At 68.8% G+C, this 57,407-nt stretch carries 57 protein-coding genes (1 of these 57 running past the window's edge); 34 read left to right on the top strand and 23 right to left on the bottom strand.

Annotation, left to right across the window (positions count from 1 at the left end):
* A partial coding sequence (locus tag A5787_RS07090) for a PE family protein (protein WP_066963711.1) occupies positions 1-629 on the bottom strand: 629 nt, incomplete at its 3' end.
* 99 nt (positions 630-728) lie between these two features.
* On the opposite strand from A5787_RS07090, the gene A5787_RS07095 reads away from it, so the two are divergent.
* Genes A5787_RS07095 through rfbA form a run of 3 tightly spaced genes read left to right on the top strand, consistent with a single transcriptional unit; the run spans position 729 to position 2,773 of the window.
* Positions 729-1,484: a maleylpyruvate isomerase family mycothiol-dependent enzyme gene (locus tag A5787_RS07095; RefSeq protein WP_066963714.1), complete on the top strand. Its 756-nt coding sequence runs from the start codon at positions 729-731 to the stop codon at positions 1,482-1,484.
* Positions 1,485-1,512: 28 nt separating this feature from the next.
* Complete coding sequence (locus A5787_RS07100; RefSeq protein WP_066963717.1) at positions 1,513-1,881, top strand: nuclear transport factor 2 family protein; 369 nt, start codon at positions 1,513-1,515, stop codon at positions 1,879-1,881.
* A 22-nt stretch (positions 1,882-1,903) separates the two neighbouring features.
* Positions 1,904-2,773: a glucose-1-phosphate thymidylyltransferase RfbA gene (rfbA, locus tag A5787_RS07105; RefSeq protein WP_066963719.1), complete on the top strand. Its 870-nt coding sequence runs from the start codon at positions 1,904-1,906 to the stop codon at positions 2,771-2,773.
* Here the strand turns inward: rfbA and A5787_RS07110 are convergent.
* From A5787_RS07110 to A5787_RS07140, 7 genes are all read right to left on the bottom strand, one after another.
* On the bottom strand, positions 2,721-4,001 hold the full coding sequence (locus tag A5787_RS07110) for a YibE/F family protein (RefSeq protein ID WP_066963722.1): 1,281 nt from the start codon (positions 3,999-4,001) through the stop codon (positions 2,721-2,723). The genes rfbA and A5787_RS07110 overlap by 53 nt on opposite strands.
* 31 nt (positions 4,002-4,032) lie before the next feature.
* The gene (locus A5787_RS07115) at positions 4,033-5,322 is read right to left on the bottom strand and encodes a pyridoxal phosphate-dependent aminotransferase (RefSeq protein ID WP_066963725.1); all 1,290 of its coding nucleotides are present in this window, start codon (positions 5,320-5,322) and stop codon (positions 4,033-4,035) included.
* Positions 5,323-5,351: 29 nt separating this feature from the next.
* Positions 5,352-8,267 carry a heterodisulfide reductase-related iron-sulfur binding cluster gene (locus A5787_RS07120; RefSeq protein ID WP_066963728.1) on the bottom strand — a complete coding sequence of 972 codons (2,916 nt, stop codon included), beginning with the start codon at positions 8,265-8,267 and terminating at the stop codon, positions 5,352-5,354.
* A gap of 122 nt (positions 8,268-8,389) precedes the next feature.
* Entirely contained in the window at positions 8,390-10,057 is a 1,668-nt protein-coding gene (locus tag A5787_RS07125) for an Hsp70 family protein (RefSeq protein WP_066963731.1), read from the bottom strand.
* 13 nt (positions 10,058-10,070) lie between these two features.
* The gene (locus A5787_RS07130; RefSeq protein WP_066963734.1) at positions 10,071-10,628 is read right to left on the bottom strand and encodes a hypothetical protein; all 558 of its coding nucleotides are present in this window, start codon (positions 10,626-10,628) and stop codon (positions 10,071-10,073) included.
* 55 nt (positions 10,629-10,683) lie between these two features.
* The gene (locus A5787_RS07135; protein ID WP_066963738.1) at positions 10,684-11,871 is read right to left on the bottom strand and encodes a sensor histidine kinase; all 1,188 of its coding nucleotides are present in this window, start codon (positions 11,869-11,871) and stop codon (positions 10,684-10,686) included.
* Between the two features lies 1 nt (position 11,872).
* Entirely contained in the window at positions 11,873-12,526 is a 654-nt protein-coding gene (locus A5787_RS07140) for a response regulator transcription factor (RefSeq protein WP_066964005.1), read from the bottom strand.
* Positions 12,527-12,668: 142 nt separating this feature from the next.
* On the opposite strand from A5787_RS07140, the gene A5787_RS07145 reads away from it, so the two are divergent.
* Positions 12,669-13,004 (top strand): WhiB family transcriptional regulator, encoded by a 336-nt coding sequence (locus A5787_RS07145; RefSeq protein ID WP_066963742.1) that lies wholly within the window; start codon positions 12,669-12,671, stop codon positions 13,002-13,004.
* Here the strand turns inward: A5787_RS07145 and A5787_RS07150 are convergent.
* Positions 13,001-14,572 (bottom strand): PPE family protein, encoded by a 1,572-nt coding sequence (locus tag A5787_RS07150; RefSeq protein WP_066964008.1) that lies wholly within the window; start codon positions 14,570-14,572, stop codon positions 13,001-13,003. The two genes, A5787_RS07145 and A5787_RS07150, sit on opposite strands and share 4 nt — an antisense overlap.
* Positions 14,573-14,835: 263 nt before the next feature.
* Between A5787_RS07150 and A5787_RS07155 the strand changes: the two genes are divergently transcribed.
* Positions 14,836-15,315 carry a CAP domain-containing protein gene (locus tag A5787_RS07155; protein WP_066963745.1) on the top strand — a complete coding sequence of 160 codons (480 nt, stop codon included), beginning with the start codon at positions 14,836-14,838 and terminating at the stop codon, positions 15,313-15,315.
* A gap of 7 nt (positions 15,316-15,322) precedes the next feature.
* On the opposite strand, the gene A5787_RS07160 is transcribed toward A5787_RS07155, so the two are convergent.
* The 4 genes from A5787_RS07160 to A5787_RS07175 form a co-directional block, all read right to left on the bottom strand.
* Positions 15,323-15,922, bottom strand: a complete 600-nt coding sequence (locus tag A5787_RS07160; protein ID WP_066963748.1) for a hypothetical protein — start codon at positions 15,920-15,922, stop codon at positions 15,323-15,325.
* A 102-nt stretch (positions 15,923-16,024) separates the two neighbouring features.
* Complete coding sequence (locus A5787_RS07165) at positions 16,025-16,510, bottom strand: (2Fe-2S)-binding protein (protein WP_066963751.1); 486 nt, start codon at positions 16,508-16,510, stop codon at positions 16,025-16,027.
* The gene (locus A5787_RS07170) at positions 16,503-17,390 is read right to left on the bottom strand and encodes a xanthine dehydrogenase family protein subunit M (RefSeq protein ID WP_066963754.1); all 888 of its coding nucleotides are present in this window, start codon (positions 17,388-17,390) and stop codon (positions 16,503-16,505) included. Before A5787_RS07170 ends, A5787_RS07165 begins: the two co-directional genes overlap by 8 nt.
* Positions 17,387-19,723, bottom strand: coding sequence for a xanthine dehydrogenase family protein molybdopterin-binding subunit (locus A5787_RS07175; protein ID WP_066963757.1), 2,337 nt, complete (start codon positions 19,721-19,723; stop codon positions 17,387-17,389). Before A5787_RS07175 ends, A5787_RS07170 begins: the two co-directional genes overlap by 4 nt.
* A gap of 52 nt (positions 19,724-19,775) precedes the next feature.
* Between A5787_RS07175 and A5787_RS07180 the strand changes: the two genes are divergently transcribed.
* Complete coding sequence (locus A5787_RS07180) at positions 19,776-20,327, top strand: NTP transferase domain-containing protein (RefSeq protein WP_066963761.1); 552 nt, start codon at positions 19,776-19,778, stop codon at positions 20,325-20,327.
* Here the strand turns inward: A5787_RS07180 and A5787_RS07185 are convergent.
* From A5787_RS07185 to A5787_RS07195, 3 genes are all read right to left on the bottom strand, one after another.
* The gene (locus A5787_RS07185) at positions 20,306-21,757 is read right to left on the bottom strand and encodes an amino acid permease (protein WP_066963764.1); all 1,452 of its coding nucleotides are present in this window, start codon (positions 21,755-21,757) and stop codon (positions 20,306-20,308) included. The genes A5787_RS07180 and A5787_RS07185 overlap by 22 nt on opposite strands.
* A gap of 81 nt (positions 21,758-21,838) precedes the next feature.
* Positions 21,839-22,789: an amidohydrolase family protein gene (locus A5787_RS07190; RefSeq protein WP_066963767.1), complete on the bottom strand. Its 951-nt coding sequence runs from the start codon at positions 22,787-22,789 to the stop codon at positions 21,839-21,841.
* A 7-nt stretch (positions 22,790-22,796) separates the two neighbouring features.
* Positions 22,797-24,287, bottom strand: a complete 1,491-nt coding sequence (locus A5787_RS07195) for an aldehyde dehydrogenase (protein WP_066963770.1) — start codon at positions 24,285-24,287, stop codon at positions 22,797-22,799.
* A 92-nt stretch (positions 24,288-24,379) separates the two neighbouring features.
* On the opposite strand from A5787_RS07195, the gene A5787_RS07200 reads away from it, so the two are divergent.
* The 6 genes from A5787_RS07200 to A5787_RS07225 all read left to right on the top strand — a co-directional run bounded on the left by A5787_RS07200 (position 24,380) and on the right by A5787_RS07225 (position 30,221).
* Positions 24,380-25,315 carry a LysR family transcriptional regulator gene (locus A5787_RS07200; RefSeq protein WP_231993878.1) on the top strand — a complete coding sequence of 312 codons (936 nt, stop codon included), beginning with the start codon at positions 24,380-24,382 and terminating at the stop codon, positions 25,313-25,315.
* Between the two features lie 254 nt (positions 25,316-25,569).
* Positions 25,570-27,444, top strand: coding sequence for a molecular chaperone DnaK (gene dnaK / locus A5787_RS07205; protein ID WP_066963773.1), 1,875 nt, complete (start codon positions 25,570-25,572; stop codon positions 27,442-27,444).
* The gene (gene grpE / locus A5787_RS07210; RefSeq protein ID WP_066963776.1) at positions 27,441-28,079 is read left to right on the top strand and encodes a nucleotide exchange factor GrpE; all 639 of its coding nucleotides are present in this window, start codon (positions 27,441-27,443) and stop codon (positions 28,077-28,079) included. The genes dnaK and grpE overlap by 4 nt, the downstream gene beginning before the upstream one ends.
* Positions 28,080-28,135: 56 nt before the next feature.
* Complete coding sequence (gene dnaJ, locus A5787_RS07215) at positions 28,136-29,314, top strand: molecular chaperone DnaJ (protein ID WP_066963779.1); 1,179 nt, start codon at positions 28,136-28,138, stop codon at positions 29,312-29,314.
* Complete coding sequence (locus A5787_RS07220) at positions 29,314-29,706, top strand: heat shock protein transcriptional repressor HspR (RefSeq protein ID WP_066963782.1); 393 nt, start codon at positions 29,314-29,316, stop codon at positions 29,704-29,706. Before dnaJ ends, A5787_RS07220 begins: the two co-directional genes overlap by 1 nt.
* Positions 29,706-30,221 carry a hypothetical protein gene (locus tag A5787_RS07225; protein ID WP_066964015.1) on the top strand — a complete coding sequence of 172 codons (516 nt, stop codon included), beginning with the start codon at positions 29,706-29,708 and terminating at the stop codon, positions 30,219-30,221. Before A5787_RS07220 ends, A5787_RS07225 begins: the two co-directional genes overlap by 1 nt.
* Before the next feature lie 12 nt (positions 30,222-30,233).
* Here the strand turns inward: A5787_RS07225 and A5787_RS07230 are convergent, their stop codons facing one another.
* Both A5787_RS07230 and A5787_RS07235 read right to left on the bottom strand, forming a co-directional pair.
* Entirely contained in the window at positions 30,234-31,124 is an 891-nt protein-coding gene (locus tag A5787_RS07230) for an aldose 1-epimerase (RefSeq protein WP_066963786.1), read from the bottom strand.
* 13 nt (positions 31,125-31,137) lie between these two features.
* Positions 31,138-32,298, bottom strand: coding sequence for an FAD-binding oxidoreductase (locus A5787_RS07235; RefSeq protein ID WP_066963789.1), 1,161 nt, complete (start codon positions 32,296-32,298; stop codon positions 31,138-31,140).
* Positions 32,299-32,460: 162 nt separating this feature from the next.
* On the opposite strand from A5787_RS07235, the gene clpB reads away from it, so the two are divergent.
* From clpB to A5787_RS07260, 6 genes are all read left to right on the top strand, one after another.
* Positions 32,461-35,007 carry an ATP-dependent chaperone ClpB gene (gene clpB, locus A5787_RS07240; protein ID WP_066963792.1) on the top strand — a complete coding sequence of 849 codons (2,547 nt, stop codon included), beginning with the start codon at positions 32,461-32,463 and terminating at the stop codon, positions 35,005-35,007.
* A gap of 136 nt (positions 35,008-35,143) precedes the next feature.
* The gene (ttfA, locus tag A5787_RS07245) at positions 35,144-36,001 is read left to right on the top strand and encodes a trehalose monomycolate transport factor TtfA (protein ID WP_066963795.1); all 858 of its coding nucleotides are present in this window, start codon (positions 35,144-35,146) and stop codon (positions 35,999-36,001) included.
* Between the two features lie 65 nt (positions 36,002-36,066).
* Positions 36,067-36,231: a hypothetical protein gene (locus A5787_RS27245; RefSeq protein ID WP_156763808.1), complete on the top strand. Its 165-nt coding sequence runs from the start codon at positions 36,067-36,069 to the stop codon at positions 36,229-36,231.
* Positions 36,218-36,760: an orotate phosphoribosyltransferase gene (pyrE, locus tag A5787_RS07250; RefSeq protein ID WP_066963797.1), complete on the top strand. Its 543-nt coding sequence runs from the start codon at positions 36,218-36,220 to the stop codon at positions 36,758-36,760. Before A5787_RS27245 ends, pyrE begins: the two co-directional genes overlap by 14 nt.
* A gap of 12 nt (positions 36,761-36,772) precedes the next feature.
* On the top strand, positions 36,773-37,678 hold the full coding sequence (locus tag A5787_RS07255; RefSeq protein ID WP_066963800.1) for a hypothetical protein: 906 nt from the start codon (positions 36,773-36,775) through the stop codon (positions 37,676-37,678).
* Positions 37,675-38,319: an RNA methyltransferase gene (locus tag A5787_RS07260; protein WP_066963803.1), complete on the top strand. Its 645-nt coding sequence runs from the start codon at positions 37,675-37,677 to the stop codon at positions 38,317-38,319. The genes A5787_RS07255 and A5787_RS07260 overlap by 4 nt, the downstream gene beginning before the upstream one ends.
* Before the next feature lie 101 nt (positions 38,320-38,420).
* Here the strand turns inward: A5787_RS07260 and A5787_RS07265 are convergent, their stop codons facing one another.
* A complete protein-coding gene (locus A5787_RS07265; RefSeq protein ID WP_066963806.1) occupies positions 38,421-39,386 on the bottom strand; it encodes a LysR family transcriptional regulator in 966 nt (321 codons plus the stop codon).
* 22 nt (positions 39,387-39,408) lie between these two features.
* On the opposite strand from A5787_RS07265, the gene A5787_RS07270 reads away from it, so the two are divergent.
* The 9 genes from A5787_RS07270 to A5787_RS07310 are packed head-to-tail and all read left to right on the top strand — an operon-like array spanning position 39,409 to position 48,563.
* Complete coding sequence (locus tag A5787_RS07270) at positions 39,409-40,587, top strand: XdhC family protein (protein ID WP_066963809.1); 1,179 nt, start codon at positions 39,409-39,411, stop codon at positions 40,585-40,587.
* Between the two features lie 31 nt (positions 40,588-40,618).
* The gene (locus A5787_RS07275; protein WP_066963811.1) at positions 40,619-41,497 is read left to right on the top strand and encodes a xanthine dehydrogenase family protein subunit M; all 879 of its coding nucleotides are present in this window, start codon (positions 40,619-40,621) and stop codon (positions 41,495-41,497) included.
* A gap of 1 nt (position 41,498) precedes the next feature.
* A complete protein-coding gene (locus A5787_RS07280; RefSeq protein ID WP_066963812.1) occupies positions 41,499-41,981 on the top strand; it encodes a (2Fe-2S)-binding protein in 483 nt (160 codons plus the stop codon).
* Positions 41,978-44,377 carry an aerobic carbon-monoxide dehydrogenase large subunit gene (locus tag A5787_RS07285; RefSeq protein ID WP_066963814.1) on the top strand — a complete coding sequence of 800 codons (2,400 nt, stop codon included), beginning with the start codon at positions 41,978-41,980 and terminating at the stop codon, positions 44,375-44,377. The genes A5787_RS07280 and A5787_RS07285 overlap by 4 nt, the downstream gene beginning before the upstream one ends.
* Positions 44,378-45,250: an XdhC family protein gene (locus A5787_RS07290; protein ID WP_066963817.1), complete on the top strand. Its 873-nt coding sequence runs from the start codon at positions 44,378-44,380 to the stop codon at positions 45,248-45,250. It begins immediately after the preceding gene.
* Entirely contained in the window at positions 45,247-45,822 is a 576-nt protein-coding gene (locus tag A5787_RS07295; RefSeq protein ID WP_066963820.1) for an NTP transferase domain-containing protein, read from the top strand. Before A5787_RS07290 ends, A5787_RS07295 begins: the two co-directional genes overlap by 4 nt.
* Entirely contained in the window at positions 45,822-46,688 is an 867-nt protein-coding gene (locus A5787_RS07300) for a MoxR family ATPase (RefSeq protein WP_066964019.1), read from the top strand. Before A5787_RS07295 ends, A5787_RS07300 begins: the two co-directional genes overlap by 1 nt.
* A gap of 13 nt (positions 46,689-46,701) precedes the next feature.
* Positions 46,702-47,343, top strand: coding sequence for an SRPBCC family protein (locus A5787_RS07305; RefSeq protein WP_066963823.1), 642 nt, complete (start codon positions 46,702-46,704; stop codon positions 47,341-47,343).
* A 5-nt stretch (positions 47,344-47,348) separates the two neighbouring features.
* Entirely contained in the window at positions 47,349-48,563 is a 1,215-nt protein-coding gene (locus A5787_RS07310; protein ID WP_066963826.1) for a VWA domain-containing protein, read from the top strand.
* Positions 48,564-48,615: 52 nt separating this feature from the next.
* Here A5787_RS07310 and A5787_RS07315 read toward each other — a convergent pair whose 3' ends face one another.
* Complete coding sequence (locus A5787_RS07315) at positions 48,616-49,290, bottom strand: helix-turn-helix domain-containing protein (protein WP_066963828.1); 675 nt, start codon at positions 49,288-49,290, stop codon at positions 48,616-48,618.
* A 260-nt stretch (positions 49,291-49,550) separates the two neighbouring features.
* Here A5787_RS07315 and A5787_RS07320 point away from each other — a divergent pair, with 260 nt between their 5' ends.
* From A5787_RS07320 to A5787_RS07345, 6 genes are all read left to right on the top strand, one after another.
* Complete coding sequence (locus tag A5787_RS07320; RefSeq protein ID WP_066964022.1) at positions 49,551-50,276, top strand: alpha/beta fold hydrolase; 726 nt, start codon at positions 49,551-49,553, stop codon at positions 50,274-50,276.
* Between the two features lie 89 nt (positions 50,277-50,365).
* The gene (locus tag A5787_RS07325) at positions 50,366-50,674 is read left to right on the top strand and encodes a hypothetical protein (protein WP_156763809.1); all 309 of its coding nucleotides are present in this window, start codon (positions 50,366-50,368) and stop codon (positions 50,672-50,674) included.
* A gap of 6 nt (positions 50,675-50,680) precedes the next feature.
* Positions 50,681-51,610 carry an AMP-binding protein gene (locus tag A5787_RS07330; protein ID WP_255361715.1) on the top strand — a complete coding sequence of 310 codons (930 nt, stop codon included), beginning with the start codon at positions 50,681-50,683 and terminating at the stop codon, positions 51,608-51,610.
* A 73-nt stretch (positions 51,611-51,683) separates the two neighbouring features.
* On the top strand, positions 51,684-52,037 hold the full coding sequence (locus A5787_RS07335; RefSeq protein WP_066963838.1) for a hypothetical protein: 354 nt from the start codon (positions 51,684-51,686) through the stop codon (positions 52,035-52,037).
* Positions 52,038-52,408: 371 nt separating this feature from the next.
* Positions 52,409-53,215 (top strand): alpha/beta hydrolase, encoded by an 807-nt coding sequence (locus A5787_RS07340; protein ID WP_066963842.1) that lies wholly within the window; start codon positions 52,409-52,411, stop codon positions 53,213-53,215.
* A gap of 144 nt (positions 53,216-53,359) precedes the next feature.
* Positions 53,360-53,899, top strand: coding sequence for a DUF302 domain-containing protein (locus A5787_RS07345; protein WP_066963846.1), 540 nt, complete (start codon positions 53,360-53,362; stop codon positions 53,897-53,899).
* Between the two features lie 50 nt (positions 53,900-53,949).
* On the opposite strand, the gene A5787_RS07350 is transcribed toward A5787_RS07345, so the two are convergent.
* A complete protein-coding gene (locus A5787_RS07350) occupies positions 53,950-54,921 on the bottom strand; it encodes a helix-turn-helix domain-containing protein (protein ID WP_156763810.1) in 972 nt (323 codons plus the stop codon).
* A gap of 99 nt (positions 54,922-55,020) precedes the next feature.
* Between A5787_RS07350 and A5787_RS07355 the strand changes: the two genes are divergently transcribed.
* The gene (locus A5787_RS07355; protein WP_066963852.1) at positions 55,021-55,599 is read left to right on the top strand and encodes a TetR/AcrR family transcriptional regulator; all 579 of its coding nucleotides are present in this window, start codon (positions 55,021-55,023) and stop codon (positions 55,597-55,599) included.
* Positions 55,600-55,659: 60 nt separating this feature from the next.
* On the opposite strand, the gene A5787_RS07360 is transcribed toward A5787_RS07355, so the two are convergent.
* On the bottom strand, positions 55,660-56,577 hold the full coding sequence (locus tag A5787_RS07360; RefSeq protein WP_066964025.1) for an NAD(P)H-binding protein: 918 nt from the start codon (positions 56,575-56,577) through the stop codon (positions 55,660-55,662).
* A gap of 161 nt (positions 56,578-56,738) precedes the next feature.
* Positions 56,739-57,407, bottom strand: partial view of an alpha/beta fold hydrolase gene (locus tag A5787_RS07365; RefSeq protein WP_231993880.1) — the 3' portion only. It continues 219 nt past the right edge of the window; the window shows 669 of its 888 coding nt (coding positions 220-888); its start codon lies off the right edge, out of view; the stop codon is at positions 56,739-56,741.

A 57,407-nucleotide genomic window follows, 5' to 3' on the forward strand; every position in this document is an offset into this window, starting at 1 on the left:
CCGCCGTTCCCGCCGTTGCCGGCGGTGGAGAAGCCGCCGGCGCCGCCCGCGCCGCCGGCGCCGAACAGCGCGCCGGCCCCGCCGTTACCGCCGTTTCCGCCGACGGGACCCGACCAGCCGGCGCCGCCCGCGCCGGCGGAGCCGAGCAGCCCCGCGGCCCCGCCGTTGCCGCCGTTGGGGTGGCCGGCGCCACCGGAGCCCCCGCTACCGCCGTTGCCGATCAGGATGCCGGCGTTCCCGCCGTTGGCCCCGGTGCCCGGGGCCCCGTTGGCGCCGTTGCCGATCAGCGGGCGCCCGAACAGCGCTTCCGTCGGCGCGTTCATGGCGTCCAGCAGGGTCTGCTGGACGTTGGCGGCCTCGGCGCTGACGTACGAGGCCCCGCCCGCGCTCAAGGTCTGCACGAACTGGTCATGGAACGCCGCCGCCTGGGCGCCCAGCGCGTGAAAGTCCAGCGCCTGGCTGGAAAACAGCGAGGCGACCGCTACGGACACCTCGTCGGCGCCCGCGGCCAGCACCCGCGTCGTCGAGGCCGCCGCGGCCGCGCGGGCCGCGCTCAGCGTGGTACCGATGCCGGACAAGTCCGAAGCCGCCGCCCCCAGCGCCTCCGGTGCAGTGATCACAAATGACATTCCCCCGCACCTTTCGTCAGCTCGTAGGACGGACGTTATCGCTACGGCGGGGTCGGCGCAGTGGATCAACCTGTCCGGGCCGCCGGGTAGCCTGGCCGCGTGGACTATGCCGCGGCGTTCCTCGACGAGAACCGGGCGTTTGCCGAGCTTTTCCGCGACGTCGACGACGCGACGCCGGTGCCGACGTGCCCGGGCTGGACCCTCACCCAGCTGTTGCGCCATGTCGGGCGCGGTGACCGCTGGGCGGCGCAGATCGTGCGCGACCGGCTCGATCAGTACCTCGACCCGCGGACAGTGGAAGGCGGCAAGCCGCCGCCGGATCCCGCCGACGCGATCTCGTGGCTGCAGCGCGGCGCGCAGCGGCTGGTCGACGCGGTCGAGTTGTCGGGCGTGGAAACACCGGTGTGGACATTCCTCGGGACGCGCCCGGCGAACTGGTGGGTTCGGCGGCGGCTGCACGAGACGGCGGTGCACCGCGCCGACGCCGCCCTCGCGATCGGCACCGAATTCACCCTCGACGCGGAGATCGCGGCCGACGCGATCACGGAATGGCTTGAACGGGTGGCGATTCAGGCCGGCAGCGAGGGGGCGCCGCTGCCGCTCGAGGCCGGCGACACCCTGCACCTGCACGCCACCGATCCGGGCCTGGGTGACGCCGGCGAATGGACGATGCGCGTGGACGGCGGCGCCATCACCTGGTCGCACGACCATGGCAAGGGCAGCGCGGCGCTGCGCGGCGGCGCCACCGAGTTGCTGCTGGCGATCGTTCGCCGGGTCCCGGTGGCCGACACCGGTATCCAACTGTTCGGCGATGACGCCGTGTGGCAAAAATGGCTGGACCGTACGCCGTTATAACTCGGGTCGACACGGTACCTTGCTGACCATGACCACATCGGAGATCGCCACCGTTCTGGCGTGGCACGACGCCCTCAATGCCTCCGACATGGCGACGTTGGAGGCGCTGTCCAGCGACGACATCGAGATCGGCGACGCCCACGGGGCCGCCCAGGGCCATGAGGCGCTGCGCAGGTGGGCCGATTCCCACCGAGGCACGGCGGAGCCCGGCCGGATGTATGTGCACGACGGCGTCGTGGTCGTCGAACAGAAGGTCAGCACCCCGGACGGGGGCGTCACCAACGCCGCGTCGGCGTTCCGGGTGGTCCACGATCATGTCACCGCGGTGTTCCGGCACGAGAATCTGGCCGCGGCGCTGGCGGCCACCGAAGTCACCGAGGCCGACCTCGTCAATTAGCCGCCGAAGAGGAGAGGCATTCATGCGCGGGATCATCCTGGCGGGCGGATCGGGCACCCGCCTGCATCCGATCACCATCGGCATCAGCAAACAGCTGCTGCCGGTCTACGACAAACCGATGATCTACTACCCGCTGTCCACGCTGATGATGGCCGGCATCCGAGACATCCTGGTGATCACCACTCCGCACGACGCGGCCGGCTTCGAGCGGCTGCTCGGCGACGGCTCGCAATTCGGCATCAACCTCAGCTACATCCAGCAGGCCCAACCCGAAGGCCTGGCACAGGCTTTCGTGCTCGGCGCCAAACACCTCGGCAACGAATCGGCGGCGTTGGTGTTGGGCGACAACATCTTCTACGGCCCGGGCCTGGGCACCAGCCTGAGTCGCTTCCAAAACATAAGCGGCGGAGCGATTTTCGCTTATTGGGTGGCGAACCCGTCGGCCTACGGCGTCGTCGAGTTCTCCGACGACGGCATGGCGCTGTCGCTGGAGGAGAAGCCGGCCACGCCGAAGTCGCAATACGCGGTGCCGGGCCTGTACTTCTACGACAACGACGTGATCGAGATCGCCAAGAACTTGAAGAAGTCGGCGCGCGGTGAATACGAGATCACCGAGGTCAACCAGATCTACCTCAACCGGGGCCGGCTGTCGGTCGAGGTGATGGCCCGCGGGACGGCGTGGCTGGACACGGGCACCTTCGACTCGCTGCTGGACGCCAGCGACTACGTCCGCACGCTGGAACGGCGGCAGGGGCTCAAGGTCAGCGTTCCCGAGGAAATCGCGTGGTTGCAGGGCTGGATCACCGACGAGCAGCTGACCGAACGGGCCCGGACCCTGGTCAAGTCGGGTTACGGCGACTACCTGTTGGGGCTGTTGGAACAGCGGCGCTGACCTGGGTCGGTTCCGAAGCGGGTTTGGCGAGCACCGCCGCGATCCCCGTGGTCAACGGCACCGACAGCGCCAGCGCGATGCCGCCCACCGCCGAGCGGGCGAGCTCGATGGCGACGCTCTCACTGGTCAGCACGTCAGTCAGCGAGCGGTTGGAGACGCTGAACAGCAGCAGCAACGGCAGCGACGTGCCGGCGTAGGCCAGCACCAGCGTGTAGACCGTGCTGGCGATGTGGTCGCGGCCCACCCGGATGGCGCCCAGGAAAACCGCCCGCCGCGAGCCGCCGAGGTGGGCGAGCTCGAATACCGTCGACGCCTGGGTCACGGTCACGTCGTTGAGCACACCCAGCGACCCGATGATGAACCCGACCAGCAGCAGCCCGCTGATCGACACGTTGCCCAGATATGCGGAGACCTGGCCGTTCTGGTCGTCCGACAGACCGGTGAGATGCGCCAGATCGACTGCGGCCCAGGATAATCCGGCTGCCAGCAGCAACGCCGACAGGGTGCCCAGCAGGGCGGCGCTGGTGCGCAGATTGACCCCGTGGGCGAGGTAGATCACCGCGTACAGGATTGCCGCGGACGCCACCAGCGCCACCGGGACGGCCGGCGCGCCGTCGCGCAGCGCGGGCAGCAGGAACACCACCAGCACCAGGAATGCGACCACGATGCCGACCAGCGCGAGCAGCCCGCGCCAGCGGGCCACCGCGACGATCACCACCGCGAACGCGACCGCGAGGGCGACCAGCTGCCAGCCGCGCTCGAAGTCATAGAAGGCGTAGCTGGTCGTGCCCTGCTCGTCGACCTGCCGGACGAGCCGGACGCGATCAGCCGGCGCGAAGTGCGGTTGTCCCGGTCCCGGCGAAGACTCCAACAGCGTCTTGGCGCCGGCGTTCGGCCCGGAATCGATGGCGATCAACGTCTGGGTGCACCGCCCGGCGCCGGGGACCGCCGGTTGGGGTGCCGTGGTGAGCACCTGGCCCGCGGACGCGCTGCCACAGTCGGCCAGGGCGCTGGACAGCACGTGCCCGCGCTGGGTGCTCACCGCGCCCCCGGCGGCGTTCTGGAAGGGCATCGGGATGTCGACGTGCTGGCGGCTCGGCCAGAGCAGCACCGCACCGGCGATCACGCCCACACCGATGGCGACCAGCAGCCCCACGACGATCTTGGCGGGCAGCGGGCCAAGCGGAGACGGGCCCCCGGACAGGCTGTGCGAGTGCGAGTGGGTCACCCGGTCGAGGGTAGAGGGCGCCGCTGCGGGCTTACTGCCGATAACCGGTCAGGAAGTTGCCCAGCCGCTCGATCGCGGCGGCGAGGTCGCGGGACCACGGCAGCGTCACGATGCGCAGGTGATCGGGCTCGGGCCAGTTGAATCCGGTGCCCTGGGTCACCAGGATCTTCTCGGACAACAGCAGCTCGAGGACCAGTTGCTCGTCGTCGGCGATGTCGTACACCTCGGGGTCCAACCGGGGAAACGCGTACAGCGCGCCCTCGGGCTTGACGCAGGACACGCCCGGGATCTCGTTGAGCTTGGTCCAGGCGACGTCGCGCTGCTCGAGCAGCCGGCCGCCGGGAAGGACCAGGTCCTCGATGCTCTGATGGCCGCCGAGGGCGACCTGGATCGCGTGCTGCGCGGGAACGTTGGGGCACAACCGCATGTTGGCCAGCAGGCTGATTCCCTCGATGAAGCTGCTGGCGTGGTCCTTGGGGCCGGTGATGGCCAGCCAGCCGGCCCGATAGCCGGCGACCCGGTACGCCTTCGACAGGCCGTTGAAGGTCAGGCACAGCATGTCGGGCGCGAGCGAGGCCACGTTGATGTGCTTGGCGTCGTCGTAGAGGATCTTGTCGTAGATCTCGTCGGCGAGCAGGAGCAGCTGATGCTTGCGCGCCAATTCGACCATCTGGGTGAGGATTTCGCGACTGTAGACCGCGCCGGTCGGGTTGTTGGGATTGATCACGACCAGCGCCTTGGTGCGCTCGGTGATCTTGGATTCCAGGTCGGCGATGTTGGGCTGCCAACCCTCGGTCTCGTCGCACAGATAATGCACGGGGGTGCCGCCCGCCAGCGACGTCGACGCCGTCCACAGCGGGTAGTCGGGCGCCGGGATCAACACCTGATCGCCGTTGTCCAGCAGGGCTTGCAGCGTCATCGTGATCAGCTCGGAGCACCCGTTGCCCAGGAAGACGTCGTCGACGTCGAACCGGGGGAAGCCCTCGACCAACTCATAGCGGGTGACCACCGCGCGCCGGGCGGGCAGGATGCCCTGCGAATCCGAGTAGCCCTGGGCGTAGGGCAGCGCCTGGATCATGTCGCGCATGATCACGTCGGGGGCCTCGAAGCCGAACGGCGCCGGGTTGCCGATGTTGAGCTTGAGGATGCGGTGTCCCTCGGCTTCCAGCCGCGCGGCGTGCTGGTGCACCGGGCCGCGGATCTCGTACAGGACGTCCTGGAGCTTGGACGACTGCGCGAACGTCCGCTGCCGGTGATGACCGACGGCGTGCACGGGCAGCTGGTGGGTAGTCACGTCACCTATCGTGCCATTGTTGTCCAGCGAAATTTGCTGACAGCATCAATTTGTGATCAACGTTTGCCCGGGGGGCGAGCGCCACGGGCGATGCCCAGCCCCTTCACGGGCGGCGCGGGCTTTGCTGCGTCGCCGTCGGACTGCGTGGCAGGCTCCGGTGTGGGCTCGGCTTTCGCCTCGGGCTGCCCGGCGGGCTGGGCCTCGGCCGGTTCCGCCTTTTCCGCAGCCGCGGGCGCTGCCGGTGCCGCCTTCTTGGCGCCGGGCCGCTTGGCGCCGGCGGCGATGCCCAGCCCCTTGACCGGCGCGGCCGGTGCTTTGGGTTCCTCAGCCGGCGCGGCCTCCGCGGCCGGGGCCTCGGCGGGTGCTTCGGTCGCCTTGGCGGCGGCCGCGGGTGCCGCCGGTGCGGCTTTCTTGGCACCGGGTCGCTTGGCGCCGCCCGCGATGCCCAGCCCCTTGACGGGCGCGGCTGGAGCCTTGGCTTCCTCGGCCGCGGGAGCTTTGGCCTCGGCGGCAGGTGCGGCCGCGGGCGCGGCTTTCTTGGCCCCGGGTCGCTTGGCGCCGCCGGCGATGCCCAACCCCTTGGCGGGGGCGGCCGTCGTGGCCTTCGCCGGTTCCGCGGCCTTGGCGGGCGCGGGCTCCTCGGCCTTGGCAGGCGCCTCCGCGGGCGCGGTCGCGGCCTCGGCCTTGGGCGCCGCCTTGGGCTTTTCGGCGGCCCGCTTCTCGGCTTCCCTTGCGGCCGTGCCCTTTTCGGGCAGGGTCGCCTTGTCGTACTCGAGCGACGCGAGGAGTATCTGCGCCACGTCGAGCACCTCGACGCCGCTGCGACCCGCTTCCTCCTGCCGGTCGTTGACGCCGTCGGTGACCATCACCCGGCAGAACGGGCAGCCGGTGGCGATCGTGGCGGCGTTGGTGGCCAGCGCCTCGTCGACGCGTTCGTGGTTGATCCGCTTGCCGATGTGCTCTTCCATCCACATGCGGGCACCGCCGGCGCCGCAGCAGAAGCTGCGCTCGGCGTGGCGCGGCATCTCGGTGAGGTTGGCCCCCGCGGCGCCGATCAGTTCCCGGGGCGCCTCGTACACCTTGTTGTGCCGGCCCAGGTAGCAGGGGTCGTGATAGGTGATGTCCTGCGACACCGGCGTGATCGGCACCAGCTTCTTGTCGCGCACCAGCCGGTTGAGCAGCTGGGTGTGGTGCAGCACGGTGTAGTTGGAGCCCAGCTGCCGGTATTCCTTGCCGAGGGTGTTGAAGCAGTGCGGGCAGGTCACCACGATCTTGCGGTCGACGGTCTCCACGCCCTCGAAGACGCCGTCCAGGGTCTCGACGGCCTGGGCGGCCAGCTGCTGGAACAGGAACTCGTTGCCCGACCGGCGCGCGGAGTCGCCGTTGCAGGACTCGCCGGTGCCCAGCACCAGGTACTGCACGCCGGCGATGGCCAGCAACTCGGCGACGGCCTTGGTGGTCTTCTTCGCCTTGTCGTCGTAGGCGCCCGCGCAGCCCACCCAGAACAGGTACTCGAAGCCGTCGAAGCTGTCGACGTCCTCGCCGTAGACCGGGACGTCGAAGTCCACCTCGGCGATCCAGTTGGTCCGGTCGGAGGCGTTCTGCCCCCACGGATTGCCTTTGGTCTCAAGGTTTTTGAACAGCACCGACAGCTCGGAGGGGAACTCCGACTCCATCATCACCTGGTAGCGGCGCATGTCGACGATGTGATCGATGTGCTCGATGTCCACCGGGCACTGCTCGACGCAGGCGCCGCAGGTCACACAGGACCACAGCACGTCGGGGTCGATGACGCCGCCCTGTTCTTCGGTACCGACCAGCGGGCGGGTGGCCTGCGCCGGTCCCGAGCCCATGACGCGGCCGAAGCCCGACTCCGGGACGTGGTGCTCCTCGGCGTGCTTCTCGCCGGCCAGTTCCTCGCCGATCCCGCCCTCGGGCGTGTTCTCGGCGGGGGTCTCCTTGTCGCCGAGGATGTACGGCGCCTTGGCCATCCAGTGGTCACGCAGATCCATGATGACGAGCTTGGGCGACAACGGCTTTCCGGTGTTCCAGGCCGGACACTGCGACTGGCAACGCCCGCATTCGGTGCAGGTGGCGAAGTCGAGCATCCCCTTCCAGCTGAAGTCCTCGATCTTGCCGCGCCCGAATTCCGCGTCGTCGGGCGGGTTTTCGAAGTCGATCGGCTTGCCGTCGGCCTCGATCGGCAGCAGCGGGCCGAGCCCGTCGGGCAGCCGCTTGAAGATGACGTTGATGGGCGCGGTGAAGATGTGCAGGTGCTTGGAGTGCAGCACGATGATCAGGAACGCCAGCATGACCGCGATGTGCAGCAGCAGGGCCGTCGTTTCGATGATCTCGTTGGCGGGTTGGCCGAGCGGGCGCAGGATCGCGCCGAACAGCTGCGATAGGAACGCGCCCTTGCCGTAGGGCAGCGTGCCGTTGTTCACCGCCGACCCGCGGACGAACACATAGGTCAAGATGACGTTGAAGATCATGAACAGCACCAGCCAGGCGCCGCCGGTGTGCGAGCCGTAGAACCGCGACGAGCGGCCGATCTCACGCGGGCTGCGCGTCAGCCGGATGATCGCGAACGTGGTGATGCCGAGGAAGACGGCGGTGGCGAAGAAGTCCTGCAGGAAGCCCAGCGCGTCCCAGCGCCCGATGATCGGGATGTGGAAGTTGTCCTGGAACAGCAGCCCGTAGGCCTCGATGTAGACCGTGAGCAGGATGAAGAATCCCCACATGGTGAAGAAGTGCGCCAAGCCGGGAATGGACCACTTCAGCAGCCGGCGCTGGCCGAAGACCTCGGCGATCTCCGTCCAGAGCCGCCTGCCGACGTCGTCGGTGTGCCCCGGGGCCGGTGTCCCGGAAGTGACCAGCTTGAACAGGAAAAGGACCCGCCGCGCGGCGAAGGCGAGCACGAACAGCGTCATGCCCATGCCCACGATCAGTCTGATGAGCATCTGCGTGGTCACAAAAACTCTCCCCGATGCATAGTTACTTAGCCTGCTCCGTTTGCCGATCAGCCCTGCTCATAGTTACATCTCCGCCGCTGACGGCGCGAGAAAGGCTGCCCTAACTTACTGCCCGGGCCGCGCTAGCGCGGTGGCACGGGGAACGGCATCGGCAGTGGCCTTTGTCGGGTGGTGGTCGGCGCCGCGGTGGTCGTCGGCGCCGCCGAGGTGGTGGTCGGCGCGGCGCTGGTGGTGGTCGGCGCCGCGCTCGTGGTGGTGGGCGCCGCCGTCGTGGTGGTGGGCGCCTGGCTGGTGGTCGTGTCGGGCGGCTGCGTCGACGGCTGCGGCGGCGGCGGGAGCACCGTCACGGTGGTGGTGCCGTTAGGCGCCGTGATCGTCTCTGTTTGCGACGTCTGCGGGGGCGCCGGTTCGTTCGGCGGGGTGTTGTTGACCGGGTTCGGCTTGGCGTGGCCGAGGGTCAGCGCCAATACGACCGCGACCAGGACGGCCGCGGCCGCGCCGACGACGCTCAACACCAGCGCCGTGCGCTTGTACCACGGCAGCGGACCGGGCGCGGCGGCGTAGCGGCGGCTGTCCGCATCGCCGGATGCCGTCGGCTCGCGGCCATATTGGCCGGTCATGTCGGGTCCCGCGTACGGCACCGGCTCGGCGGCGTCGTCCTCGTCCTGTGACCACGCCACGGGGCTGGCACCCTCGGCGACCCGGGCGGTCTCCACCAGTTCGGTCGGGTTCTCGACGACGGGGCCGGCCGCGGTGGCGACGCCCGCCCCGCCTTGCAGCGCGCCGAGCGACGCCGCGCCGATGGCGGCGGTGAACGCGGGCTGCGGCGCGGCGTGGACCGAAGCCTGCAGGCGCTCGGAGAGGCGAGCGCTGATCAGCGGAATGGCGGCGCCCCCGCCCACGGTCGCCACGACCGCCAGGCTGGATCGTCCAATCCCGTTGCGCTGCAGGGTGTCTTCCACGTTGCCGACGAATCGGTCCAGCGCCGGCGAGATGAGTTGCTCGAATTCGGCGCGGGAGAGCCGGACCTCGTCGCCGGAACCCGCCGCGACCGTGGCGGCGCTGGCAGTCGACAGCTGTTCCTTGGCGCGGCGGCACGCGGCGAGCAGCCGGGACTGCGATCCGATCCGCGCGGTGCTGGCCAGGTCGGCGCTGGTGGCGTCGGAGGCACCCGCGCGCACGTAATCGAGAATGAGTTGATCGACGGCGTCGCCGGAGAAATCGGCGTAGCGCACTGACGGACCGATCTGCTGGAGGTTGGCTCCCGCGTTGGCCAGGGTGACGCTGGTGCCGCTGGCGCCGAAGTCGCACAGGGCGACGACGCCCTGGGCCGGAAACCCCGGCCTGCCGCGCAGCGTGCCCAGCGCGGCCGTTGCGTCGGATATCAGGGTCGGCGCGACCCCGCCGCGCGTCAGGTCCGGCTGGGCGAAGAATTCCTCGCGCAGCGCGGTGGTCTGCGCTTCCGACCAGTAGGCCGGGACCGCGACGGTGACCGGCGTGCCGTAGCCGACCGTGCGCGCCATGGCTTCGATCGCTTCGACCGTCAGCACCTCGCCGAGGTACTTCGTCCCGTCGGCCGCCACGAGCGGGGCCCGGTCGCCGACCCGCTCGACGAATCCGCGCAGCACCAGCCCGGATTCGGTGAGGTTCGGGTTTTCCTCCGGCAGGCCGACTTCCGTCGGCCGGTGCTCGAACAGCGTCAACACGGCACTGCGGACCACCGGGGCACCGCCCTCGCGGGCCGCAACCAGGTTGGCCGCCCCGATCGACAACCCGAGCGACTCGTTCACCACGCCAACCCCATTACGAGAGGCCGGGCGGCAGCGTGACCACCGGACCGTCGGGAATGGTGATCACCGACGGCAGCTGCGGCATGTGGTGCCGATGCGTCGGCTGTTGCTGAGTCGGCTGATGCGTTGGCTGCTGGGTCGGCTGCTGCGCCGGCGGCTCGCTCGCACTGCTGGGGGGCGTCTCGGACGGCGGGGTTGTCGTTGGCGTGGTCGTCATCGTGGTGGTCGTCGCGCTCGTCGGGGTGGTGCTGCTCGTGGTGCTCGGGGTGTGGCTGGTGCCCTGGCCGCCCTGGATCAGCTCCATGAGCCCGTAAACGATCAGCGCGAGCAGGATCGCGACGGCGATCACCCACGCGATGACCCCCAGCGGCTTCCGATACCAGGGGGTGGGCTCGGGTTCCTGGTCGAACGGGTCGAGTGCATCGGGCGCATCGGCTGCCTCCGGCTGATCGGGCGGCATGTCCGCGGGCGGCGGGGATTCGCCCGGCCTCGGGGGGCCGCCCGGGCCGCCGTAGTTCGCAAACTGCGTCCGCTGGTTGTGGAAGTCGTCGGGTGGGCCGTTGGGTGCCACGGCACCGATGGTACTGACACCGACTTTCCGGCCAGCTCAGCACCGGCGGGCGTGTTCAGTCGGCGCCGGCGGGGGCGGTCACCGATGCGCGCGTCCCACCGCCGACCGCCGACGTGAGCTTCATCGATCCGCCCATCGCCTCGACGCGAACCGCCAGCGACGCGAGTCCGATGTGACCTTCGGAGACGCACCGATCCAGGATGGCCGGATCGAAACCCACTCCGTCGTCGACGACGGTGAGCGTGATGGCGTCGCCAGCGCGTGCGAGGCGCACCCGCACGGTGCCGGCCTGCGCGTGCTTGTAGGCGTTGGCGAGCAGTTCGCGCGCCGCCCGGTACAACAGGGACTGTGACCGGGGCCGGTCGACCTCTTCGAGATCGGCCTCGACGGCGAAGCTGCCGCGGAGCTCGTAGGCGCGCACCAGCTCGCGCAGCGCGGCGGTGAGACCGACCTCGGTGAGCACCTGGGGATGTAAAGAGGTGACCGTGCTGCGCAGCCGGGTCGCCGTCTCCTGGATCGCCTGGTATGCGGCGTCCAGTCCGGGATCGGTATGCCGTTCGCGGACCTCGTCGAGTTCCAGCCGCGCCGCCAGGAGATCCTGCAGCGGCCCGTCGTGGAGGTGCTCGGCCAGCGCCCGGGCGTTGCGCTCGTCGGCGCGCATCGCCTCCGCGACGAGCGTGCGGCGCATCTCGAGCAGTGCCGCCACCCGAGCCGCGGCGCGCGTCAGGAAATAACACAGGGCCGTCATCGCGGCCGCCAGCCACAGCAGCAAACCGAAATGGGTGTACACGACGCTCGGCAGCTCAACGGTGTCGTCGCGCTTGGAGTAGACGATCCACACCCCGAGATACCCGACGGCGGTGCAGATTCCCACGGCGGCGGCCAGCGCCGGGCGGTCCTGGAACGCCACCGAGATGGGCAGCAGGAAGAACACCGGCAGCAACGCCACGGTGGCGCCGCCCGACACCACGCACAGCGCCACCACGGTCAGCACGTCGATGCCCGTCGATACCCAGCCGGCCCACGTCGGCACCGGGCCGCGCAGCACGACCACCACCCATACCAGTGCGGCGACGCTATAGGCCCCGAGGATCACCGCATAGGCCAACGGCAACCAGTGCTCGACCTCCCACACCGAGACCAACAGGACGATCAAACCGATCAGCGGCAAGCGCAGAAACGCCGACAAGCGGACGGGCTCGGCCGCCACGAAGTCGACCATGCGGGCCAGCGGGCGGCCCATGCTATTCGAGCAGTCCGCGCCGCATCGCGGCCGCGACGGCGGCGGCGCGATCGTTGACACCGAGTTTCTCGTACAACCGTTGCGCGTGGGTCTTGACCGTGGACGGCGCCAGGTACAGTTCGGCGGCGATCGCGGGGATGGTGCAACCCTGGGCGATGAGATTCAGCACCTCGCGCTCGCGGGTGCTGAGCACGGGTGCCGGGGCTTCGCTGCGGCGGCGGATCTCCCCCGCCAGGCCGGCGGCAAGGGCCGGCGAGACGACGTCCCGGCCCTGAGCGCAGTCCAGCACGCCCTGCACGATCTCGCTTTTCGTCGATTCTTTGGGCAGAAATCCCGCGGCGCCCTCCGCCAGGGCGTGGAAGACGATCTCCGATTCGTCGTGCGCCGACAGCAGCAGCACCCGCGTCGGCAGGTCATCAGCGCGCACCGCGGCGGCGACCTTGGCGCCGTCCATTCCGGGCATCCGGTAATCCAGCAGGGCGACGTGCGGCAGATGGGTCTTGATCAGGGCCAGGGCGGCGATGCCGTCGTCGGCTTCGGCGACGACGTCGACTTCGCCGCTCGACGTCAGCGCGCGCACCACGCCATCGCGAAACAGCGGGTGATCGTCGCCCACGACCACACGCACTTTCTCGGTCGTTGCCCGGCCGACCATGCCGCTCAGTGTCACACAGAGGTGCCGCCGTTTCCCCCAATCGGGGGACGCGTGATTCATCCCGGCTGCGACCGGTCGGCGGACAGACAGCGGTGAGCCGTCCCGGGATAGTCATTGCCCGGGGGCGGAACCCGGCAGAAGGATCGACGTGTCCAACATCAGGGATGTACCCACCGTTTCCGTCGCTAGGGTGCCCGAGGCCCGCCTGGAGTGGGTGTCCAAGGCGCTCTGTCGCACCGCCGATCCCGAAGAGCTCTTCGTGCGCGGAGCCGCGCAGCGGAAGGCCGCCGCCATCTGCCGGCACTGCCCGGTCGTCGCCGAGTGCCTCGCCGACGCGCTCGACAACCAGATGGAGTTCGGCGTGTGGGGCGGCATGACCGAGCGCCAACGGCGGGCGCTGCTCAAGGACCACCCCGAGGTGGGCTCCTGGTCCGAGTTCTTCGCGGCCCGGGGCAAGCGCCGCCGCAGGACGGGCTAAGCGGTCAGCCCGAGCTCCTGGTCGATCTGCGGCCAGTACTGGGGACCGTCGAGCGTGAGGATGATCCAGTCGTGGATCTGGCCATTGGCCAACACGAAGTTGAACGGGGCCCCGGCGGTGGCGGCTTCTTGCTGCAGCACAAGCACGTCGGGCGAGAGTATGTCCAGGTTGCCCGAGTAGACATACGTCGGCGGGAGCCCGCTGAGCGATCCGTTCAGCGGACTCACCATTGGGTCGCTCACGGGGAGGCTGCCTGCCCACTCCTTCCCGATTACTTGCGCCGGCCCAAGGGGCAGCAGAGGATCCTGCACGAACGCGATATTCGGATTGGTCATCGCCAGGTTGAGCCATGGAGACAGCAGAACCATCGACCCCGGTACCGGGTCACCCTGGGTCACCATGTATTCGGTGGCCGCCAGGGCGAGGTTGCCGCCGGCGGAGTCACCGATCACGCTGACGTGCGGGGCCCCGTGCGCGCCGATCTGCGAGTTGATGAAGCCGGCCATGTTGGGCACCACCGTGCCGGCGGTGCCGCCCTGCTGCAGCAGCGGGTAGATCGGCACCTCGATGGTCGCGCCGGTCTGGTAGGCCATCACCGTGTAATCGAGCCAGTGGAAGATCGACGGCGCGAAGATGAACGCGCCGCCGTGGATGGCGACCACGTAGTCGCCGTTGGGATGGGCCGGCGTGATCTGCACGACGGGCATCCCGTTGTACGTGGTGTGCTGCACCGTTTCCCCGAGTAGCAACGGCAACAGCCGCGGCGGGTTGTTGCTGAGGCCGATCCCCAGCAGCGGGTTGTCGCCGGTAAACAGCTGCAGGAGCGGGGAACTCGGCGATTCGATGTAGTTCTGCAGCCCCGAGAAGGCCAGGAACGGTTTGACCGGGTACAGCGCGGCTTCCTCGAGCCTGGTTATCAGCGAGGGCCCGCCGGTGAAGGTCCCCGTCTGCGTTGCCGAGAAGGGCGGCGCGGCCGGCGCCCCGAAGATCGTGCCGATGACCGTGGTGGCCACGTTGTTGAATCCGCCCTCGACGGCTTGGACGAACTCGCCGGGCAGATTTTCCAGCGCCAGTTCCCACTGGCCCAACTGCGCGACCGTCGCCGACGCGCTGGCGTGATAACCGCCCATCGCGGCGACGTCCTGGGCCCACATCCGCTCGTATTCCGCCTCGGCGGCCGCGATGGCCGGGGCGTTTTGACCGAACAGGTTCGAGATCACCAGCGACACCAGCTGGCCGCGATTGGCCGTGATCGATCCGGGGTCCACGATCGTCGCCAGCGCGGCCTCGTAGGCGGTGGCCGCCGCGCGCGCTTGGGCCGCCGACGCTTCGGCTTGCGCCGCCGCGCCGCCCAGCCAGTCCACATAGCCGGCGGCCGCGTTGGTCATGGAGGCCGACGACGGGCCCTGCCACGCCTGGCCGGCCAGGTCCGAGGTCACGGAGCTGAACGCGTTGGCCGCCGCGCTCAGCTCGCTGCGGATCCCGTCCCAGGCCGCCGCCGCCTCGAGCATCGGCCCCGGGCCCGGCCCGTCGAGCAGGAGCACCGAATTGACCTCAGGCGGAAACACCGAAAAGTTCACCACTGCTCCCCTCGATCGTCGTTGATCAGCCCATCAGCAGCCCATGGAGCAACGTACATTCTCCGGTCTGCTCATTACCCCGGGAGGCCGAAATCAAATCCAATTCCGACCGAATCGGTTACTGCGTTGCCAGCCGCTCGGAAGGGCATGCTCGGTCCTCTCTGTGCGATTGATCCTGGATTTTTCATCGTCGAAAGTGGGTAACCTTTGTTTGCTGAGACATCGAAGCGAGTGCGTGGGGCAGAGGCAACATGGCGAACAAGGCCAAGATCGTCGCCGTCTTCTCGATGTGCCCCGTCGTCATCACGGCTCTCTGTGCAACGACTCACTGTGCTGCGCGCGCAGACGATTCGGGGACCGCGGTCTACAGCGGCGTCAGCCGGGTTCGTCAGACGTGCGGGCCGATCAACGACGACCCGCGGTTGACAGTCGCAGCGCAACGGCACGCCGACGACATGCTGAAGAGTGGTGTGAGCGGCCATGTTGGTTCGGACGGCTCTTCACCCCAGGCGCGTATCGCGGACGCGGGCTACACCAGGGCCGGCTACACGGGTGAGATCGTGTACTGGGGCACGGGATCGGCTGCGACGCCGAGCGTAGCGGTCGACCGGTGGATGGACAGTCCGCCACACCGAGCGATCATCTTGAACTGCGCATTCACCGCAGCCGGTTTCGCCACCGCCTCGGACGGCAACAAGATGACCGCAGTCGGTGACTTCGCGGGACCTTGAGGTCCATTCAGAACGTGTTGACCTTCTCGACGCTGACGAACATGCCGTGGCCGGTGTGGTCGTTGGTGAAGCGGGTGCCTTGTTCGGTCGCGCTGATCGTCCAGCCCTGCGCCGCGTAGGTCTTGTAGTCGATGGTGACCGTCGGGATGGCGCCCAGGTTGCCCAACACCCACTGCACGTTGCCGCCGGAGCTGATGCTCACGCCGTTGGCGTGCTCGCCCTCCTGCAGCGGGGAATTGGTGAACGGCGCCTCGCAGCCGACGGTCTCCTTGTTGATCTGGCAGCGCGTGATGCCGGTCTTGGTCTCGATGAAGACGTAGCCTTCGTGGTCCGGCGGGAGCGGGATGGCGCCAACGGGCGGCGTGGTCGGGGTCGCCGGCCCGGTCGTGCCCGGGGGTGGGGCCGCGGTTGCGCTCGGGGCCGGCGTCGTGACGCTCGGCCGCGGGGTGGGGAAGGTGGGTTCGACCGGCCCGGCCCCGGGCGCGGCGACCGGCCTGCCCTCGATGGTGGAGGTGCAGCCGTCAATCAACGCGGGACCGGCCAGCAGGGGGACGAGCAGCAGCGAGCCCCCGGCCAGACTCCGCCGCGCTTTCTGCGATAACTGCACCCGCCGCTCCCGACAATCTCAGATTCAGCGCTCAGAGTACGCAAGAAGGGGCGAAAGTTACTGTAAGGCGGGCCCTATCGATGCCGAGCCGATGGCGCAGGTTTATCGCGGCGTGACCGAGCCGAGCTCGGCGGCCCGATGCGCGGCCGCGACGATGCCCTGGTAACCCGTGCAGCGACAGAAGTTGCCGGACAGGCCCTCGCGTATCTCGTCGTCGGTGGGATTCGGGTTGTCACGCAGCAATGCCGTCAGCGACGTGACGAAACCCGGCGTGCAGAAGCCGCATTGCAGCCCGTGGCACTCCCGCAGCGCCGACTGCACGGGCGACAGGGTGCCGTCCGGCGACGCGATGCCCTCGACCGTCGTCACCGCCAGGCCGTCGGCCTGGACCGCGAACATCAGGCACGACCGGACTGCGTCGCCGTCCACCAGCACCGTGCACGCGCCGCACGCCCCGTGCTCGCAGCCGAGATGGGTGCCGGTGAGCCCGCACTTGTCGCGCAGGAAGTCCGCCAGCGTCATCCGCGGCTCGACGCTGTCGGTGATGTCAGTCCCGTTCACCGACAACCGGATCGGTTGCTCATGCATTGGCTGCTCCTGCGTGTGCTTCGTCGATGGCCTGGCTCCACGCGCGCGCGACCATGGTGGCGCCCACCTGGGTGCGGTATGACGCCGACCCCTGCAGGTCGGTCGGGACCTCGTCGAGGTCCGCCATCGCCGCCCGGCCGATGTCCTCGGCCACCAGCTCACCGACCGGCTTCCCGACGACCTCGGCCTCGGCCGCCGTCGCGCGCCTGACCGTGGAGCCCAGGCCCAGCAGCCCGATCCCGCAGCGCGACACCCGGTCGGCGTCGTCGAGCTGGACGGCGACCAGCGCGCCCGCGATCGCGAAATCGCCGTGGCGGCGCGCGAATTCGTGCACCGAGAAGCCGGACCGCCCGTTCCACACGGGGAATCGCACACCGGTCAGCACCTCGTCGGAATCCATCGTGGTCTCCCACAGGCCGGCGAAGAAGTCCGTGGCGGCGATCTCCCGCCGACCGCGCGGCGACAGCACCTCCATCACCGCGTCCAGCGCCAGCGCGGCTGCCGGGTATTCGCCCGCGGCGTCGGCGTGGGCGATCGACCCGCCCAGGGTGCCGCGGTTGCGGATCTGGAAGTGCCCGACGTACGGCGTGGCCCGCGTCAGCAAGGGAACCGCCTGGCGCACTTGATCGTCGGCGCCCACCGTGGCCTCCGTGGTACCCGCGCCGATCCACAGCTCGTGGCCCCTGCGCTCGATGCCCCGCAGCTCGGCCAGCCGGGAGATGTCGATGAGGTGGTCGAAGTAGGCCAGCCGCATCGCCAGCATGGGAACCAGGCTCTGGCCGCCGGCGATGATCTTCGCGTCGTCGCCGAGCTCGGACAGCAGCGCGACGGCGGCGTCGATGGTGTCGGGGCGGTGGTAATCGAACGCGGCGGGTTTCATCGGGCCGCCTCGCTCAGCAGCGCCGCGATCGAGGCCGGGCTGGCGGGCAGCCGGGTGATCGTCACGCCCAGCGGCGCCAGCGCATCGTTGATGGCGTTGATCACCGCGGGCACCGAGCCGATGGCCCCGCCCTCGCCGGCGCCCTTGTAGCCGCCGGGCCCGGGGCCGGGGATCTCGACGTGGCCGAATTCGATCGGCGGGACCTCGGTGGCCGTCGGCAGCAGGTAGTCGACGAAAGTCGTTGCCAGCGGGTTGCCGTCGTCGTCGTAGGCGAGGTCCTCCATCAGCGCGCCGCCGATGCCCTGCACGGTGCCGCCGGCGATCTGGCCCTCCACGACGGCCGGGTTGATCATCGGCCCGACGTCCTCGCTGACGATGTAGCGCAGCAGCGTGACCTTCCCGGTGGCCACGTCCACTTCGCAGGTGCAGGCGTGGGTCGCGTTGGACCACAGGATGGGCGCCTTGGCGACGTAGCGGGCGCTGGCCTCCAGCTCGGGTGACATCCCGGGCGGCAGCGCCTGCGGCGAGTAATAGGCGACGTAGGCCAGCTCACCGAAGCTCACCTGTTTGGACGGGTCGTCGCGCACCGCCGCGGTCGAATGCGCCAGCACCACTTCGGATTCGGCCACCTTGAGGTGGTGGGCCGCCAGCGCCACGATCTTCTCGCGCAGGATGGTGCCGGCCTCCTCGACGGCCCCGGCCGTCATCGGCCCGCTGCGGCTGCCCTGTGTCCCCGCCCCGTACGGCGTGATCGCGGTGTCGCCCTGGATGGTGGCGACATCGTCGATGTCGGCGCCCAGCGCGTCGGCGGTCAGCTGAATCACGGTGGTTTCCAGGCTGTTTCCGCTCGAGCCACCGTTCACGTAGACGTTGATCTTGCCGGTCGGCTCCATCCGCATGGTGCAACCCTCGGTGGCCAGGTGGCCGGTCGCCGCCCCGGTCGGCTCGATGTACGCCGAGAATCCCAGGCCCAGGTAGCGGCCCTGCGCCAGCGCCTCGCGCTGCTCCTTGCGAAACCCTTCGTGGTCAAGGAGTTTCACCGCCTGCTCGAACGTCTCGCTCGGGGCGACATGGTCGTAGGGCATGCCGTTGGGGTTGAAGTACGGCATCTCGTCGCGGCGCAACAGGTTGCGGCGGCGCAGCTCGACCGGGTCGAGGTTCATCTTCCGCGCGGCGACGTCGAGCAGGATTTCGCGCGCCAGCGTCTCGTACTGCCACGGCCCGCGGTAGGCGGCCAGGCCGCTGGTGTTCGAGAAGACCGTCTTGTAGTTGAAGCTGGCCTTGGGCACGCGGTAGGGACCCGGGAAGAACATGCCGATGGCGGCCGTGGTCAGCACCGGGTAGGGCGTCGGATAGGCGCCGATGTCCTGGACGAAGTCGATGTCGGCGGCCAGGATGTTGCCGTCGTCGTCGAACGCCATCCGGCCGGTGCCGTCGACGTGGCGGGCCTGGCCGGCCGACATCAAATTCTCGCGCCGGTCCTCGATCCACTTGAGCGCCGCGGGCACCTTGCGGGCCGCCAGCATGATGCACATGTCCTCGCGCATCGGGACGACCTTCTGGCCGAAGGCGCCACCGGTGTCGCGCATGATGACCCGAACCCGTTGGGCCGCAATGCCTAACAGCCGCGCGCAGAAGGCCCGCAGCTCGTGCGGGGTTTGCGTGGACGCCCACAGGGTGAGCTCTTCGGAGGCCGCGGACCACTCGACGACCAGCCCGCGGGTCTCGATCGGCACCGGCGCGTAAATCTGTTGGTAGATATTCTCTTTCACGACGCAGGCCGCCGACGCGAACGTGTCTTCGTCGGGTGGTGCGCCGCCCATTCCGCCCGCGACGTTGTTCGCGTAGGTCTCGTGTACCAGCACGTCGGAGGACTGCGCCCGGGTGAAGTCGGTGATCGCGGGCAGCGGCTCGTAGTCGACGTCGACCAGCTCCAGCGCGTCCTCGGCGACATACCGGCTCTCGGCGACGATCAGCGCGACCGGGTCGCCGACGAACTTCGCCTCGCCCTCGGCCAGCGGCGGGCGCGGGGTGTCCGCGACGTCCTTGCCCGCGACGGCGTGCCACGCCTCCTTGACGTCCGGGTTGAGGTCGGCGGCGGTGAACACCGCGCGCACGCCGGGCAGCGCCAGCGCCGCCGAGGCGTCGATGCCGTTGATCTTCGCGCGCGCGAACGGGCTGCGCACGAAGCAGGCGTGCAGCATGCCGGGCCGCGCGATGTCGTCGACGAAGCCGCCGCGGCCGGTCAGCAGCCGGCCGTCCTCCACCCGTTGGACGCGGGTGCCGGCGTAGCGGGGCGCCGGAGCGGAGGGGGCGTGGACGTCCTGAGTCATTGCGCTCCATCCGGTTGTCGCCTGATGAGAACCACGATGCCATCATAGGAGAGTGGCGTTATCGCAGTCGATAGCCGTCGGTGTCTTGCTCGCCGCGGGCGCGGGACGGCGCTACGGCAAGCCGAAAGTGCTGGTCAACGGCTGGCTGGACGCCGCGGTCGGCGCGCTGCAGCGAGGCGGGTGCGGGGCCGTCGTGCTGGTCCTGGGTGCCGCCCCCGAGGTCGCGGCCCCGCCCGGGGTCACCGCGGTCGTCGCGCCGGACTGGAGCGATGGGCTGAGCGCGTCGGTGCGCGCCGGCCTGGCCGAGGCCGACCGCATGCGCGCGGACTACGCGGTGCTGCACGTCATCGACACGCCCGACGTCGGGCCCGCCGTGGTGGCGCGGGTCCTGGCGCGCGCGGTGTCGTCCCGCAGCGGCCTGGCGCGCGCCTCCTTCGGCGACCGCCCCGGACATCCGGTGGTCATCGCGCGCCGGCACTGGCCCGCGGTGCTGGCGCAGCTGTCCGGGGATCGGGGCGCGGGCGACTACCTGCGCGGCCGGCCGGACGTGGAGAACGTCGAGTGCGGCGACCTCACCGGCGGTCAGGACATCGACGAACCCTGAGCCGGTGAGGCCGCCACGTCGTCTTGGGCGGCAACGCTCACCCGATGGCGGACCAGGAACCAACCGCCGATGAGCGCGGGGACGCCGACGACCGTCGCCCCGATCAGGTACGGCCCCTGCACCTTGTCGAAGAACATCAGGATCACGACGCCGACCAGGAAGGCCAGCGTGAGATAGCCGCTGTACGGGGACAGCGGCATCCGGAAACTCGGCCGCTGCACCCTGCCGGCCTTGGCCAGCCGGTAGAACTGCAGCTGGCTCGCCACGATCGTCCCCCAGGCGAACACGATGCCCACCGCGGCGATGTGGAGCACGATTTCGAAGGCCTGGCTCGGCTTGACGGCGTTGAGCACGATGCCCAACAAACCCACCGCGCTGGTGAGCAGGATCCCGCGGTAGGGCACGCCCCGCTTCGACATCGGCGCGGTGAACTTCGGTCCGCTGCCGTTGATCGCCATCGACCGCAGGATGCGGCCCGTGGAATACAGTCCCGCGTTCAGGCTCGACAGCGCGGCGGTGAGGACCACCACGTTCATCACGCTGCCCGCCCCGCTGACGCCGGCTTTGGAGAAGAACGTCACGAACGGGCTGACGTTGGCCTTGTACGCGGTGTAGGGCAGCAGCACGCCCAGCAGGACGGTGGACCCGATGTAGAAGACCGCGATGCGGAACACCACCGAGTTGATCGCGCGCGGCATCACCTTCTCCGGGTTGGCCGTTTCCCCGGCCGCGATGCCGACGAGTTCGACGGCGGCGTAGGCGAACACCACCCCCGACGTGACGAGCACCAGCGGCAGCACACCCGTCGGTACCAGCCCGCCGTGGGTGTTCCACAGGCCCGGGCCGGTGTCGTGGCCGTCGATCTTGAAGCGCCCGACCAGAAAGACCGCGCCGACGACCAGGAACGTCACCAGCGCCAGCACCTTGATCAGCGAGGCCCAGAACTCCAGCTCACCGAAGGCCTTGACCGAGATCAGGTTCATCGACAGCACCAGCAGCAGCGCGAACAAGGCGATGGTCCACTGCGGAATGTCGTGGAAGGCGCTCCAGTAGTGGCAGTAGTGCGCGATCGCGGTGGTGTCCACGATCCCCGTCATCGACCAGTTCAGGACGTACATCCAGCCGGCGACGAAAGCCAGCTTCTCCCCGAAGAATTCGCGGGAGTACGACACGAACGAGCCCGTCGACGGCCGGTGCAGCACCAGCTCTCCGAGCGCGCGCAGGATCAAGAAGACGAAGATGCCGCAGATCCCGTACACCAGAAACAGCCCGGGGCCCGCCGAGGCGAGCCGCCCGCCGGCACCCAGGAAAAGGCCGGTTCCGATGGCACCGCCGAGGGCGATCATCTGGATCTGGCGGTTTTTGAGGCTCTTGTGATAGCCCTCGTCTTCGCGCGCGAGCCGCGCGGCGGCGCTGTCTGGCTCTGGCATCGAGCTCCTGCCGTGGTGGCTGCGGGACAGCTCAGGCTATCCCATGGCTGCGGCACCCGCTCGGCGGCAGCAAACCGGCATCTACAGGCGCAGCAACCGTTCGGCGTTGCCGTGGCTGACGAGCGCCCGATCGTCGTCGCCGAGCGGCAGGCCGTCGAAAAACGCACGGGCGGCGAGCATCGACCCGAACGGGTAATCGGCCGAAAAGCACACTCGCCCAAGGCCGACCTGCGCGACCAGGTTGGCGTAAGTCGCCTCGTCGTTGAAGTTGGCGAAGGTGTAGCTCACGTTGCGCCGCAGGTAGGTGCTGACCGGGTGCCGCAGGCCGGTCAGCTCCGGTTTCAGCGTCGCGTCGAACCGCGGCAACATGAACGACGTCGCTTCCCCCATGTGCCCGATGACCAATTGCAGCTCGGGGTAACGGTCGAACACGCCGCCGAGGATCAGGCGCAGCAGGTGCGTGGCGGTGTTGATGTGCCACCCCCACCCCACCGTGGCCAGCGCGAACGTGACCTCCGGCGCAAACCCCGCGTAGCTGGCTTCGATGACCGCCGGCGGCGGGATGGTCGGGTGCAGGTAGATCGGGAGGCGCAGTTCGGCCGCCTGCGACAGGACGGGATCGAAGAACGGGTCGTCCAGGTAGCGCCCCCTGCTGTGCCCGTTGATCGCGGCACCGACGAAGCCGTGCTGGCGCACCACCCGCTCGAGTTCCTCGGCGGCCGCCTCGGGGGCGCTGATGGGCAACGCGGCAAAGCCGGCCAGCCGGTCGGGGTACCGCCCGCACGCCGCGGCGAGCTCGTCGTTGCATTCGCGGGCGAGCCGCAGGGCCTCCGGCCCGTCCAGCTGTTCGACGCCGGGTGCGGCCAGCGACAGCACCGCCACGTCGACGCCCGCCTCGTCCATCGCGGCGATGCGCCCGTCGCCGAGATCGCTGATCGGTTCGACGATGCCCGCGCGCGACGCCAGCCAGCGTCCCGGTCCGGACAGGAATTCGGTTGTGGCGTAATGCTCTTCGAGCGCGATCGTCCGCATTGGTGCCCTAGCCCGCCAGCACTCTGGTCGCGGCGCTCCAGTACGACAGCTCGTCGCGATTGGCGGCCAGCCGAATCGTTTTGGTGTAGCCGTACTCGGCCAGCGTCTCCTGCGCGTGTTCGCGCCCGAACCCGCTGTGGCCGACCCCGCCGAACCCGGTGCCGATCGAAAGGCGGTGATAGTTGTTGACGAAGACGGCGCCGGCCCGGATCCGCCGGCTCACCCGCAGCGCCCGATCGCCGTCCTGGGTGAACACCGCCGCGACCAGTCCGAACGGCGTGGCGTTGGCGATGCGCACCGCCTCGTCCTCGTCGGTGAACGGCATCAGGGTGACCACCGGGCCGAAGATCTCGTCGCGGGCCACCCGCATGGCGGGGGTCACGTCGGTCAGGACGGTCGGCGGCACGTAGAAGCCGTCGGCCAGGCGGGGATCGTCGGGCAGCGGCGCCTGGGCCGCGATGCGGGCGCCTTCGGCAACGCCGATCCGCAGGTAGTCCAGGACCTGCTTTTGCTGTTTGCGGCTGACCAGGGGCCCGACGTCGGTGGCGGGGTCGGCGCCGTCGCCCACCCGCAGCCGGCTCACCGCGGCGCACAACTTCGCCTCGAACTCCGCATACACGCTCTCCTGCACCAGGATTCGCGACGCCGCGGTGCAGGCCTCGCCCTGGTTGAAGAAGCCGCCGTCGACGGCGGCCAGCAGCGCCTGGTGCCGGTCGGCGTCGTCGAAGACCACCAGCGGGTTCTTGCCGCCGAGTTCCATCAGCGCCGGGGTGAGGTTGCCCGCCGCGGTCCGCAGCACCGCCGCGCCCGTCCGCGGCGACCCGGTGAAGGAAACCCTGCCCACCATCCGGTGCCCGGCCAGCGCGGCGCCCACCTCGCCCTTGCCGGGCACGGCCTGCACGACGCGGTCCGGCAGGACCGATTGGATCAGTTCGACCATGCGCAACACCACCGACGGCGTCTGCTCCGGCGGCTTGAGCACGACGGCGTTGCCGACGGCCAGCGCCGGCGCGACCTTCCCGGCGGTGTGGATGGGCGGCCAGTTGAACGGCACGATGCACGCGATCACCCCATACGGCTCCAGCGTCGTGACGTCCAGCACCGGGCCGTAGTCGCGGGCCTGGCTGGGCAGCGCCTCGACCAAGCCGCCGAAGTACTCGAAGATCGCGATCGCGGCTTCCACGTCGAAATTGCGCGCCTGGGTGATCGGCTTGCCCATCTCCAGTGTTTCCAGGGCGGCGATCTCGTCGGCGTGGGCGCGCAGGACCTCGGCGATCTGCCGCAGGTACCGGCCGCGCTCCCGGGCCGGGCGCCGCTTCCAGTTCAGGTGCGCGGCATGGGCGCGGCGGACGGCCTGGTCCACCTCCTCGGGCCCGGCTCCCTGGACGACGGCGACCGTCTGGCCCGTCGCCGGGTTCTCTACCACGAATTGGTCGTCGGTGGACGCCGACGACCAGCGGGTCCGGGTCCGTCTGAGACCGGGAGCTTGCACATTCATAAAGCGCACCGTCCGGTTGAGGGGATTGGATCGACGCGAGCCAATTGCGAACGTAAATTCACCCAACCGTCAGGCGCCAACGAAAATTTCTGATGGAAGCCATCACCGGCGGTGATAATTGCTCGGTGGAGCTTCGCCAGTTGGACTATTTCCTGGCTGTCGCGGACACCCTCAGCTTCACCCGCGCCGCCAAGCGGCTGCACGTCGTCCAGTCCGGGGTGTCGGCGACGATCAAGTCGCTCGAACGCGAGCTCGGCGCGGAACTCTTCGTCCGCGGCCCGGCGGGGGTGACGCTCACCGCGGCGGGACAGGAGCTGGCGCCCCATGCCCGCGCGACCCTCGAGGCCGCCCGCGCGGCCAAGGAGGCCGTCGCCGCCACGGCCGGGGCCGTCCGCGGCACCGTCCGGCTGGGGACGTTGATGTCGATCAACAACATCGACCTGCCGACGCTGCTGGCCGACCTGTACGCGCGGCATCCCGGCGTGCTGGTCCAGGTCCGCTTCGCCCGGGCCGGCTCCGCGGGCCTGGCGCAGCAACTCCGCGACGGCAACCTCGACGTCGCCCTGGTCGTCTTGCCCGACGGGCCGCCGGCCGACCTGCACACCCGACTCGTCGCCGCATTCGAGCTGCTGTTGGTCGTCCCGGTGAGCCACCCGCTGGCCGGGCGGGAGTCGGTGGCCCTGGCCGAGCTGGCCGGGATGTCGTTCGTGGACGGACCGCCGGGGTACGGCAACCGGGCGGTGGTGGACCGCGCCTTCGCCGCCGCGGGGGTGCAGCGCGCGGTCGCCCTCGAGGTCGCCGACATCGGCACGACCGCGACCCACATCCGCAACGGCATCGGGATCGGATTTCTCAGCCGGTTCATCCTCGACGAGATCGACGATTCCGGCCTGGCGACGGTCCGGATCTCCGATCAGGAGATCTGCTGGCGGCTGTACGTCGCGATGTCGGCGGCCCGCCCGGCCAGCGCGGCCACCCGCGCGGTGTTCTCGCTGATCGAGGAGATGATCGCGCCGGCTGTGCGCTGACGGCTTTGGGTGTGAGCGTCGGGTGCGATTCGGCGCGTTCTGCGACCCTCGGTGCACGCCCGAGGCCGCCGATGCACACCCCGCCGGGGGCCCCGGGAACAAGACGTACCCGCCCTCCGTTAGCATGAGCGACAAGTTGAGTGAATTAGGCTCAACCCTGGGTTGACACCGGGGAGCTCGGAAGGGCAGTCTTGAGCGGGGTTCACTCAGCATAGTGGCACCACAAATGCTCTACACAATCAGGAGGAATCACTATGGCTCGTGCGGTCGGCATCGACCTCGGGACCACCAACTCCGTCGTCTCAGTCCTCGAGGGCGGTGACCCCGTCGTCGTCGCCAACTCCGAGGGCTCGCGGACGACTCCGTCCATCGTCGCGTTCGCACGCAACGGTGAAGTGCTGGTAGGCCAGCCCGCCAAGAACCAGGCGGTGACCAACGTCGACCGCACGGTGCGGTCGGTCAAGCGGCACATGGGCACCGATTGGTCCATCGAGATCGACGGCAAGAAGTACACCGCGCAGGAGATCAGCGCCCGCGTGCTGATGAAGCTGAAGCGCGACGCCGAGGCGTACCTCGGTGAGGACATCACCGACGCGGTCATCACCGTGCCCGCCTACTTCAACGACGCCCAGCGTCAGGCCACCAAGGAAGCCGGCCAGATCGCCGGCCTCAACGTGCTGCGGATCGTCAACGAGCCGACCGCCGCGGCGCTGGCCTACGGCCTGGACAAGGGCGAGAAGGAACAGACCATCCTGGTCTTCGACCTGGGCGGCGGCACGTTCGACGTCTCGCTGCTCGAGATCGGCGAGGGCGTCGTCGAGGTCCGCGCCACCAGCGGTGACAACCACCTCGGTGGCGACGACTGGGACGACCGGGTCGTGGAGTGGCTGGTCGACAAGTTCAAGGGCACCAGCGGCATCGACCTGACCAAGGACAAGATGGCGATGCAGCGGCTGCGTGAGGCGGCCGAGAAGGCCAAGATCGAGCTCTCGAGTTCGCAGAGCACCTCGATCAACCTGCCCTACATCACCGTCGACGCGGACAAGAACCCGTTGTTCCTCGACGAGCAGCTGACCCGCGCCGAATTCCAGCGCATCACGCAGGACCTGCTGGACCGCACCCGTCAGCCCTTCCAGTCGGTGATCAAGGACGCCGGTATCTCCGTCTCCGAGATCGACCACGTGGTACTCGTGGGTGGTTCCACCCGGATGCCCGCGGTGTCCGAGCTGGTCAAGGAGATGACCGGCGGCAAGGAGCCCAACAAGGGCGTCAACCCCGACGAAGTCGTCGCGGTCGGAGCAGCTCTTCAGGCCGGTGTGCTGAAGGGTGAGGTGAAAGATGTTCTGCTGCTTGACGTTACGCCGCTGAGCCTCGGTATCGAGACCAAGGGTGGCGTGATGACCAAGCTCATCGAGCGCAACACCACGATCCCCACCAAGCGCTCGGAGACCTTCACCACGGCCGACGACAACCAGCCGTCGGTGCAGATCCAGGTCTACCAGGGTGAGCGCGAGATCGCCTCGCACAACAAGCTGCTCGGCTCCTTCGAGCTGACCGGCATCCCGCCTGCTCCGCGCGGCGTGCCCCAGATCGAGGTCACCTTCGACATCGACGCCAACGGCATCGTGCACGTCACGGCCAAGGACAAGGGCACCGGCAAGGAGAACACGATCAAGATCCAGGAGGGCTCCGGCCTGTCCAAGGAGGAGATCGACCGGATGATCAAGGACGCCGAGGCGCACGCCGAGGAGGACCGCCAGCGGCGCGAGGAGGCCGACATCCGCAACCAGGCCGAGACGCTGGTCTACCAGACGGAGAAATTCGTCGCTGAACAACGGGGTGCAGCGTCCGAGTCCGGCGGTTCGAAGGTCCCCGAGGACACGCTGAACAAGGTGGACGCCGCGGTGGCCGAAGCCAAGTCGGCGCTGGGCGGCACCGACATCTCCGCGATCAAGGCGGCGATGGAAAAGCTCGGCCAGGAGTCCCAGGCGCTCGGCCAGGCCATCTACGAGGCGACCCAGGCCGCAGGCGGCCAGCCCGGCGGTGCCGAGGCCGGCGGTCCCCAGGGCGGCTCGGCCGATGACGTGGTGGACGCGGAGGTGGTCGACGACGACCGGGAGGCCAAGTGAGCGAGGGCAACCCGGAACAGGTGACGATCACCGACAAGCGGCGGATCGACCCCGAGACCGGCGAAGTACGGCACGTCTCTCCCGGCGCAACGCCGGGAGAGGCGGCGCCGGCCGGTAAGGGTGAGGGTGCCGACAAGATCGCCGAGCTGACGGCCGACCTGCAACGGGTGCAGGCCGACTTCACCAACTACCGCAAACGGGCGCTGCGCGACCAGCAGGCCGCCGCGGACCGGGCCAAGGCCGCCGTCGTCGGCCAATTGCTGGGTGTGCTCGACGATCTCGAGCGGGCGCGCAAGCACGGCGACCTGGAATCCGGCCCGCTGAAGTCGGTGGCCGACAAGCTGGACAGCGCGCTGACGGGCTTGGGCCTGACGGCGTTCGGCGAGGAGGGCCAGGACTTCGACCCGGTGCTGCACGAGGCCGTCCAGCACGAGGGCGATGGCGCCGCCGGCTCCAAGCCGGTGATCGGCACCGTCATGCGCCAGGGCTACAAGCTGGGCGACCAGGTGCTGCGGCACGCCCTGGTCGGGGTCGTCGACACCGTCGCGGGCGACGGCGTCGAGGCGCCCACCGGCGATCCGGCCGAAACCCAACGGGCCGACACGGGCGATAACGCCGACACCGCGGGTGACTAGGCATAAAAATCACTTACGACAAATGCATAGAGAAAGGTGAAAGGGGGTGACGCGGTATGGCCCAGCGTGAATGGGTCGAAAAGGACTTCTACAAGGAGCTGGGCGTCTCCTCCGACGCCAGCCCGGAAGAGATCAAGCGCGCCTACCGCAAGCTGGCGCGCGACCTGCATCCGGACGCGAATCCCGACAACCCCGCCGCCGGTGAGCGATTCAAGGTGGTGTCGGAGGCGCACAACGTCCTCTCGGATCCGGCCAAGCGCAAGGAGTACGACGAAACCCGCCGCCTGTTCGCCGGCGGCGGCTTCGGCGGGCGCAAGTTCGACGGGGGCGGCGGCTTCAGCTTCAACGTCGGTGGTGACGGCGCCGAGTTCAACCTCAGCGACCTCTTCGACGCCGCCGGCCGCAGCGGCGGCGCCAACATCGGTGACCTGTTCGGCGGCCTGTTCGGCCGCGGCGCCGGTCCCCGCCCGAGCCGGCCGCGACGCGGCAACGACCTGGAAACCGAGACCGAGCTCGACTTCGTCGAGGCCGCCAAGGGCGTGGCGATGCCGCTGCGGCTGACCAGCCCGGCGCCGTGCACCAACTGCCACGGCAGCGGCGCGCGCCCGGGCACCAGCCCGAAGGTGTGCCCCAGCTGTAACGGCTCCGGGGTGATCAACCGCAACCAGGGCGCGTTCGGGTTCTCCGAACCCTGCACCGATTGCCGGGGCAGCGGCTCGATCATCGAGCACCCGTGCGATGAGTGCAAAGGCACCGGTGTGACCACCCGCACCCGCACCATCAACGTGCGGATCCCGCCCGGTGTCGAGGACGGGCAGCGGATCCGGCTGCCCGGGCAGGGCGAGGCCGGGCTACGCGGGGCGCCGTCGGGTGACCTGTATGTGACGGTGCACGTGCGACCGGACAAGGTGTTCGGCCGCGACGGCGACGACCTCACCGTGACCGTTCCGGTCAGCTTCACCGAATTGGCCTTGGGCTCAACGCTTTCGGTTCCCACACTGGACGGCAAGGTCGGCGTGCGGGTGCCCAAGGGCACCGCCGACGGCCGGATCCTGCGGGTGCGCGGGCGCGGCGTGCCCAAGCGGGGCGGCGGCAACGGCGACCTGCTCGTCACCGTCAAGGTGGCCGTGCCGCCGAACGTGGAGGGCGCCGCCCAGGAGGCACTGGAGGCCTACGCGGAGGCCGAGCGATCCAGTGGTTTCAATCCGCGCGCGGGATGGGCGGGTAACCGCTGATGGCCAGAGGCTCGAGGAACCCCAAGGAGGAGGCCCGGACCTTCCTGATCTCGGTGGCCGCCGAGCTGGCCGGCATGCACGCGCAGACGCTGCGCACCTACGACCGCCTCGGGCTGGTCAGCCCGAGGCGGACTTCCGGTGGGGGACGCCGTTATTCGGAGCACGATGTCGACCTCCTGCGTGAGGTGCAGCGGCTGTCGCAGGACGAGGGCGTCAACCTCGCCGGCATCAAGCGCATCATCGAGCTGACCAACCACGTGGAAGCGCTGCAGGCGCGGGTGCAGGAGCTGACCGAGGAGCTGGCGCAGGTGCGCGCCGGCCAGCGCCGAGATCTGGTCGTGGCGCCCAAGAGCACCGCCGTGGTGGTGTGGCAGCCGCGCCGAAACCGCTGATGATTGTCAATCGGCCGATCGTCGAGACTTTGCTTCATCGGTACGAACGCGAGCTGGGCGCCCAACTACGCACCTACCGCAACCACGTCTATCGCGGCATCCATTATCATCAACAGCTGCTCGGCGGTCCGATCCCCGAATTCGCCGTTCTGGCCTGGGCCGCACACGATCTCGGCATCTGGACCGCGGGCACGTTCGACTACCTGGAGCCCTCGGCCGACCTGGCGGCCGCGCACGCCGAAGAATTCGGCATCGGCAACGTCGACGCCGTGCGCACGCTGATCCTCGAACACCACCGGCTGCGGCCGTCGCACGATCATCTGGCCGAAACCTTTCGGATAGCCGACCGCATCGACGTGAGCCGTGGCGTATTGCGTGACGGGATCGGGCGCAGGGACATCCGATCCGTTGTCGCCGAGTTGCCGTATTGCGGATTCCACGCGTTCCTCGCCAAGGGCCTTACCCGCTACGCCGTCGGGCACCCGCTCCGGCCCTTTCCCATGCTGAGATGGTGAAAAGGTGTTTCCTCACACCAGAATTGAGAACTGCATAACCGCCGGCGCACCCGGGCGCGCACACCGGTAACCGCCGCGGCGCAGCGCGTCGGTCGGCGCGGTCATCGGCTCGAAGCACACCACGTCTTCGGCGAGCGGCGCGAAGATCTGCGCCGCCGGATAGCCCCGCTCGAAGTGCACCTCAAGGCGGCGGGCGCCGCCGGACACCGCGAACACCGCGCCGTCGCAGACCTGGTCGTAGGCATCGTCAAAAGCCTTGTCGCCCAGCCGTTGTTCGTTCGCCGTCTGTAACTCGGATTCTCCGGTGGGCAGGCCCCGCTCGTCGAGGCGCAGGTGCCGCAGCGGCGGGGTCTCGATCATCCACTCGCCGCGGGGAACGTCCGGCAGGCACAGGTAGGGATGGAAACCGAAGCACAGCGGAACCGTCGTGTCGCCGGTCGCGGTGACCGTGGTGCGAACGGTCAGCGCCCGTTCGGCCAGCCGCACCGTCACCGAGAGCACGTGCGGATAGGGGAAGCCGGCCAGCAACGTCGGGTCGGAGCCGAAATCGACCTCGGCGCTCAGCTCGTTCCCGGACTGCGCCGTGACCCGCCAGCCGGGGTAGGCGGCCAGGGTGCCGTGGATGGGCAGCCCGTTGGGGTCGGCGCGCACGCGGTGCTCGCCGGGCGTGAGCGTCACCGTCGCGCCCTCCGCCGTATACGTGTTGTCGCCCAACCGATTCGCCCACGGGTACAGGATCGGGATGCCCATCGTCTTGCCGGCGTCGACGTACGCGTCCAGCCCGCGCCGCTGGCCGAGCAGTTCGGTCCCCGCGTCGGTCAACGAGGTGCCGATCATGCCCGCCTCGGGCACGAACTGCGCCGCCACCGGCGAGGACGGGTCGGTCAGGGTGACGATCTGCATGGCTTACCTCGGCTCACCTGGACAATGGGTCGTGCTGGATACGTTCGGGCGGTGCCCCTTTGGCGATCAGGGCGGCCTTGGTGGCGCGGACCATCTCGGGTCCGCCGCAGATCAGGATCTGCCGGTCGCCCCAGCCGCCGTACTTGGTTACCACGTCGGGTAAGCGGCCGGTCTGGTGCACGTGCAGCCCGCGTGGCGGCGTGGGGTCGGGGTAGTCGGCGGCCCACGACGGGTCGCGGCCGTACTCCGAGACCGGAGTCACCGACAGCCACGGATTGGGCTGCGCGACCTGCCACAGCGTGGGCAGGTCGTAGAGCTCGCAGCGGTAGCGGGCGCCGAAGAACAGGTGCATCCGGGGATTCACCGCGAAGCGGGAAAGGTCCATGATCAGCGCGCGCAGCGGCGCCAGGCCGGTGCTGCCGGCGACCATCAGCACGTCCCCGCCGTCGCGGTCGACCCGCAGTCCGCCGTGCGGACTGGACAGCCGCCACCGATCGCCGGGCCGCGTTTCGTTGACGACCGCCGTACTGACCAGGCCGCCGGGCACCTGGCGGACGTGAAACTCGACTCCGCCGCCCGGATCGGCCGGGATCGCCGGGGACAGATAACGCCAGCGCCGCGGGCACTGCGGAACGTGGGCGTCGACGTATTGGCCCGGGTGATAGTCCATCGGGCGGTCGAGCTGCAGCCGGACCACGGCCAGGTCGCGCGAGACCCGCATGTGCTCGATCACCGTGCCGTCCCACCACGCGGGCCCCTCGTCGGCGTCGGCGGCACCGCTCATCACCCCGGTGATCAGGTTGAGCGACTGGTTGGCGGCCTCCTCGACGGCGTCCGTCCATGCCTGCCCGAGGTGGTCTCGAAGACTGGCATACAGCGCGCGCCGCAGCGAGTCGTAGTGGCTTGGCAGCACCCCGAATTTGCGGTGATCGCGGCCCAGCTGGGCCAGAAAGGCCACCGGCTCGGCGGCGCGCTGCTCGACCAGTTCCCCGTAGACCCAGTGCAACGCGTGCGCGAAGGCGGCTCGCTGCGCGTCCATCTCGGGCGGAAACAGGTCGCGCACCGAGGCGTCGAGGGCGAACCAGTGGGTATAGAACCGGCGGACGAGCTCGTTGTCGTCCGAGGCGAAGCCGTCGCGCAGCACCCGCAACGCATCCCGGTCCTCGAGGCTCACGGGCCCCGATTCTAGGCTCGGCGCCGACCGGCAGGCGGGTGGCGACTTAAGCCTCTACCCCGAGGTGCACAAAATCGACTAGAGTTGAGCGGAACAGACTCAACCTTGACGGCGTTGAACAACGCGACAAGCATTTTCCCCACGTGATCGAACGGAGGTGTCGTGGACTCTTTCAACCCGACTACCAAGACGCAGGCGGCCCTGACGTCGGCTTTGCAGGCGGCCTCGGCCGCGGGCAACCCCGAGATCAGGCCCGCCCACCTGCTGTTGGCGCTGCTGACGCAGAACGACGGGATCGCCGCGCCGCTGCTGGAGGCCGTCGGCGTCGAGCCCGCCACCGTCCGCGCCGAGGCGGAGCGCATCCTGGGCCAGCTGCCCCAGGCCAGCGGCGCCAGCGCGCAACCGCAGCTGTCGCGCGAATCGCTGGCCGCGATCACCACCGCCCAGCACCTGGCCACCGAGATGGACGACGAGTTCGTCTCGACCGAGCACCTGATGGTCGGGCTGGCGACGGGCGACTCCGACGTCGCCAAGCTGCTGACCGGCCACGGCGCATCGCCGCAGGCGTTGCGGGAGGCGTTCGTCAAGGTCCGCGGCAGCGCGCGGGTCACCAGCGCCGACCCGGAGGCCACCTATCAGGCGCTGGAGAAGTACTCCACCGACCTGACCGGGCGGGCCCGCGAGGGCAAACTCGACCCGGTCATCGGCCGCGATAACGAGATTCGCCGCGTCGTGCAGGTGCTGTCCCGTCGCACCAAGAACAACCCGGTGCTCATCGGTGAGCCCGGCGTCGGCAAGACCGCGATCGTGGAGGGCCTGGCGCAGCGCATCGTCGCCGGCGACGTGCCCGAGAGCCTGCGCGACAAGACCGTCATCAGCCTGGACATGGGCTCGATGGTGGCGGGCGCGAAGTACCGCGGCGAGTTCGAGGAACGGCTCAAGGCCGTCCTCGACGACATCAAGAACTCGGCCGGGCAGATCATCACCTTCATCGACGAGCTGCACACCATCGTCGGGGCCGGCGCGACCGGCGAGGGCGCGATGGACGCCGGCAACATGATCAAGCCGATGCTGGCCCGCGGCGAGCTCCGGCTGGTCGGCGCCACCACGCTCGACGAGTACCGCAAATACATCGAGAAGGACGCCGCGCTGGAGCGGCGCTTCCAGCAGGTGTTTGTCGGCGAGCCGTCGGTGGAGGACACCGTCGGCATTCTGCGTGGGCTGAAGGACCGCTACGAGGTGCACCACGGCGTGCGGATCACCGACTCGGCGCTGGTCGCCGCGGCCACGCTCTCCGATCGCTACATCACCGCGCGCTTCCTGCCGGACAAGGCCATCGACCTGGTCGACGAGGCCGCCAGCCGGCTGAAGATGGAGATCGACTCGCGGCCCGTCGAGATCGACGAGGTCGAGCGCCTGGTGCGCCGCCTCGAGATCGAGGAGATGGCGCTGGAGAAAGAAGAGGATGAGGCGTCCAAGGAGCGCCTCGACAAGCTGCGCGCGGAGTTGGCCGACCAGAAGGAAAAGCTGGCCGAGCTGACCACCAGGTGGCAGAACGAGAAGAGCGCGATCGACATCGTTCGCGAGCTCAAGGAACAGCTGGAGGCGTTGCGCGGGGAGTCCGAGCGCGCCGAGCGCGACGGCGACCTGGCCAAGGCCGCCGAGCTGCGGTACGGGCGCATCCCCGAGGTGGAGAAGAAGCTCGAGGCCGCGCTGCCGCAGGCCGAGGCCCGCGAGAACGTGATGCTCAAGGAGGAGGTCGGTCCCGACGACATCGCCGACGTGGTGTCGGCGTGGACGGGCATCCCGGCCGGACGGCTGCTGGAGGGCGAGACCGCCAAGCTGCTGCGGATGGAAGACGAGCTGGGCAAGCGCGTCGTGGGGCAGAAGAAGGCCGTGCAGGCCGTGTCCGATGCGGTCCGCCGCAGCCGCGCCGGGGTCGCCGACCCCAACCGGCCCACCGGTTCGTTCATGTTCCTGGGGCCCACCGGCGTCGGCAAGACCGAGCTGGCCAAGGCGTTGGCCGACTTCCTGTTCGACGACGACCGCGCCATGGTCCGCATCGACATGAGCGAGTACGGCGAGAAGCACTCGGTGGCCCGGCTGGTCGGTGCGCCCCCCGGCTACATCGGCTACGACCAGGGCGGTCAGCTGACCGAGGCGGTGCGCCGCCGGCCCTACACCGTCGTGCTGTTCGACGAGGTCGAGAAGGCGCACCCGGACGTGTTCGACGTGTTGCTGCAGGTGCTCGACGAGGGCCGGCTCACCGACGGACAGGGCCGCACGGTCGACTTCCGCAACGCCATCCTCATCCTGACGTCCAACCTCGGGTCGGGCGGCAACGAGGAGCAGGTGATGGCGGCGGTGCGCTCGGCGTTCAAGCCGGAGTTCATCAACCGCCTCGATGACGTGCTGATCTTCGAGGGGCTCAATCCCGAGGAGCTGGTGGAGATCGTCGACATCCAGCTCGAGCAGCTGGCCAAGCGGCTGGCGCAGCGGCGGCTGCAACTCGAGGTGTCGCTGCCGGCCAAGCGCTGGCTGGCGCAGCGCGGCTTCGACCCGGTCTACGGGGCCCGGCCGTTGCGCCGGCTCGTCCAGCACGCCATCGGCGACCAGCTGGCCAAGATGCTGCTGGCCGGCGAGGTGCACGACGGCGACGTGGTGCCCGTCAACGTCAGCCCGGACGGCGACTCGCTGGTGCTCGGCTGAGCCGGCTCGAACGTCGACTTGTTGTCGGCATTTCGCCGGAAATCGCCCAACAAGTCGACGTTCGCCGCAAAGAGAGATGGGGTTGTGACCTGGTCGGATTCTGTGTTCCGGCCAAACAGCAGATACCCTGTGTGGGATGGTTCCCCTTTGGTTCACGCTGTCCGCACTGTGCTTTGTCGGTGCGGGCGTGCTGCTGTACGTCGACATCGATCGACGCCGCGGCCGCAGCAGGCGCCGCAGGTCGTGGGCGCGCTCGCACGGCTTCGACTACGAGCGGGAATCATCCGACATCCTCAAGCGGTGGAAGCGCGGCGTGATCTCCACGGTCGGCGACGTCCCCGCCCACAACGTCGTGCTGGGCCAGATCCGCGGCGAGGCGGTGTACATCTTCGACCTCGAGGAGGTCGCCACCGTGATCGCGCTGCACCGCAAGGTCGGCACCAACGTCGTGGTGGACCTGCGGCTCAAAGGGCTCAAAGAGCCACGGGAGAGCGATATTTGGCTGCTGGGCGCCATCGGCCCGCGGATGGTGTACTCCACCAACCTCGACGCCGCGCGCCGGGCCTGCGACCGCCGCATGGTCACCTTCGCGCACACCGCACCCGACTGCGCCGAGATCATGTGGAACGAGCAGAACTGGACGCTGGTCGCGATGCCGATCGCCAGCACGCGCACCCAGTGGGACGAGGGGCTGCGCACGGTCCGCCAGTTCAACGACCTGCTGCGGGTGTTGCCACCGATGCCCCAGGAGACCCCCGCCGAGACGGGATCGCCTGCGGGACTTCGCAATGCGGCCCCGAGTCGTCCCCTGGCGCCCGCCGCGCGGGCGGAGTTACCGGCCCGGCGCTCCGGGCAGGACGTGTCGGGGCTGCTCGGTGACGCGGCCCGCCGCGACCCCGAGCCGCTGCGGCGCGACGAGGCTCGCACGGAATCCCTTCGCCGCCCGCCGCCCACCGGCCGCAACGGCCACCAGGCCTCCAACCACCCGCGCTGACGGCGCGCGGGGTGGTGCGGGGACGCCGCCATAATCGCTAGCTTCCCGTCATTACACTGTCGCTCATGCCTCGCCCCGTAGCCCTGATTTGGCTCGAGGTCGACGACGTCGTCACCAAGGGCCTGGCCGACGCCGGCGGCAAGGCGATCGTCACCGCCGGGCGGCTGATCCCGCGGCGGCTGGCCCGGGCCGTGACCCGGCGATTAGGGGGCGGTCGTGGGCGAAGCTGACCCGCGCGAGGAGCTGGCCGGGCTGGTGCGCCGGCTGTCGGTGGTGCACGGCCGGGTGACGCTGTCGTCGGGCAAGGAGGCCGACTACTACGTCGACCTGCGTCGCGCCACCCTGCACCACCGGGCCTCCGCGCTGATCGGCGTGCTGATGCGCGACCTCACCGCCGACTGGGACTACGCCGTCGTCGGCGGCCTGACCCTGGGCGCCGATCCCGTCGCGACGGCCATCATGCACGCGCCCGGGCGCCCGATCGACGCATTCGTCGTGCGCAAGTCGGCCAAAGCCCATGGGCTGCAACGCCTGATCGAGGGCTCCGAGGTCACTGGCCGGCGGACCCTGGTGGTGGAGGACACCAGCACTACGGGCAACTCGGCGCTGACGGCGGTGCGCGCGGTTCAGGAAGCGGGCGGCGAGGTGATCGGCGTGGCCACCGTGGTGGACCGCGCCACCGGCGCGGCCGAGGCCATTGAGGCCGAGGGCTTTTCGTACCGCAGCCTGCTGGGTCTGGCCGATCTGGGGCTGGGCTAGGCCGCGGGCGGTATGCGCAGTTTCATCGCGTTTGTTGCGGCCGCTGTCATCGCAGGCTGCCTGGTGGGGTGCTCGAGCTCCAACCAACCCGTCCGGCCCTACGGCGCCCAAGGCGTGCGGCTGGGCGAATCGCTTGCGCTGCTGGGCTGGAACATGGCGGTGTCCAACCTGCGCTGGGACGGCGACTACGTGTTGGTCGACGTCGACGCCTCGCCGGCGGATCCGAAGGCGCCGCACGCCAAGCCCGAGGACATCCGCTTCGGGCTCTACGGCGCGCTGGCGCACCCGATGGAGGCGACCGGTGTGGGCAGCTGTGACGACGCGATGGCCAGCGTGCACGACATCCAGCACGCGCTTGCCGCGCCCCCCGATCGGCTCACGGGCACGGTTTGCCTTGGGCCGCTTAAGGATCGGAGCCAGGTACGGGGCGTGTACGGCTACTCGCCGCGCGACCGGATCCCGAACACGTCGGCGGCCTACCCGGCGGCGTTTCCGGTCGGCCTGCCGCCGACGAACGGCAACGACACCGGCCTGGTCGTCAAGACCGTCAGCCTGTCGGCGTGGCGCGCCGACGGCGCCCCGGTGACCAAGGCTCAGCTCGGCGACCCGGCCGCGTTCAACGGCAACGGCTTCATGCTGCTGGGGCTGGAGGCCACCGCCCTCTCGGACCGGTACCGCGACGACTCCGCCAAGCGCGGCGGGCCGCTGATGCTGCTCGCGTCGCCGACGCTGCCGGGCCGGGGCCTGAACCCGGCGTGTGCGACGTACGGGTCGTCGGTGCTGATCCTGCCCGACGCGTCGCTGGATTCGGTGCACGTCAACGCGTCGCTGTGCACCCAGGGCGAGATCAACGAGGCGCTGCTGTACGCGACGGTGGCGGTCGACGGCACGCACGCCGGGGTGTGGACGCAGCGATGAGCGGACCCGGGCCCACCGAATGGGGAACGACGGCAGGCGGCGTCGGGCCCTGGCCTGGCGACCCGCCCGACGACCCTCGCTACGACCCGAACCTGTTGCGCGACGGCGACACTCGCAACGTCGTCGACGCCTACCGGTATTGGACCCGGGAAGCGGTCATCGCCGACATCGACCGGCGCCGCCATCGGTTGCACGTGGCGATCGAAAACTTCGGCCACGACGCCAACATCGGCTCGGTGGTGCGCACCGCCAACGCCTTCGCGGTCCACACCGTGCACATCGTCGGGCGGCGGCGCTGGAATCGCCGCGGCGCCATGGTGACCGACCGCTATCAGCGGCTGTGCCACCACGACAGCACCGCCGAGTTGCTGGAATTCGCCGCGACCGCCGGCCTGACCGTGGTCGCCGTCGACAACGTCCGCGGCGCGGCGCGGCTGGAGGAGACGGCCCTGCCGCGGGACTGCCTGCTGGTGTTCGGTCAGGAGGGCCCGGGCATCACCGACGACATCCGGGGCGGCGCGGCGCTGACGGTGTCGATCGCCCAGTTCGGCTCCACGCGCAGCATCAACGCCGGGGTGGCCGCCGGGATCGCGATGCACGCCTGGATTCGCCAGCACGCGGACCTGTCGCGCGCCTGGTAGGCGGCCTCTCAATGTGAAGTGACGGCTTCCCGTGTGTACACACGGCGGGATTTCGACGATTTTTTCGCCCTGGATTCACGCCGAAAGCCCTAGGCGCACACTTAACTCCACAGCGTCACATGCACTTTCGGGCGGAACCGCGTCACGCCGACGCCGGAGCCGCGGATCATCGCCTGCGTGCACCTCGGGGTGGTGATGAAGCGGACCAGCTCGGACACGGCGGGCTGGCGCACCGAGGGGGCCAGCGTCGCCGCTCCCCACTCGCCGGACCGGTCCAGGCCCGGGCCCGACACGTGGGTCAACCGCCCGGCCGCCAGATCCTTCGCGACGGCGAAACCGATCGTCAAGCCGACGCCGCCGACCCGCTGCACCTCCTCGAGGGCGGCGGCGTCGCTTTGGAAGATCCGCTGCTGTGACTCCGGAATGGCCAAGCCGCGCAACATGTGTGCGGTCTCACCGTCGACGCTCCCCGCCGACGGGCCGAGCATCCACTGCTGCTGGCGCAGCAGCGCCGGCGCCGGAATCCCCACCGCCACCGGGCTGTTCGGCGCGGCGACGGCGATGATCTGATATTTGAGGAAGGGTCGCACGAAGATCGTGTCGTCGGGCGCGATCGAGCTTTCGCTCACCGGGCCGATCGCGATGTCGACGGCGCGCGAGCAGATCAGGTCGCGGAACCGGCTCGTCGGATGCACGCTCAGCTCCACCGACAGGTCGTTGGCCCTCGACGAGAACAGCTCGATCAGCCCCGGCGCGGCATGTTCGGCGAACGCGGTGGACGCGGCGATCCGCAGCAGCCGGCGGCCGTGGGCGGCCTCGGTGACCTCGATCGCGGTTTGTCGCTGCAGCCCGAGGATTTCGACCGCGCGGCTGGCCAGCCGCAACCCGCCGGGCGTGAAAGCCAGCCCCGCGCCCGTCCTGGTGAACAGCGGGTCGTCGAGCTCCTTGCGCAGGGAGGTCACCAGCATCGAGATGCCGGCGTCGGAAACACCCAGCTCCGCCGCGGCGGCCCGCACCGAACCCAGGCGGACCACCGCCGAATAGGCCCTAAGTTGAGCCGGAGTCACGCCATGAGCCTACTTTGAGAGAGTGCGTGACGTGCTTGCCCAGCTGGTGTCGACCTGGCGTGCCGGCGACACCGCGGGGCTCGGGACGGTGGTTCGGACCTTCCGGTCCGCGCCGCGTCCGGCGGGGGCCTCGATGGTGGTGGCGGCCGACGGGACGGTGGCCGGGTCGGTGTCGGGTGGCTGCGTGGAGGGCGCGGTGTACGAGGTCGCGACCGAGGTGGCGAAGACGGGCACCCCACGGCTGGAGCGCTACGGCGTCAGCGACGGCGACGCGTTCGCCGTCGGGCTGACGTGCGGCGGGATCATCGACGTCTTCGTCGAGCCGATTTCGCGGGCGACGTTCCCCGAGCTCGGCGCCGTCGCCGACGACATCGGCGAGAACCGTCCCGTCGCGATCGCGACCGTCATCGCCCACCCGGACGCGGGGTGGGTGGGGCGGCGGGTCGTGGTCCGGGCCGACCCCAAGAGCCCCGTCGCGGGATCGCTGGGTTCGGCGCGCGCCGACGCGGCGGTCGCCGACGACGCGCGCGGCCTGCTGGCGGTGGGCCGCAGCGACGTGCTCAAGTACGGGCCCGACGGGCAGCGCCTCGGCGACGGCATGGAGGTGTTCGTCTCCAGCTTCGCGCCGCGCCCGCGGATGTTGGTGTTCGGCGCCATCGACTTCGCCGCCGCCCTCGCTCAGCAGGGCTCCTTTCTCGGCTACCGGGTCACCGTCTGCGACGCCCGCGAGGTCTTCGCCACGCCGGTGCGCTTCCCGACGGCCGACCACGTCGTCGTCGATTGGCCGCACCGCTACCTGACCGCCCAGGCGCAGGCGGGCGCCATCGACGAGAACACGGTGATCTGCGTGCTCACCCACGACCCGAAGTTCGACGTCCCCGTGCTGGAGGTGGCGCTCAGGCTGCCCCGGGTCGGATACGTCGGCGCGATGGGATCGCGCCGCACCCACGACGACCGGATGAGCCGGCTTCGCGCCGCGGGGCTGACCGACGCCGAACTGGGCCGGCTGTCCAGCCCGATCGGGCTGGATCTCGGCGCCCGCACCCCCGAGGAGACGGCGGTGTCGATCGCCGCCGACATCATCGCCAAGCGCTGGGGCGGCGGGGGCCGCCCGCTGACCGAGACCGCCGGGAGAATCCACCACGACGCGCCGGACCCGCAGGTAACGGGCGAGTTCAGGGATTACTTAACTCGCTATTGACGCCCATGTCAGCGGGGCTGACACTGCTGCAATGCAAGTACCCGGACCCTTCGAATACGAACGTGCAACCAGCGTCGACCACGCCGTCGGGCTGCTGGATCGGCTGGGGGAGGGGGCCCGGGTGATCGCGGGCGGGCACAGCCTGCTGCCGATGATGAAGCTGCGCATCGCCAACCCGGAATACCTCATCGACATCAACGACCTGGCACCCGAGCTCGGATACGTGATCACCGATCCGACCCTGGTGCGCATCGGCGCCATGACCCGCCACCGCGAGATCCTCGAGTCCGACACCCTGGTCGCCGTGTGCCCGATCTTCCGGGACGCCGAACGGGTGATCGCCGACCCGGTGGTCCGCAATCGCGGCACCCTGGGCGGCTCGCTGTGCCAGGCGGATCCGGCCGAGGACCTGGTGACGGTGTGCAGCGTGCTGGACGCGGTGTGCCTGGCCCGCGGGCCCTCGGGCGAACGCGAAATACCGATCGACGAGTTCGTCGCCGGGCCCTACGAGACCACCCTGGCGCACAACGAGATCCTGGTCGAGGCCCGAATCCCGGTGCGGCTCAATACCTCCAGCGCCTACGCCAAGGTGGAGCGGCGCGTGGGGGACTGGGCGGTGACGGCGGCCGGGGCGACCGTCACGCTGGACGGCACCGAAATCGTGGCCGCGCGCGTGGGCCTCACGGCGGTCAACCCCGACCCGGGCGCGCTGGCCGAGCTCGCGGCTGCCCTGGTCGGCCGGCCGGCCACCGAGGAGACGTTCGCCGAGGCGGGCCACCGCGCGGCCGAGGCCTGCGATCCGGCGACCGACGTGCGCGGCACCGCGGAGTACAAGCGGCACTTGGCCTCCGAACTGACGATCCGCACGCTGCGCACCGCTGCCGAGCGGGTGCGCGGACAAAGGAGCTGACATGCAGGTGAACATGACCGTCAACGGCGAACAGGTGAGCGCCGAGGTCGAACCCCGGACGCTGCTCGTGCACTTCCTGCGTGATCAGTTGCGGCTCACCGGAACCCACTGGGGCTGCGACACCAGCAACTGCGGGACGTGCGTGGTCGACGTCGACGGGGTGCCGGTGAAGTCCTGCACGATGCTGGCCGTGATGGCGTCGGGCCACAGCGTCCGGACCGTAGAGGGACTAGCGGGGCTAGCCGGAGCTCTGGACCCAATTCAGGAAGGGTTCATGCGCTGCCACGGGCTGCAATGCGGCTTCTGCACACCGGGAATGATGATCACCGCCCGCGCCCTGCTGGACCGCGATCCCAATCCCGATGAGGAAACCATCCGGGAGGCGATCTCCGGGCAGATCTGCCGCTGCACCGGATACACCACGATCGTGCGTTCCATTCAGTGGGCCGCGTCCCACGCAGCTCCCGCGGAGGCCGGATCATGACCACCATCGAGTCGCGCCCGCCCTCACCCGAAGACACCGCCGACAACGACCAAAAGCCCTGCGGCCACGGCCGGATGCTGCGCAAGGAGGACCCGCGCTTCATCCGTGGCCGCGGCACCTACGTCGACGACGTCGCGCTGCCGGGCATGCTGCACCTGGCGATCCTGCGCTCGCCCTACGCGCACGCCCGCATCGCCGGCATCGATGTGACTGCGGCCCTTGCGCATCCGAAGGTCAAGGCGGTGGTGACGGGCGCGGACCTCGCCGAGAAGGGCCTGGCCTGGATGCCGACGCTGTCCAACGACGTGCAGGCCGTACTGGCCACCGACAAGGTCCGGTTCCAGGGCCAGGAGGTGGCGTTCGTCGTCGCCGAGGACCGGTATTCGGCCCGCGACGCGCTGGAGCTGATCGACGTCGACTATGACCCGCTGGATCCCGTCGTCGACGTGCGCAAGGCGCTGGAGCCGTCCGCGCCGGTGATCCGCACCGACCTCGACGGCAAGACCGACAACCACATCTTCGACTGGGAGACCGGCGACGCGGCGGCCACCGAGGCGGCGTTCGCGCGCGCCGACGTCGTCGTCAAGCAGGAGATCGTCTACCCCCGGGTGCACCCCGCGCCGATGGAAACCTGTGGCGCGGTGGCCGATTTGGACCCGGTGACCGGCAAGCTGACGTTGTGGACCACCTCGCAGGCGCCGCACGCCCACCGCACCCTGTACGCGTTGGTCGCCGGCCTGCCCGAACACAAGATCCGGGTGATCTCGCCCGACATCGGCGGCGGGTTCGGCAACAAGGTGCCGATCTACCCCGGTTACGTCTGCGCGATCGTCGGCTCGCTGCTGCTGGGCAAGCCGGTGAAATGGATGGAGGACCGCAGCGAGAACCTGACCTCCACCAGCTTCGCCCGCGACTACATCATGGTCGGCGAAATCGCCGCCACCAACGACGGCAAGATCCTGGCGATCCGTTCCAACGTGCTGGCCGACCACGGCGCGTTCAACGGCCAGGCGGCACCGACGAAATACCCGGCCGGCTTCTTCGGGGTGTTCACCGGCAGTTACGACCTCGAGGCCGCCTACTGCCACATGACCGCCGTGTACACCAACAAGGCGCCCGGCGGGGTGGCTTACGCGTGTTCGTTCCGGATCACCGAGGCGGTGTATTTCGTCGAGCGGCTGGTGGACTGCCTGGCCTTCGACCTCAAACTGGACCCGGCCGAGCTGCGGCTGCGAAACCTGTTGCGCCCCGAGCAATTCCCTTACCAGAGCAAGACCGGCTGGACGTACGACTCGGGTGACTACGAGGCCACCATGCGCAAGGCGATGGACATGATCGGCTATGAGGCACTGCGTGCCGAGCAGCAGGAGCGGCGGGCGCGCGGCGAGCTGATGGGCATCGGCATGGCCTTCTTCACCGAGGCCGTCGGCGCCGGGCCGCGCAAGGACATGGACATCCTCGGCCTCGGCATGGCCGACGGCTGCGAGCTGCGGGTGCACCCCACCGGCAAAGCCGTTGTCCGACTGTCGGTTCAGAGCCAGGGCCAGGGGCATGAGACGACGTTCGCGCAGATCGTCGCCGAGGAGCTGGGCATCCCGCCCGACGACATCGAGGTGGTGCACGGCGACACCGACCAGACGCCGTTCGGGCTGGGCACCTACGGCAGCCGGTCGACCCCGGTGTCGGGCGGGGCCGCAGCGCTGGTGGCCCGCAAGGTGCGCGACAAAGCGAAGATCATCGCCTCGGGCATGCTCGAGGTTTCGGTCGCCGACCTGGAGTGGGAGAAGGGCTCCTTCCACGTCAAGGGCGACCCGTCGGCATCGGTGACGATCCAGGACATCGCGATGCGCGCGCACGGCGCCGGCGACCTGCCCGAGGGCATCGAGGGCGGGCTGGACGCCGAGGTCTGCTACAACCCGTCGAATCTCACCTATCCCTACGGCGCGTATTTCTGTGTGGTGGACGTGGATCCGGGCACCGCGGTGGTCAAGGTGCGGCGCTTCCTGGCCGTCGACGACTGCGGCACCCGGATCAACCCGATGATCATCGAGGGCCAGGTGCACGGCGGCATCGTCGACGGTATCGGGATGGCGCTGATGGAGATGATCGCGTTCGACGACGACGGCAACTGCCTGGGCGGGTCGCTGATGGACTACCTGATCCCGACCGCGATGGAGGTGCCGCACCTGGAGACCGGACACACCGTCACCCCGTCGCCGCATCACCCGATCGGCGCCAAGGGCATCGGCGAATCGGCCACCGTGGGTTCGCCCCCGGCCGTGGTGAACGCGGTGGTGGATGCGCTGGCGCCGTTCGGGGTTCGGCACGCCGACATGCCGTTGACGCCGTCGCGGGTGTGGGAGGCGATGCAGGGCAGAGCGAGGCCGCCGATCTAGATGACGATCAGTGAGCGCGCCCAGGAGCTGTTGGCGGCACGGACACCCTTCGTGCACGCGACCGTGGTGCGCGCCCAGCCGCCCACCTCGTCCTACCCGGGCGACGAGGCAATCCTGTTGGCGGACGGCACCATCGAGGGCTTCGTCGGCGGTCAGTGCGCCCAGAACTCCGTGCGCAAGGCGGCGCTGGGCGCGCTGCAGGCGGGCGAGAGCGTGTTGCTGCGGGTGCTTCCCGACGGCGACGTGCACTTTCCCGAGGCGCCCGGCGCCTGCGTCGTCGTCAACCCGTGCCTGTCCGGCGGATCGCTGGAGATCTTCTTGACCCCGCAACTGCCGGCTCCGCTGATCGAGATCCACGGGGCCACCCCGATCGCCGAGGCGCTGGCCCAGCTGTGCGGGGTACTCGGCTACGACGTCCGCCGCGGCACCGACCTCGGCGAGGCCACGGCGGTGGTGATCGCCAGCCATGGCGGGCCGGAGGCCGAAATCATCCGCGCGGCACTGGATCACGGCGCCGGCTACGTCGGCCTGGTGGCCAGCAAGGTACGCGGCGCCGCCATCCTCGGCCAGCTTGACCTCTCCGACGCCGAGCGGGCCCGGGTGCACACCCCGGTCGGGCTTGCCATCGGCGCCAGGACCCCCGCGGAGATCGCGGTCTCGATCGCCGCCGAGCTGGTCGCCGGCATCCGCGACGGCGACCTGTGCCGCACCGTCGCGCCACCGAGCACGACTTCCGGCACGGTCGATCCGGTGTGCGGCATGACGGTGACGATTGGGCCCGACACCGAGCACCTGCGGGTGGCCGGCGCGGACTACTGGTTCTGCGGCCCGGGCTGCCGCGCGGCGTTCGCCGCCGGGAAAGCGGGCGCATGACCGTCACCGGTGTCGTGCTGGCGGCCGGCAGTTCGCGCAGGCTTGGGACCCCCAAACAGCTGCTGCCATACCGGGATACGACCCTCCTGGGCGCCACCCTCGGGGTCGCGCGCGGCGCGGGATTCGACCAGCTCATCGTCACGCTCGGCGGCGCGGCCCAGGCGGTGCGCGCCGCGGTGCGCCTCGACGGGACCGACGTGGTGCCCGTCGACGACGCCGCAACAGGGTGTGCGGCCTCGCTGCGGGCCGCGCTGGACCGGGTTGATCCGCGGGCCGACGGGATCGTGCTGATGCTCGGCGATCAGCCCGGCGTGCAGCCGGCTACGCTGCAGCGAATGATCGACGAGGGACCTTTCGCCGGCATCGTGGTGTGCCGCTACGACGACGGCATCGGTCATCCGTTCTGGTTGGGCCGCAGCGTGTTCCGTGCGCTCCGCGAGCTGCACGGCGACAAGGCGGTGTGGAAGCTGGTGGAATCGGGCCGGCACCGGGTGCGCGAGTTGGCGATAGCCGGCCCGGTCCCGCTCGACGTTGACACCTGGGACGACTACCAGCGCCTGGTGAAATTGTGATGTTTGACGGCGTGGAGGACGTGGTCACCCGGTTCGACGCCCGCGACTACCTGCTCGATACGGGCACCGCGTCGGCGATCTATCTGGCCGTCACGCTCGGTCGTCCGCTGCTGCTGGAAGGGGAGCCCGGGGTCGGCAAGACCACGGCCGCGAAAACCCTTGCGGCGGTGCTGGACACCGAGCTGGTGCGGCTGCAGTGCTACGAGGGCCTGACCGCCGGCGAGGCGCTCTACGACTGGAACTACCAACGCCAGTTGCTGTCCATCAGGCTGGCCGAGGCCAGCGGCAGGGGCATCGAAGAAGCGGACCTCTACACCGAACAATACCTCGTCGACCGCCCCATCCTGCGATGTGTGCGCCATCGCGGGCCGACCCCTCCGGTGCTGCTGATCGACGAAATCGACCGCGCCGACGACGAATTCGAGGCGCTGCTGCTGGAATTCCTCGGGGAATCCGCGGTCACGGTGCCCGAGCTGGGCACCTTCGTTGCCGAACGGCCGCCGATCGCGGTGCTGACCTCCAACCGCAGCCGCGACCTGCATGACGCGCTGCGCCGCCGCTGCCTGTATCACTGGATCGACTACCCGGAGCCGGCCCGGGCCGCGGCCATCGTCCGCCGGACGGTGCCGGGCGCGACGGCGCCGCTCATCGAGCACGCGACGCAGTTCATTGGCCGCGCCCGCGAGTTCGACCTGGACAAGCCGCCGGGCGTCGCCGAGACGATCGACTGGGTCGCGGCGCTGGTGTCGCTCGGCGTCGCCGATCTGGTCGACGACAAGGCCGTCGCCACCCTGGGGGCGCTGGCCAAGACTCCGGACGACCGTACTCTGATTCGCGACGCGTACGCCGAATACAGCCGCACCTGAGAGGACCCACCGCATGAAGATCGCCAACCAGTTCACCGTCAGCGCGCCCATCGAGCAGGCCTGGGACGTGTTGTGCGACCTGGAGCAGGTGATCCCGCTGATGCCCGGGGCGCAGCTGACCGGCCACGAGGGCGACGACTACCTCGGCAAGGTGAAAGTCAAGGTCGGGCCGGTGACCAGCGAGTTCAGCGGCAAGGTGCGCTTCGTCGAGCTGGACCGCGACCAGCACCGGGCGGTCATCGACGGCAAGGGCAAGGAATCGCGGGGCACCGGCAACGCCGCCGCCACGGTCACCGCCCAGTTGCACGAGGATGGGGGGCACACCAGCGTCACCGTCGACACCGATCTCAAAATCGTCGGCAAGCTGGCCCAGTTCGGCGGCGGCATGCTGCAACAGGTTTCGGAGAAGCTGCTGGGCCAGTTCGTGGAATCGCTGGAGGCCGAGCTGGCGGCGAAGAACGCACCGGCCCCGGCGAGCACCGAGGCCCCGACAACGACCGAATCCGCCCCCGGGCCGCGCCACCCGGCCCCCGAACCCGAGCCCATCGATCTGCTCGACCTGGCCGGCGGCGACCAGCTCAAGAAGTACGGCGCGGCGGCGGCCGCGGTGCTCGTCGTGCTGGTGCTGATCTGGGTGTTGCGCCGGAGGCGTTAGCGTCCGTGAGCACCCCACTGCTGTTGCGGGGCGTCGACCTGGCGGCGTTCGCGGCCGCCCTGGTGGCGCGCCTGCGCGGCGCCGGGATGCAGGTGTCCGCCAACGGCCCGGGCGACTTCGTGCGGGCGCTGCGACGATTGGTGCCGGACACGACGTCAGCGCTGTATTGGTCGGCGCGGCTGACCCTGGTCAATCGGATGGAAGACCTCGGCGCATTCGACGCCGTCTTCGACGCCGTGTTCGGCGGCACTTCGGCCGACCTCACCAAAGGACCCGAACCGGCGCTGCCCGTTCCCGGGCCGAAAGCACCCGGGGCCGGCACGCTGCAACGGTCGGGAAGCCCATCCGGCGGCGGCGCCCACGGATTGCCGTGGGTCGCGAGGGCGGTCACCGGCGACGACGCTCACGAAACGAGCGTCCTGCTGCCCGACCTGCTGCCCAGCCGCATCGCCGCGCGCGCCGACGAGCCGTTCGACCGCTTCGATGCCCAAGACCTCCGCCTGGTCGGCTCCTGGCTGGAGGCAAGCGTCGCGCGCTGGCCGCGCCGCCGCAGCATGCGGTTCGAGCCCAGCGCGGGCGGCAAGCGCATCGACCTGCGCGCCACAATGAACGCCTCACGCGAAACCGGCTGGGAGTCAATCAAATTGGCGCGCACACGGCCCCGCCGCCGGCCCCGCCGGGTGGTCCTGGCCTGCGACGTGAGCCGCTCGATGCAGCCGTACGTCGCGGTGTATCTGCATCTGATGCGCGCCGCCGCGCTGCGCCGGCACGGCATGCGACCGGAGGTTTTCGCGTTCTCGACGTCGCTGACCCGGCTCACATCGGTGCTGTCGCACCGCTCGGCCGAGGTGGCGCTGCAGAAAGCCAACGCGACGGTCACCGACCGCTACGGCGGCACGTTCATCGGCCGCAGCCTCGGCGCCCTGCTGACCCCGCCCCACGGCAACGCGCTGCGCGGCGCGGTGGTGATCATCGCCTCCGACGGCTGGGACGCCGATCCGCCCGACGTGCTCGCCCACGCGATGGCCCGGTTGCGCCGCCGGGCCGCGACGCTGGTGTGGCTCAATCCCCGTGCGGCGCAAGGCGAATTCCAGCCCTCGACCGGGTCGATGGCCGCGGCCCTGCCCTATTGCGACCTGTTCCTGCCGGCGAACTCGCTGACCGGGCTGCGCGAGCTGCTTTTGGCGCTGACGCGCCCGCGGCTATCAATAGCGCCGTAACGGCGACCGGGCTCGGCGCGGTCAAAGCGCGAAGCAAGGCGAGCGCAATGTGCTACATCGCTTTGGTGGGGTTGGGTACGTGCAGGTTCCAGGTCGGAAGTGCCCGGCGCAGCCTCTGCAAACCCCCGACTGTGATTTCGCCGGTGCGAAGCACGTCGCGCCACGTACGGGCACCCCGGTGCCAGTCGACAAACGCCCGTGAGCTGGCCTCGACGGTGAGGTCAATCTGGCCGCCGGGATCGGAGTTGCACATCTCGGCATCTCCGTGCTCGATCAATATCCAGAACCGCCGCTTGCTGGGACGCTCTTCGGGAAAGGTGAAGGCGATCACTGTTCGGCCTTCTGGCAGGTTAGATCGGTCGAGCTGTACCTGGCACCAAGCCCACAGTGCGTAGGCGGGATCGGATTGCTCCGCGGTGACGTCCGTCCACCGTTCGCCCCACGTTCCCAGAGCCCTAATCACCCCGGCGAGGTCGGCGCCGGCGTCGGTAAGTCGGTAGGTGTGCCCACGGCCAACGGGCTTGGGTTGGGCTTCGATGATTCCCGCACGCTGCAGTTCGTCGAGGCGCTTCATCAACATCGAGCGAGACATCGACGGCACTCCGTTGGCGATCGCCGAGAAGGTGTCGGCGCCAAACATCATGTTGCGTACGATCAACGGATTCCACCTCTCGGCGAGGATCTCCGACGCCGTTGCGACGGGGCAGTACTGACGATAGGTGGCCATGTCATCAATTGTGCAGCATCGTGCGCACCGGTGGAGTTCTAAGTTAGGACTTCACGGTGCAGCCGTAATCCCCGAGCATGGGGTCGTGACGTTCGAAGCGCCCAGTACCGCCCCAGCGCTGATCACCCGATTCGCACGCAACGCGATGCCGGGCGTACTCGCTTTGAACTCACCCGCTCCCACTGCCCAAGTCAGACAGCTCGCAGAGTACGCATCGGCATTCTGCCGTGAGTGAAGCCAACCAAGGAGACGACCAAACCATGTCAACCTTCGTCCTGGTTCATGCCGCATGGCACGACGGATCCGTCTGGAACCCAGTGATCAGCCGCCTGCAAGACCGCGGTCACACTGCTTTTGGGCCAACCGTTGCGGGACACGGCAAGGGCGTCTGCAAACAGGTTAGCCACGCCCCGGCGACCCAGTCGATCGTGGACTTCATCGTCAGCCGCGATCTCACCGACATCGTGTTGGTTGGCCATAGCTTCGGCGGCAGCATCGTTTGCAAAGTCGTCGAGGCCATTCCCGAACGTGTTCGGCGGCTTGTCTTCTGGAACGCATTCATCCTCAACGACGGGGAGTGCATACTTGACGTCGCGCCGCCGCACTTTCGCGCGTCGTTTCAACAGCTCGCGGAGGCCTCGCCGGACAACACCGTGATGCTGCCATTCTCGGTTTTTCGCGAGACGTTCATCAACGACGCCGATTTGGACGTCGCTACGGCGGCGTATGCGCAGTTGTCGCCGGAACCGTACCCGCAGATGGCCGAGCCGCTGGATCTGCGGAAATTCTACGCATTGGACACGCCACGGAGCTATCTCAACGGAACCGACGACATCGCGCTCCCGCCAGGCGAATGGGGGTGGCATCCCAGGATGTCCTCCCGGCTCGGGCTGTACCGGCTGGTGCAAATGCCGGGCAGCCATGAACTCATCTTTACCAATCCAAACCTTTTGACCGACAAGATCATCGAAGCTGGACGCGACTGAGTGGGATAGTTTCGGGGCCCGCGAGCCGGTCCGATGGTGCGTGAGAGTGTTGGCGTGCTGGATTATTCGATTAACTTTAGGGAGTTGTGGTGTCGTACTTGATGATTCGTCCGACCGAGTCGAGGACGAAAGAGTACCGCGCCGCAGGGGTGTGGCGCGGCGTTGGGCCGATCGGTGATTTACGCCGGTGGCGGGATGAGAGTCCGCAGGCGTTGGCAATCAGCGCGTTCGGGGCCTCCGGTGCACCGGTGCTGATCAACTATCGTGGTTATGCGTCCCTCGTCGAGCGCTTTTCGGGTGCACGGTACGAACTTGGAGTGCTGCAGGGGCATGTGGTGGCAATTCAGTTGCCGAATTGCTGGCAGGCTTTGGTGCTTTACCAGGCGGTGCCACGGTAGGGAGCCATCGTCGCACCGACCATGACCACGATTAGACCGCGTGAACTGGAGCGAATGCTCCGGCGCGTGGAGGCGCACGTCTGCATCACCGTGGACCGGTGGGCTGGACTCGACCACGCAGATCCATTGCGCGACACAGCTTCTCGATTGCCGAAATTGCGGCATCGGGTAGTGATCGGGCAGGCCGGGGACGGTGATATCGAGTTCGCCTCGATGTTCGAGGAGACCGCCTGGGAGCAGCGTCATTCGGTGGCGCTCGACGATGTGAAGGATGATCCGGACGCGGTTTCGATGGTCATCTTTACTTCAGGTACTACTGGAGAACCCAAAGCGGCACTGCACACCCATAACACCGTTTACACCTCGTTCGCCGGCCGGTGCGAGGCGCTGGGCTTCGAGCAGTCCGACGTCGTCTTCTGCCCACACGCACTCATGCACCTCGCCGGCCACTTGTTGGCCCACACGGCCTTGACCACGGGCGCCTCGATCGTTCTGCTTGACTCCTGGTCCGGGGCGCGGGGTCTGCAGGTCATGGTCGAGAGTCGCACCAGTCGAATGATGGCGGCGCCGGTGTTCATCTACGACCTGCTCACAGCCATCAGAGAGCGAACGGGTCCGAACGATCTTCCACCCCTGCGCACGATGTTGACCGGCGCCACCACGGTGCCTGCGCCACTGGTAGCCGACGTCCAAAAGGTGTTCGGCACGCCACTGCAGACGCTCTGGGCGATGACCGAGTCGGCATTGGGACGGCGATCCGTACCGACCATCCGCCGGACTGGGCCGCTCACAGCAACGGCAGCCCCTTGCGGTCAGTGGAACTGGATCTGCGATCGGACGACGAGATCAACCGCGAAAATCCGGGCAAACTCTTCATACGAAGCGGTGGCGTCTGTGTCGCGACGGTGGGACGCGACACCGGTGAAGTGGTGGTGACTTCCGAGTTCGACGACGGCTGGTACGAGACCGGTGACGTGGCGGTGCCGGATGGCCTCGCGGGATTCGGCTGATGGGTCGTGCCGGTGACAGGATCGGCGGGGCGTTCATGATTCCGGTGAACGACGTCGAGTCCGAATTGCTGCGTCATCCAGGCGTTCAGGACGTGGCCCTGGTCGGCTATCCGGACGGGCAAGGCGGCGAGCTGGCTTGCGCGGTGGTTGTTCCCGCCGGCGCTCACCAGGTGACTCTGGAAGAACTGCGCGAGTATCTCGGCGGGCTGGGTATGACGTACTGGTACATGCCAACCCGGCTAGTGTGTGTCGACGCGCTCCCTCGCAACGGCATGGGCAAAGTTCGCAAGGTGTCGCTGCGGCGATGGCTGAAGGGCGAAGTCAGCTTCGACGACGCCTTGACCGACGTATAGCGGCCCGCTGTCGGTTGATGGTGCCTGCTGCCACGCGCCTACGCTCGCGAGAGCGGCCCAGAACTCGTTGCGGGATGTCTACGCCTCTGTTCGTATGGAATTCAGCGCGTGTGTTGGTGGCCATACCTTCGACGATCTCCCCGTAAGGCGCGTTGTTGCCTGCTGACAGCACAACGCTTTCGGGAGGCGCTAGTGCCCTTGGCTGACCGGCCGTCTCGATGCTCACCCAGTGCACGCAGATGTGCACCACGCGCACGAACACGTCGCCGGAGTCGCAACCGTGTGGGTGCCGCCCTAGCGTCGTAAACGACCGCAACCGCAAACCGGCGATCCATTGTGAGAGACCACCGCACCCTGAAAGGACATCTGCCGTGACCGCACCTACTAAGGTCCACCCGGTCATTTTCATTCACGGCCTGTGGATCCACTCGAGCGCTTGGCAACCGTGGCTCGAACTGTTCGGCGCCAACGGATATGCCGCGGCAGCCCCCGGCTGGCCCGGCGATTCCCCCACTGTGGAAGAGACCCGCGCCAATCCCGACGCCATGAACGACGTCGGCATCGCCGATGTCGTCAACCATTACGCCGGCATCATCGGCACCCCGACCGTCAAACCGATCGTCATCGGCCATTCCTTCGGAGGGTTGTTTGCCCAGCAACTGCTAGCCAGTGGGTACGCCGCGGCCGCCGTCGCACTTGACCCCGCGGCGATCAAAGGCGCCAAGGCGCTGCCCTTCGCGCAACTGAAATCCGCGTTCCCGGTGCTCGGCAATCCCGCCAACCGGCATCGCGCCGTTGCGCTCACACCCAAGCAGTTCCACTACGCCTTCGGCAATACTCTGACCGACGAGGAATCCAACGCCCCGCACGACGCCTGGTCCATACCCGGTGCGGGACGCCCGCTGTTCGAAGAGGCCAGCGCTAACCTGTCGCGGCACTCCGCCGCCGCCGTCGACGTCACCGTCGGCAACCGCGGGCCGCTGCTGATTACCTCCGGCACCGAGGACCACGTGGTGCCGTTCAAGGTCACCAAGCAGGTTGTCGACCTCTACACCAAGGGACCCGGCGACACCGACTTCCACGTCTTCGAGGGCCGCGGCCACTCCCTGACCATCGACAACGGGTGGAAGGAAGTCGCCGACGTTGTCCTGGAATGGTTGGCCGGCAAGGGATTCTGACCTCCGTGTCGCGCCGCACCGGCCACCGACGACCGGAGACACGAACCCGTCCCGGCTCTCTCGGGGCGGTGCCCCGAAATGGGCGAACCCACCTCCCCTCGACGACCGCGCGTCCCGTCACTACTGACCCCCTCAAGGAACGCCATGTCTGCAACGGCCACCCGCACACCGCATCACGTCGTGCGCCTCGACATCGCCACCGCCATACCGTTTGACGAGTTCCGCGCCGCCTTCGAATCCGCAGCGCCGGTGTTCGATCGCCAGGCCGTACACCAGATCGTCGCCGACGGCGGCGACTGGGATGACGTGCGCGCCGCCGTAAGGGCCGCGGCACCCCACGAGCTGATGGTGTTTACGTCCATCGACGCCAGACCGATCATGTCGGCCGCGGGTCACCACACCCCGGCCGTGGAGTACCTGCTGGGCAACCCCGTCGTGGCCGAGCAGATGTTCCGCCGCTCGTCGCTGGCTCTGCTGTACGCGCCGCTGCGCATCCTCGTCCACAGTGATGCCAGCGGCGACGCCATTTTCAGCCTCGACCAGCCCAGCAGCTTGTTTGCCAGCCTGAACGATCCCGCCGTCACCGACGTGGGCCGCGAACTCGACCGCAAGGTGGTCCACCTGCTGACGGTCGCCGGCGTCGACGCCGCAGCGGCGTTCGTTGACGACGGTCCGACGCAGTGACCGCCGAGGCCGCATGAGTGCGAAATGGCGGGCCGACGACCACGACGTGGCTAGGAGCGAGTCCTGCCGCCCTTGGCGCCCGCACGCAGGTCCCGCCACTCGCGAGGCGACATCCCATAAGCAGTGCGGAACATCCGCGCAAAGCTCGATGGGTCGACGAACCCCCACCGCCGAGCGATCGCGGCGATCGATGCTGTCTGTGCAACGGGCTCAGCCAAGTCGCGCCGGCACGCCTCCAGCCTTTCGGTGCGGATCCAATCACCTAGGCCGATCTGCGCCGCTTCGAGCACCTTGTAGAGCTGGCGCACCGAGATGTGATGTTCCGATGCCACCTGCGCCGCACTGAGATTCGGCTCATGCAAGTGAGCGCGCAGGTATTCGATGATTCGCAACTGCAGCGTTGCCTGCATGGCTTCACGACCGAGTTCGGTGGCATCGGCGTGGGTGGTCAACAGGGCGCGCACCAGGTCGATGCTGGCCTGTGCCACCGGCTCCGTATCAGTGCGCTCGAAGATGTCACAACGCGTCCCCAGTCGCTGCAGATAGGTGGCCGTCAGATCGGTGACCGGATGCTGCGGACACAGCGTGACCGCACACAATTTACTAATCATGTTGTGCGGCAGAGCAAGCCGGTCGATCGGCACCCGGAAGTAGTGGTGGCGAATCCCGCCGTGATCGAACAGGGTGTATGGAGCGGTGGTGTCCCACAACACCAGCTGACCCGGGCGCAACAATGCCTCACGGCCATGCTGAACCAAAACACTGGTGCCCGAAGGTTGCATCGCCAGGAACACGCACGGGCGCGTGTCATCGCGGGCCTGCGTTGGTGTCCGCTCGACCCCCAAGGCGTTGGAGTGAACCGAGAACTTCTGCAAATCACCCAACTGGTAGATGGTGCCGGCAGCGGTGACCGGCGATCCCTGGGTGAACGTGATGTCGACCGGCACCACGGTCTCGCGCGTCACCTGGGTCAACGCTTCGGCGCGGTCGCTGAGCGGCATTCGGCGGGTATCGACAGTCACATAAGACACGTTTACCTCGCCAGAAATCTGAACCGATCGGTTGCGTTTTATTGTGAACTGATCGGTTCAATAAGTCAAACGGAGAGCTAGGATCGGCTAGTGACGGTCGGGCGGCGCAGACAATTCGACGAGCAGGTCGCCGTGCGCGCCGCGCGCGACCTGCTCTGGGAGAAGGGCTATGCCTCCACCTCCCTCACCGACCTGGAGTTGGCGACCGGCCTGAACCGCTCCAGCCTGTACCAAGCCTTCGGAAGCAAAAGCGCATTATTTACACGAGCGGTGCAGAACTACTGCGAAGAAATTCTCTGGCCGCTGATCGAACCGATGGAAGCCGACGATGCTGGCCCTGAAGAGATCGCCGCCTACTTCCTCGCGTTGGCGGGTCGTATTCGCAAGTCAGCGCGGCCGTCAGCCGAACGCGGCTGCATGATCAGCAACACCGCATCCGAACTCAACATCCTCGACGACACCGTCGCCGGCATGGTGCGCAACTATCGAAAGCGGCTGCATAGCGCAATTACCAACGCCTTGACCGCGATCAAGGGACTCGATGACCCGGACCGTAAGGCCGAGGTGCTCACCGCCGCCCAAATGGGCCTCATGATCACCGCCCGCTTCGATCCGATAGCCGCCGCCAAGACCGCCGAGACCATCGCCGCCGACGTCCGCACTTGGTGAAGGACGCCTCACGCTATCCGACTGGCAACATTTGGGCGATCCCGTCGTCGAATACACACCTCAGGGGCTTGGTGGTTGGAGTCCGTGGCGTTCGCGCACGTAGTCGGCGACGGTATGGGCAGGGTGGCCGGTCAGGTCTTCCACGGTGTGGGTGAGGCGGTTGTAGCGGTCCTCACGGTGCAGCCGAGCCATGGTGGCGATGTGCTGGGTGAGGTGGGGGCCCGCCCGCATTGCGTCGAGTCGGGTCAGCCATTGGTCGTAGGGCACGTCGACGCCGGCGATGGGCCGGTTCAGCGCCTGGGAGTACTGCTCGGCCAGACCGTCGAGGTCGAGGAGGGCGGGGCCGGTGAGTTCGTAGGTAGCCCCCAGGTGCGGCGCCGGGTTGCACAGAATCGTAGCGACGACTTCGGCAACGTCGCGGGCGGCGATCGGTGAGGTCTTGCCGGCGCCGAAGGGCAGGTTGAGGGTGCCGTCGGCGTTGATCGAGGCGTCGGCGAGGGCACTGAACAGCGGGTTCTCCAGGAAGACCGTGGGGCGCACGGTGACGGCGGGCAGGCGGGACCATGCGATCACGTGTTCGGCGAGCCAGTGCTGGCGTTGCTGGCGGGACTCGGCGGTGCTGGCGATCGTCATCTGCGACACCGTCATCTGTGACATGTTGACCAGGACCTCAAGCTGTCCATGATCGAGTGCGGCGGCGCAGACTTCGGTGGTGGCTTCCAGGTAGTGCGCAGAGACGCTCATGGAGAAGAACATTCGCGTCACTCCGTCGAGGGCGTCGTGGACGTCACGAGGGTTGGTGAGGTCGCCGACGACGACGTCGGCGCCTTGCTCGCGCAGCGCGGCGGCGCGCTCGTCGTCGCGGTGGACGAACGCGCGCACGGGGGCACCGGCGTCGAGCAGCGCGGTGATGACCCGGGGGCTGACGCTGCCGGTGCCGCCGCCGGCGCCAGTGATGAGGTACGTGAGTTCGGTCATCTGTCTACCTATCTGGTTCTCGGCGTGGATCTCGAGCACCACCCCTGGTGATCAGATGGTGGCCGTCGGACAGGGCGGCAAGTAGCAAGGCCTTCGACTAAACGGGCCGCTGTCGCGTCCAACTACGAGCCGCAGCAACACCACTCGTCTACCAATCCGGGTCAGTGGACGGATGCGGCGGCAGCCTCGATGACCTGCGTGACGGCGTCGGGATGTGAGACAAGTGTCAGGTGCGAGCCACCGTTGAAGTGTGTGACCTGTGAGTGTGCTCGTGCGGCCATGGAGTCCTCCGAAGCCGGGGTGATGACCTGATCTCCGCTGCTGATGAAGTACCAGGACGGGATGTCCTTCCATGCGGTGTTCTTCGACGGTGCGTACAACGCGGCCACCGCTGCCGACCGCTGGCTGGCCCACGCGCGGGTGGCGAGGTCGGGCGGTAGGTCGTTTCCGAAGTGCTGGAGGAAGATGTCCTTCTTCAGATAGAGCTGCGCTTGCTCCTGGGGTGCGCCAGGGGGGAGTACGGGATCGAACAGCTCGCCTTGGGGTCGGTTCAGTACCGAGTCGGCTCCACTGAGCTGGGCAGTCGTCTCGCCCACATCGGGGGCCGCGGCGTCGACAAAGACTAGTGCTTTGACATTGGGATTGCCTGCGGCGGCGTTCGTGATGACCGATCCGCCGTAGGAATGCCCGACCAGCACGATGGGTCCGTTCAGCGTGGCGAGAAAGTTCTTCACATAGTTGGAGTCGGAGTCCAGATTCTCCAAAGGATTGGCGATCGCGCGTGCCTCGTATCCTTGCTTCTCCAACGCTCCGACTTCGCCACCCCAGCT

It is taken from the genome of Mycobacterium sp. 852002-50816_SCH5313054-b, from assembly GCF_001667185.1.
Classification (GTDB): Bacteria; Actinomycetota; Actinomycetes; order Mycobacteriales; family Mycobacteriaceae; genus Mycobacterium.

Coding starts and splice junctions, on each gene's coding strand:
- A5787_RS07300 (WP_066964019.1), top strand. CDS start 45,822: ATGTTTGACGGCGTGGAGGACGTGGTCACCCGGTTCGACGCCCGCGAC.
- A5787_RS07345 (WP_066963846.1), top strand. CDS start 53,360: ATGTCTGCAACGGCCACCCGCACACCGCATCACGTCGTGCGCCTCGAC.
- A5787_RS07225 (WP_066964015.1), top strand. CDS start 29,706: ATGATTGTCAATCGGCCGATCGTCGAGACTTTGCTTCATCGGTACGAA.
- dnaK (WP_066963773.1), top strand. CDS start 25,570: ATGGCTCGTGCGGTCGGCATCGACCTCGGGACCACCAACTCCGTCGTC.
- A5787_RS07305 (WP_066963823.1), top strand. CDS start 46,702: ATGAAGATCGCCAACCAGTTCACCGTCAGCGCGCCCATCGAGCAGGCC.
- A5787_RS07220 (WP_066963782.1), top strand. CDS start 29,314: ATGGCCAGAGGCTCGAGGAACCCCAAGGAGGAGGCCCGGACCTTCCTG.
- A5787_RS07135 (WP_066963738.1), bottom strand. CDS start 11,871: ATGGGCCGCCCGCTGGCCCGCATGGTCGACTTCGTGGCGGCCGAGCCC.
- A5787_RS07200 (WP_231993878.1), top strand. CDS start 24,380: ATGGAAGCCATCACCGGCGGTGATAATTGCTCGGTGGAGCTTCGCCAG.
- rfbA (WP_066963719.1), top strand. CDS start 1,904: ATGCGCGGGATCATCCTGGCGGGCGGATCGGGCACCCGCCTGCATCCG.
- A5787_RS07335 (WP_066963838.1), top strand. CDS start 51,684: ATGGGTCGTGCCGGTGACAGGATCGGCGGGGCGTTCATGATTCCGGTG.
- A5787_RS07230 (WP_066963786.1), bottom strand. CDS start 31,124: ATGCAGATCGTCACCCTGACCGACCCGTCCTCGCCGGTGGCGGCGCAG.
- A5787_RS07280 (WP_066963812.1), top strand. CDS start 41,499: ATGCAGGTGAACATGACCGTCAACGGCGAACAGGTGAGCGCCGAGGTC.
- A5787_RS07165 (WP_066963751.1), bottom strand. CDS start 16,510: ATGCATGAGCAACCGATCCGGTTGTCGGTGAACGGGACTGACATCACC.
- A5787_RS07260 (WP_066963803.1), top strand. CDS start 37,675: ATGAGCGGACCCGGGCCCACCGAATGGGGAACGACGGCAGGCGGCGTC.
- A5787_RS07170 (WP_066963754.1), bottom strand. CDS start 17,390: ATGAAACCCGCCGCGTTCGATTACCACCGCCCCGACACCATCGACGCC.
- A5787_RS07140 (WP_066964005.1), bottom strand. CDS start 12,526: ATGGTCGGCCGGGCAACGACCGAGAAAGTGCGTGTGGTCGTGGGCGAC.
- A5787_RS07100 (WP_066963717.1), top strand. CDS start 1,513: ATGACCACATCGGAGATCGCCACCGTTCTGGCGTGGCACGACGCCCTC.
- A5787_RS07295 (WP_066963820.1), top strand. CDS start 45,247: ATGACCGTCACCGGTGTCGTGCTGGCGGCCGGCAGTTCGCGCAGGCTT.
- ttfA (WP_066963795.1), top strand. CDS start 35,144: ATGGTTCCCCTTTGGTTCACGCTGTCCGCACTGTGCTTTGTCGGTGCG.
- A5787_RS07315 (WP_066963828.1), bottom strand. CDS start 49,290: ATGGCCACCTATCGTCAGTACTGCCCCGTCGCAACGGCGTCGGAGATC.
- A5787_RS07185 (WP_066963764.1), bottom strand. CDS start 21,757: ATGCCAGAGCCAGACAGCGCCGCCGCGCGGCTCGCGCGCGAAGACGAG.
- A5787_RS07290 (WP_066963817.1), top strand. CDS start 44,378: ATGACGATCAGTGAGCGCGCCCAGGAGCTGTTGGCGGCACGGACACCC.
- A5787_RS07285 (WP_066963814.1), top strand. CDS start 41,978: ATGACCACCATCGAGTCGCGCCCGCCCTCACCCGAAGACACCGCCGAC.
- A5787_RS07155 (WP_066963745.1), top strand. CDS start 14,836: ATGGCGAACAAGGCCAAGATCGTCGCCGTCTTCTCGATGTGCCCCGTC.
- A5787_RS27245 (WP_156763808.1), top strand. CDS start 36,067: ATGCCTCGCCCCGTAGCCCTGATTTGGCTCGAGGTCGACGACGTCGTC.
- A5787_RS07275 (WP_066963811.1), top strand. CDS start 40,619: ATGCAAGTACCCGGACCCTTCGAATACGAACGTGCAACCAGCGTCGAC.
- A5787_RS07175 (WP_066963757.1), bottom strand. CDS start 19,723: ATGACTCAGGACGTCCACGCCCCCTCCGCTCCGGCGCCCCGCTACGCC.
- A5787_RS07190 (WP_066963767.1), bottom strand. CDS start 22,789: ATGCGGACGATCGCGCTCGAAGAGCATTACGCCACAACCGAATTCCTG.
- A5787_RS07255 (WP_066963800.1), top strand. CDS start 36,773: ATGCGCAGTTTCATCGCGTTTGTTGCGGCCGCTGTCATCGCAGGCTGC.
- A5787_RS07360 (WP_066964025.1), bottom strand. CDS start 56,577: ATGACCGAACTCACGTACCTCATCACTGGCGCCGGCGGCGGCACCGGC.
- dnaJ (WP_066963779.1), top strand. CDS start 28,136: ATGGCCCAGCGTGAATGGGTCGAAAAGGACTTCTACAAGGAGCTGGGC.
- A5787_RS07195 (WP_066963770.1), bottom strand. CDS start 24,287: ATGAATGTGCAAGCTCCCGGTCTCAGACGGACCCGGACCCGCTGGTCG.
- A5787_RS07320 (WP_066964022.1), top strand. CDS start 49,551: ATGTCAACCTTCGTCCTGGTTCATGCCGCATGGCACGACGGATCCGTC.